At 64.0% G+C, this 57671-nt stretch carries 53 protein-coding genes, 5 tRNA genes and 1 pseudogene (2 of these 59 running past the window's edge); 21 read left to right on the forward strand and 38 right to left on the reverse strand.

The window, feature by feature from the left end:
- The 5 genes from PTE31013_RS06075 to pgsA all read right to left on the reverse strand — a co-directional run.
- A protein-coding gene (locus tag PTE31013_RS06075; protein ID WP_150611913.1) for a crotonase/enoyl-CoA hydratase family protein crosses the window boundary here: on the reverse strand, positions 1-215 show its start. 673 nt of this gene lie to the left of the window's left edge; only the first 215 of its 888 coding nucleotides appear in the window; its start codon is at positions 213-215; its stop codon lies off the left edge, out of view.
- 326 nt (positions 216-541) lie between these two features.
- Positions 542-615, reverse strand: a tRNA-Cys gene (locus PTE31013_RS06080).
- Between the two features lie 113 nt (positions 616-728).
- Positions 729-804, reverse strand: a tRNA-Gly gene (locus tag PTE31013_RS06085).
- 49 nt (positions 805-853) lie between these two features.
- Positions 854-929: transfer RNA gene (locus PTE31013_RS06090), tRNA-Gly, on the reverse strand.
- 177 nt (positions 930-1106) lie between these two features.
- Entirely contained in the window at positions 1107-1700 is a 594-nt protein-coding gene (pgsA, locus tag PTE31013_RS06095) for a CDP-diacylglycerol--glycerol-3-phosphate 3-phosphatidyltransferase (protein ID WP_150611914.1), read from the reverse strand.
- A gap of 176 nt (positions 1701-1876) precedes the next feature.
- Here pgsA and kch point away from each other — a divergent pair, with 176 nt between their 5' ends.
- Entirely contained in the window at positions 1877-3103 is a 1227-nt protein-coding gene (gene kch, locus PTE31013_RS06100; protein WP_246173915.1) for a voltage-gated potassium channel protein, read from the forward strand.
- A 13-nt stretch (positions 3104-3116) separates the two neighbouring features.
- Here kch and uvrC read toward each other — a convergent pair whose 3' ends face one another.
- Positions 3117-5336, reverse strand: coding sequence for an excinuclease ABC subunit UvrC (gene uvrC, locus PTE31013_RS06105; RefSeq protein ID WP_150611915.1), 2220 nt, complete (start codon positions 5334-5336; stop codon positions 3117-3119).
- Between the two features lie 150 nt (positions 5337-5486).
- Here uvrC and earP point away from each other — a divergent pair, with 150 nt between their 5' ends.
- Both earP and efp read left to right on the forward strand, forming a co-directional pair.
- Complete coding sequence (gene earP / locus PTE31013_RS06110; protein ID WP_425495544.1) at positions 5487-6722, forward strand: elongation factor P maturation arginine rhamnosyltransferase EarP; 1236 nt, start codon at positions 5487-5489, stop codon at positions 6720-6722.
- 140 nt (positions 6723-6862) lie between these two features.
- Positions 6863-7420 carry an elongation factor P gene (gene efp / locus PTE31013_RS06115; RefSeq protein ID WP_150550687.1) on the forward strand — a complete coding sequence of 186 codons (558 nt, stop codon included), beginning with the start codon at positions 6863-6865 and terminating at the stop codon, positions 7418-7420.
- A gap of 139 nt (positions 7421-7559) precedes the next feature.
- Here efp and nagZ read toward each other — a convergent pair whose 3' ends face one another.
- From nagZ to PTE31013_RS06220, 21 genes and pseudogenes are all read right to left on the reverse strand, one after another.
- Positions 7560-8606 (reverse strand): beta-N-acetylhexosaminidase, encoded by a 1047-nt coding sequence (nagZ, locus tag PTE31013_RS06120; protein ID WP_150611917.1) that lies wholly within the window; start codon positions 8604-8606, stop codon positions 7560-7562.
- Positions 8603-9121, reverse strand: coding sequence for a holo-ACP synthase (gene acpS / locus PTE31013_RS06125; protein WP_281351794.1), 519 nt, complete (start codon positions 9119-9121; stop codon positions 8603-8605). Before acpS ends, nagZ begins: the two co-directional genes overlap by 4 nt.
- Positions 9122-9158: 37 nt before the next feature.
- Positions 9159-9920: a pyridoxine 5'-phosphate synthase gene (pdxJ, locus tag PTE31013_RS06130; RefSeq protein ID WP_150611918.1), complete on the reverse strand. Its 762-nt coding sequence runs from the start codon at positions 9918-9920 to the stop codon at positions 9159-9161.
- Entirely contained in the window at positions 9917-10939 is a 1023-nt protein-coding gene (gene recO / locus PTE31013_RS06135; protein ID WP_150611919.1) for a DNA repair protein RecO, read from the reverse strand. The genes pdxJ and recO overlap by 4 nt, the downstream gene beginning before the upstream one ends.
- Complete coding sequence (gene era, locus PTE31013_RS06140; RefSeq protein WP_150611920.1) at positions 10926-11819, reverse strand: GTPase Era; 894 nt, start codon at positions 11817-11819, stop codon at positions 10926-10928. The genes recO and era overlap by 14 nt, the downstream gene beginning before the upstream one ends.
- Before the next feature lie 63 nt (positions 11820-11882).
- Positions 11883-12773, reverse strand: a pseudogene (rnc, locus tag PTE31013_RS06145) (ribonuclease III); the annotation flags it as partial.
- Positions 12774-13049: 276 nt separating this feature from the next.
- A complete protein-coding gene (gene lepB, locus PTE31013_RS06150) occupies positions 13050-13964 on the reverse strand; it encodes a signal peptidase I (protein ID WP_150611922.1) in 915 nt (304 codons plus the stop codon).
- An 18-nt stretch (positions 13965-13982) separates the two neighbouring features.
- Positions 13983-15788, reverse strand: coding sequence for a translation elongation factor 4 (gene lepA / locus PTE31013_RS06155; protein WP_150611923.1), 1806 nt, complete (start codon positions 15786-15788; stop codon positions 13983-13985).
- A 176-nt stretch (positions 15789-15964) separates the two neighbouring features.
- The gene (locus PTE31013_RS06160; RefSeq protein WP_150611924.1) at positions 15965-16210 is read right to left on the reverse strand and encodes a glutaredoxin family protein; all 246 of its coding nucleotides are present in this window, start codon (positions 16208-16210) and stop codon (positions 15965-15967) included.
- 12 nt (positions 16211-16222) lie between these two features.
- A complete protein-coding gene (locus PTE31013_RS06165) occupies positions 16223-17710 on the reverse strand; it encodes a DegQ family serine endoprotease (RefSeq protein ID WP_150611925.1) in 1488 nt (495 codons plus the stop codon).
- A gap of 126 nt (positions 17711-17836) precedes the next feature.
- On the reverse strand, positions 17837-18895 hold the full coding sequence (locus tag PTE31013_RS06170; protein ID WP_150611926.1) for a MucB/RseB C-terminal domain-containing protein: 1059 nt from the start codon (positions 18893-18895) through the stop codon (positions 17837-17839).
- Positions 18896-19591 carry a sigma-E factor negative regulatory protein gene (locus PTE31013_RS06175; protein ID WP_150611927.1) on the reverse strand — a complete coding sequence of 232 codons (696 nt, stop codon included), beginning with the start codon at positions 19589-19591 and terminating at the stop codon, positions 18896-18898.
- Between the two features lie 38 nt (positions 19592-19629).
- Complete coding sequence (gene rpoE, locus PTE31013_RS06180) at positions 19630-20229, reverse strand: RNA polymerase sigma factor RpoE (protein ID WP_150550677.1); 600 nt, start codon at positions 20227-20229, stop codon at positions 19630-19632.
- Between the two features lie 169 nt (positions 20230-20398).
- Entirely contained in the window at positions 20399-21637 is a 1239-nt protein-coding gene (gene fabF, locus PTE31013_RS06185) for a beta-ketoacyl-ACP synthase II (protein ID WP_150611928.1), read from the reverse strand.
- A gap of 147 nt (positions 21638-21784) precedes the next feature.
- Positions 21785-22024 carry an acyl carrier protein gene (gene acpP, locus PTE31013_RS06190; protein WP_010805232.1) on the reverse strand — a complete coding sequence of 80 codons (240 nt, stop codon included), beginning with the start codon at positions 22022-22024 and terminating at the stop codon, positions 21785-21787.
- 136 nt (positions 22025-22160) lie between these two features.
- Positions 22161-22910, reverse strand: coding sequence for a 3-oxoacyl-ACP reductase FabG (gene fabG / locus PTE31013_RS06195; protein WP_150611929.1), 750 nt, complete (start codon positions 22908-22910; stop codon positions 22161-22163).
- 24 nt (positions 22911-22934) lie between these two features.
- A complete protein-coding gene (gene fabD, locus PTE31013_RS06200; RefSeq protein WP_150611930.1) occupies positions 22935-23864 on the reverse strand; it encodes an ACP S-malonyltransferase in 930 nt (309 codons plus the stop codon).
- Positions 23865-23972: 108 nt separating this feature from the next.
- The gene (locus PTE31013_RS06205) at positions 23973-24962 is read right to left on the reverse strand and encodes a beta-ketoacyl-ACP synthase III (RefSeq protein ID WP_150611931.1); all 990 of its coding nucleotides are present in this window, start codon (positions 24960-24962) and stop codon (positions 23973-23975) included.
- Positions 24963-25001: 39 nt separating this feature from the next.
- The gene (plsX, locus tag PTE31013_RS06210; protein WP_150611932.1) at positions 25002-26054 is read right to left on the reverse strand and encodes a phosphate acyltransferase PlsX; all 1053 of its coding nucleotides are present in this window, start codon (positions 26052-26054) and stop codon (positions 25002-25004) included.
- Between the two features lie 121 nt (positions 26055-26175).
- Positions 26176-26355, reverse strand: coding sequence for a 50S ribosomal protein L32 (gene rpmF, locus PTE31013_RS06215; protein ID WP_150611933.1), 180 nt, complete (start codon positions 26353-26355; stop codon positions 26176-26178).
- 128 nt (positions 26356-26483) lie between these two features.
- Positions 26484-27086 carry a YceD family protein gene (locus PTE31013_RS06220; protein WP_150611934.1) on the reverse strand — a complete coding sequence of 201 codons (603 nt, stop codon included), beginning with the start codon at positions 27084-27086 and terminating at the stop codon, positions 26484-26486.
- A 178-nt stretch (positions 27087-27264) separates the two neighbouring features.
- Between PTE31013_RS06220 and PTE31013_RS06225 the strand changes: the two genes are divergently transcribed.
- Both PTE31013_RS06225 and PTE31013_RS06230 read left to right on the forward strand, forming a co-directional pair.
- A complete protein-coding gene (locus PTE31013_RS06225; RefSeq protein ID WP_174978444.1) occupies positions 27265-27885 on the forward strand; it encodes a Maf-like protein in 621 nt (206 codons plus the stop codon).
- Positions 27882-28598 (forward strand): SAM-dependent methyltransferase, encoded by a 717-nt coding sequence (locus PTE31013_RS06230; protein WP_150611935.1) that lies wholly within the window; start codon positions 27882-27884, stop codon positions 28596-28598. The genes PTE31013_RS06225 and PTE31013_RS06230 overlap by 4 nt, the downstream gene beginning before the upstream one ends.
- Before the next feature lie 79 nt (positions 28599-28677).
- On the opposite strand, the gene PTE31013_RS06235 is transcribed toward PTE31013_RS06230, so the two are convergent.
- The 4 genes from PTE31013_RS06235 to PTE31013_RS06250 all read right to left on the reverse strand — a co-directional run bounded on the left by PTE31013_RS06235 (position 28678) and on the right by PTE31013_RS06250 (position 31863).
- Positions 28678-29733, reverse strand: a complete 1056-nt coding sequence (locus PTE31013_RS06235) for a S49 family peptidase (protein ID WP_150611936.1) — start codon at positions 29731-29733, stop codon at positions 28678-28680.
- A gap of 63 nt (positions 29734-29796) precedes the next feature.
- Positions 29797-30213, reverse strand: a complete 417-nt coding sequence (locus tag PTE31013_RS06240; RefSeq protein WP_150611937.1) for a Rieske (2Fe-2S) protein — start codon at positions 30211-30213, stop codon at positions 29797-29799.
- Positions 30210-30872, reverse strand: coding sequence for an HAD-IA family hydrolase (locus PTE31013_RS06245; RefSeq protein WP_150611938.1), 663 nt, complete (start codon positions 30870-30872; stop codon positions 30210-30212). Before PTE31013_RS06245 ends, PTE31013_RS06240 begins: the two co-directional genes overlap by 4 nt.
- Positions 30859-31863, reverse strand: coding sequence for an RluA family pseudouridine synthase (locus PTE31013_RS06250; protein WP_150612211.1), 1005 nt, complete (start codon positions 31861-31863; stop codon positions 30859-30861). Before PTE31013_RS06250 ends, PTE31013_RS06245 begins: the two co-directional genes overlap by 14 nt.
- 621 nt (positions 31864-32484) lie before the next feature.
- Between PTE31013_RS06250 and PTE31013_RS06255 the strand changes: the two genes are divergently transcribed.
- The 7 genes from PTE31013_RS06255 (at position 32485) to PTE31013_RS06285 (ending at position 41167) form a co-directional block, all read left to right on the forward strand.
- On the forward strand, positions 32485-35715 hold the full coding sequence (locus PTE31013_RS06255; protein WP_150611939.1) for an Rne/Rng family ribonuclease: 3231 nt from the start codon (positions 32485-32487) through the stop codon (positions 35713-35715).
- 308 nt (positions 35716-36023) lie between these two features.
- Positions 36024-37151, forward strand: a complete 1128-nt coding sequence (gene moaA, locus PTE31013_RS06260) for a GTP 3',8-cyclase MoaA (protein WP_150611940.1) — start codon at positions 36024-36026, stop codon at positions 37149-37151.
- 67 nt (positions 37152-37218) lie between these two features.
- Positions 37219-38103: a hypothetical protein gene (locus PTE31013_RS06265; protein WP_150611941.1), complete on the forward strand. Its 885-nt coding sequence runs from the start codon at positions 37219-37221 to the stop codon at positions 38101-38103.
- Between the two features lie 40 nt (positions 38104-38143).
- Positions 38144-38800, forward strand: a complete 657-nt coding sequence (mobA, locus tag PTE31013_RS06270; protein WP_150611942.1) for a molybdenum cofactor guanylyltransferase MobA — start codon at positions 38144-38146, stop codon at positions 38798-38800.
- A gap of 87 nt (positions 38801-38887) precedes the next feature.
- Complete coding sequence (gene moeA, locus PTE31013_RS06275) at positions 38888-40171, forward strand: molybdopterin molybdotransferase MoeA (protein ID WP_150611943.1); 1284 nt, start codon at positions 38888-38890, stop codon at positions 40169-40171.
- Between the two features lie 104 nt (positions 40172-40275).
- A complete protein-coding gene (locus tag PTE31013_RS06280; RefSeq protein WP_150611944.1) occupies positions 40276-40560 on the forward strand; it encodes a hypothetical protein in 285 nt (94 codons plus the stop codon).
- 109 nt (positions 40561-40669) lie between these two features.
- Positions 40670-41167, forward strand: a complete 498-nt coding sequence (locus PTE31013_RS06285) for a GNAT family N-acetyltransferase (protein ID WP_150611945.1) — start codon at positions 40670-40672, stop codon at positions 41165-41167.
- Positions 41168-41326: 159 nt separating this feature from the next.
- On the opposite strand, the gene PTE31013_RS06290 is transcribed toward PTE31013_RS06285, so the two are convergent.
- From PTE31013_RS06290 to pncB, 5 genes are all read right to left on the reverse strand, one after another.
- Positions 41327-42790 (reverse strand): DNA recombination protein RmuC, encoded by a 1464-nt coding sequence (locus tag PTE31013_RS06290; protein WP_246173916.1) that lies wholly within the window; start codon positions 42788-42790, stop codon positions 41327-41329.
- A gap of 60 nt (positions 42791-42850) precedes the next feature.
- The gene (locus tag PTE31013_RS06295) at positions 42851-43843 is read right to left on the reverse strand and encodes a 2-hydroxyacid dehydrogenase (protein ID WP_150612213.1); all 993 of its coding nucleotides are present in this window, start codon (positions 43841-43843) and stop codon (positions 42851-42853) included.
- 38 nt (positions 43844-43881) lie between these two features.
- A complete protein-coding gene (locus PTE31013_RS06300; RefSeq protein ID WP_150611946.1) occupies positions 43882-45300 on the reverse strand; it encodes a sodium:proton antiporter in 1419 nt (472 codons plus the stop codon).
- Between the two features lie 246 nt (positions 45301-45546).
- Positions 45547-46209 (reverse strand): LutC/YkgG family protein, encoded by a 663-nt coding sequence (locus PTE31013_RS06305; RefSeq protein ID WP_150611947.1) that lies wholly within the window; start codon positions 46207-46209, stop codon positions 45547-45549.
- Positions 46210-46399: 190 nt separating this feature from the next.
- Complete coding sequence (gene pncB / locus PTE31013_RS06310) at positions 46400-47593, reverse strand: nicotinate phosphoribosyltransferase (RefSeq protein ID WP_150611948.1); 1194 nt, start codon at positions 47591-47593, stop codon at positions 46400-46402.
- A 262-nt stretch (positions 47594-47855) separates the two neighbouring features.
- On the opposite strand from pncB, the gene fdxA reads away from it, so the two are divergent.
- The 3 genes from fdxA (at position 47856) to PTE31013_RS06325 (ending at position 48520) form a co-directional block, all read left to right on the forward strand.
- Positions 47856-48179: a ferredoxin FdxA gene (fdxA, locus tag PTE31013_RS06315; RefSeq protein WP_150587742.1), complete on the forward strand. Its 324-nt coding sequence runs from the start codon at positions 47856-47858 to the stop codon at positions 48177-48179.
- 103 nt (positions 48180-48282) lie between these two features.
- Positions 48283-48358, forward strand: a tRNA-Asn gene (locus PTE31013_RS06320).
- Between the two features lie 86 nt (positions 48359-48444).
- A tRNA-Asn gene (locus PTE31013_RS06325) sits at positions 48445-48520 on the forward strand.
- A gap of 168 nt (positions 48521-48688) precedes the next feature.
- Here the strand turns inward: PTE31013_RS06325 and oxlT are convergent.
- Positions 48689-50014, reverse strand: a complete 1326-nt coding sequence (gene oxlT / locus PTE31013_RS06330) for an oxalate/formate MFS antiporter (RefSeq protein WP_150611949.1) — start codon at positions 50012-50014, stop codon at positions 48689-48691.
- A 998-nt stretch (positions 50015-51012) separates the two neighbouring features.
- Complete coding sequence (locus tag PTE31013_RS06335; protein ID WP_174978445.1) at positions 51013-51837, reverse strand: FadR/GntR family transcriptional regulator; 825 nt, start codon at positions 51835-51837, stop codon at positions 51013-51015.
- A gap of 278 nt (positions 51838-52115) precedes the next feature.
- On the opposite strand from PTE31013_RS06335, the gene PTE31013_RS06340 reads away from it, so the two are divergent.
- The 6 genes from PTE31013_RS06340 to PTE31013_RS06365 form a co-directional block, all read left to right on the forward strand.
- On the forward strand, positions 52116-53690 hold the full coding sequence (locus PTE31013_RS06340) for an FAD-linked oxidase C-terminal domain-containing protein (RefSeq protein ID WP_246173917.1): 1575 nt from the start codon (positions 52116-52118) through the stop codon (positions 53688-53690).
- Positions 53690-54817 carry a glycolate oxidase subunit GlcE gene (gene glcE, locus PTE31013_RS06345; protein WP_150611951.1) on the forward strand — a complete coding sequence of 376 codons (1128 nt, stop codon included), beginning with the start codon at positions 53690-53692 and terminating at the stop codon, positions 54815-54817. The genes PTE31013_RS06340 and glcE overlap by 1 nt, the downstream gene beginning before the upstream one ends.
- A gap of 8 nt (positions 54818-54825) precedes the next feature.
- Complete coding sequence (gene glcF / locus PTE31013_RS06350; protein WP_150611952.1) at positions 54826-56076, forward strand: glycolate oxidase subunit GlcF; 1251 nt, start codon at positions 54826-54828, stop codon at positions 56074-56076.
- Between the two features lie 183 nt (positions 56077-56259).
- Positions 56260-56664 carry a DoxX family protein gene (locus PTE31013_RS06355; protein ID WP_150611953.1) on the forward strand — a complete coding sequence of 135 codons (405 nt, stop codon included), beginning with the start codon at positions 56260-56262 and terminating at the stop codon, positions 56662-56664.
- Between the two features lie 47 nt (positions 56665-56711).
- Positions 56712-57539 carry a dioxygenase family protein gene (locus tag PTE31013_RS06360; RefSeq protein WP_150611954.1) on the forward strand — a complete coding sequence of 276 codons (828 nt, stop codon included), beginning with the start codon at positions 56712-56714 and terminating at the stop codon, positions 57537-57539.
- A gap of 124 nt (positions 57540-57663) precedes the next feature.
- Positions 57664-57671, forward strand: the beginning of a protein-coding gene (locus PTE31013_RS06365; RefSeq protein WP_150611955.1) for a LysR family transcriptional regulator. It continues 904 nt past the right edge of the window; 8 of the gene's 912 nt are visible here — the first part of the coding sequence; the start codon lies at positions 57664-57666; its stop codon lies off the right edge, out of view.

Here is a 57671-nt window from a genome sequence, read left to right on the forward strand (position 1 = left end):
CCCGTGACCCAGAAATCGATGCGCAGTCCCGATTCCCGCGCCGTGTGCGCAAGGTGCATGATCTCGGTAAGAAGTCCCTGGTTGAAGCAGGGGCGAGGGGCGGCGCGGAGCATCATCCACATGATGTTTCGGCCTTCTTCGTAAAACGCGGCCAGTTGCGACATGTCCCCTGCCTCGTAGAACGGCCTGCATGACGGGTGGTTTTGAAGTTGCATGTGTTTTCCTGTGTAGCTGTGGTTTGCGGTTAAATGCCGCCATGACCAGCCATTCGCAAACGTTGGCGAAGTGGCCGTACGGCACCGCTATTTTTGCGTGCGCACAACTCACAGAAATGCAAAATCTTTAATTTCTCACCCTTCAACAATGTCGGCCTGTACGTCGACAGGCTCGAAGGGGCGGCCACCGGCATCCAAACACTCCGGGGAGTCAGATTGAGTTCTCCCCACGCATGGACGTAGCCCGCAATGGATAGCGAGCAAACCGGGAATCAACGGCGGGGCAGAAAAAGAAAAAGCCCTGACAAGTCAGGGCTCTTGAATTTTGGAGGCGGGAGTCGGAATCGAACCGGCGTACACGGCTTTGCAGGCCGCTGCATGACCACTCTGCCATCCCGCCATTGGGATATGCCGCATTGTAACCGCTCGCTGTTGCCATCGAGGGCGCCCTTCGGATCGATCGCCGTGGGCTTTTCGGCAAATAAAAAGGGAAGCCAGGCTTCCCTCTGGATTTGGAGCGGGAGACGAGTCTCGAACTCGCGACCTCAACCTTGGCAAGGTTGCGCTCTACCAACTGAGCTACTCCCGCATGACACCAAACACCAAGGATTCACTCACTCAATGTCCAGTGTGAAAACTGGAGCGGGAGACGAGTCTCGAACTCGCGACCTCAACCTTGGCAAGGTTGCGCTCTACCAACTGAGCTACTCCCGCATTGTCATGCGAACGACCAATCCAACCACTTCTTAAAACTTCGCTGCCGGGCTAACGCCGTAGCAGCGAGAAGGAGATTATGTCCAAACCGTGATTCAGTGTCAAGCACCGGCACCGAAAATTTGTGAAGATTTTTCTCCTCCACCGCGTAAATCCCGCGCCTTCCGCGCCTGACGCTCACATCTTGCCCGCACCGCGTTCCCGAATCTGCGGCCACGCGCGGCGCAGATAATACAGCATCGACCACAACGTGAGAATCGCCGCCACATAAATCAGCCACGTCCCCCAAACCCGGGAATCGAGGCTCAATCCACGCCACGCCACCGTGCCGTTGAACAGCAACAACGGAATCGCCACCATCTGCGCTGCCGTCTTGACCTTGCCCAATTGATGCACCGCCACGCTGCGCGACGCGCCAATCTGCGCCATCCACTCGCGCAACGCCGAAATCGTGATCTCCCGGCCGATGATGATCAACGCCACCAACGCGTTGATCCGCCCCATCTGCAACAGCATCAGCAAGGCCGCCGCCACCATCAGCTTGTCCGCCACCGGATCCAGGAACGCCCCGAACGCCGACGTCTGATTCCAGCGCCGCGCCAGAAAGCCGTCGAACCAGTCGGTCAGCGCCGCCAGCACGAAGACGCCGCACGCCACCCAATTCATCTGGACCGGCGACAGCCAGGTCGTCGGCAGGTAATAGACGCCGACCACCAGCGGGATCAGCACGATCCGAAGCCAGGTCAGGAAGATGGGGATGTTAAAAGGCATGGCAGCATGAGTTCGGCAAACGGCGGTCGACACACGGCGCCCTCGGCAGCCGTACCAGACCCGCATTGTGCCGTGTCTGCCCCGCAGCGACAAGGCCGAGGCGCCGCGCAGCAGTTGACATGTGCATCCGTGTGCCCCTATCTTGCTTGCAACCCTCCGCCAATAGCGCCGATCTCGTGAAACTGCCCTGGCCCCTGCTTGCACGGCGACGACCGCTGGTGCCGCCTCACATCCTCATCGCGGCGTTGGTCGGGATCGACGGTCTCCAGCTCGTCGCCTCGGTGTTGCTGCGCGTGCCCGGCTCACTGCTCATCGATCTCTTCGTGCGCGGCGACGTCTCTGCCCTCGCGCGCATCGACGCCAGCCACCTGCCCCGATTGCTCTTCGGATTGAACGCCATCGAGCGCATCGACTTCTCGCACCTGCCCCGCGCGCTCACCGGCCTGTCGCTCATCGCGCTCTCCTGCGGACTCGTCATCCGCGCGCGCACCGCCTGGGCCTTCACGCTCGTCATGCTCGTGCTGGCCGCCGCCATCAATTTCCACCTGACCCTTCGCTTCGACCTGACGTTCGCCCTCTCGCTCGTTTGCGTTGCAATGCTGCTCTGGTACTGGCGGGATTTCGACCGCGCGAGCTACGCCGCCGCCACGCTCTACACGCTGGTGGCCGTGTTCGCGCTGCTCGTCTACGCCACGTTCGGCACGATGTACCTCGGCCACGAATTCACGCCGCCCGTCACCGACCTGGCCACGGCGTTCTACTTCTCCATCGTCACGATGGCGACTGTCGGCTACGGCGACATCGTGCCGCACAGCACCAATGCGAGACTCTTCACCGCCTCGCTCATCATCTTCGGGATCAGTGTGTTCGCGACGTCGCTGACCGTCGTCATCGGCCCGCTCGTCGGCGGCAACCTTAAGAAAATTCTCTCGGGGAGATTCACTCACGTGATACGAAAGAACCACTTCATCGTGGCCGGCGCGTCGCCGCTCGCCATCAATGTGCACAGCGAACTCACCAAGCGCGGCTGGCCGGTGACGGTCATCATCGCGAGCGGGGGGGACAATCCCTATCCGGAAGAGGCGGACGTTGTGCATGGCGACGCCAGCGACAATACCGTGCTCACCCACGCCGGCATCGAACACGCCAAGGCCCTGCTCGCGCTGCGTGCCGACGATTCGGAGAACGCCTTTATCGTGCTCGCCGCGAAAGAAATTGCGCCGAAGGTGCGCACGATCGCATCGGTCAACGACAGCAAGCATCTGAGCAAACTCAAACGCGTTCAGCCTGACATGATTTTCGCGGCGCCCGTCGTCGGCGGCGAGCTGCTTGCCCGTACCTTGTCCGGCGAGACCGTCGACAACGAGACCGTCATGCGCCTGCTGTTCCATGGCGATACGTGAAGCGCCGCGCGCGTCAATGCAATTGGCGGTAGATCTGCTCCGCGAGCGTCGTGGAAATACCGTCGACACTGGCCAATTCGTCGACGCTGGCCGACGCCACCCCTTGCAACCCACCGAACCGCATCAGCAACCGCTGACGACGCTTCGCGCCGATGCCCTCGATTTCCTCGAGCCGTGAGGTCTGACGCGCCTTCGCGCGCTTGGCCCGCATGCCCGTAATCGCAAAGCGGTGCGCCTCGTCACGAATCTGCGCGATCAGCATCAGCACCGCGCTCTCGCGGCCCAGTTCCAGCGGCGCGCGTCCATCGGCAAAGATCAGCGTCTCAAGCCCCACTTTGCGACCCTCGCCCTTCGCCACGCCGACCAACCGGCCAATGTCGATCCCCAGTTCGACGAACACCTGGCGCGCCACCTCGACCTGCCCCTTGCCGCCGTCGATCAGCACCAGTTGCGGCAAATTGGCTTCCCCGTCAGACGCGTCGGACGCGGGCGATGTGCCGCCGGCATCGGCAGACTCGTCGGCTTGCGGCGCCGCCCCGTCGTCCGGCAGCACCCGCGTCTCGGCTTCAGCGCGCGCCACATCGGCCGCCACGGACAACGGATCGGCCGCATCGCTCACGTGGGCCGCCGCCTCCATCAAGCGGCCATACCGGCGCGTGAGCACCTGGCGCATCGCCGCATAGTCGTCGCCCGGCGTAATGCCGGCGATGTTGTAGCGCCGATATTCGCTCGTCTGCATCTTGTGATGATGGAACACCACGCACGACGCTTGCGTCGCCTCGCCTTGCGTGTGGCTGATGTCGAAGCATTCCACCCGCAGCCGCGCCGGATCGTCGATGTCGAGCCCGATGGTTTGCACCAGCTCGCGCGTACGCGCTTGCTGGCTGCCCTGCTCCGTCAACAGACGCGTGAGCGCAAGCTGCGCGCCCTGAAGCGCCATGTCGAGCCACGCGCGCCGCTGTCCCTGGGGCTGACGCACCATCGCAATGCGCCTCCCCGCTTGCTCGGACAACGCGGTCAGCAACTCGTCGCTCGGCAACGCATGGCTCACGACCAGCACCGGCGGCACCGACTGCCCCAGGTAGTGCTGCGCGACGAAGGCCTCGAGCAGACGCGACTCGAGCGATGCCGACGGGGTGTCCGACGGCATGTCGTTGGCGATCTCGTCGGTTCGGATGGTGGCATCGCCCGCGTTGGCCTCGGACGTTTCCGACGCGAGCACCTCGTTCTGCTCGAATTCGTCGGCAACCCCGCCTTCGACACCGCGCTCCACGTGCGCCGGGAAATACGCCTTGTCTCCAAGGTGGCGTCCGCCACGCACCATCGCGAGATTCACACACGCACGGCCGCCCGCGTACACGACGGCGAGAATATCCGCGTCGACGTCCCCGGCGGTCTCGACCGACTGCTGCTGGAGCACGCCCGAGAGCGCCTGCATCTGATTGCGCACCACAGCGGCCTGCTCGAACTGAAGCGCCTCGGCGTACGCCACCATCTTCGCTTCGAGCGCGCCCAGCACCTCTTTCTGGCGTCCCGAGAGAAACGCCGCCGCGTTATTCACGTCGCGCGCATAGTCTTCGTCCTGAATGGCGCCGACGCAAGGCGCGCTGCACCGCTCGATCTGGTGCAACAGGCACGGACGCGTGCGATTCGTGAAAACCGAGTCCTCGCAGGTGCGCAACTGAAACACCTTCTGCAGGATCTGAATGCTCTCGCGCACGGCCCACGCGCTGGGGAACGGTCCGAAGTATTGTCCACGACGATCCACCGATCCCCGGTAATACGCCATGCGCGGATATTTATGTTGCGTGAGCTTGAGAAACGGATACGACTTGTCGTCGCGAAACAGGATGTTGTAACGCGGATGCAACGCCTTGATCAGATTGTTCTCAAGCAGCAGCGCCTCGGTTTCCGAGCGCGTGACCGTCGTTTCCAGCTTGGCGATGCGCGCGACCATCAGCGCGATGCGGGGGGAAAGCTGCGTCTTGTTGAAGTAGCTCGACACGCGCTTCTTCAGATTGCGTGCCTTGCCGACATACAGCACGCTGCCCGCCGCGTCGTAGTAGCGATAGACGCCGGGCAGGTTCGGCAACTGGGCAAGCACCTTGCGGGCGTCGAACGCGGCGCTGTCGGGCGGCGTCTGCGCCGCGGGCTGAGCGGCATCCCCCGCCGTGGCGGATTTGGCTTTGCGGGATTTGCGCGGCGGCGTGACGTCGTGGGCGTCTTCGGTCATGAACTCTGGCATCGGAGCGTCCCGGCGGCGAAGCCGTGCGGTCGCGACCGCACGCGCACCGTGCGCGCAGGCGTCGTCATACATCGCGGGCACTCGCAGGGACTAGAATCCGAAGTTTAGACCAATCCGCGTCGCCGCTTCTCAATGTCCCTGCCCACTTCCGTCTCTCCGGCCGCAAGCGCCCTGCCCCTGGTGCCACGCTGCGATCTGTTCTGCACCGTCGTCGACAATTTCGGCGACATCGGCGTGTGCTGGCGGCTCGCGCGACAACTCGTGCGCGAACACGGCTGGTCGGTACGGCTTTGGGTCGACGATCTCGCGAGCTTTCGTCACCTGCGTCCCGACATCGACCCCTCGCTGGCCCGGCAACGCTGCGATGGCGTGGACGTGCGCCGCTGGGATGCCAACTTCGGCCCGATCACCGACGACAATGCACCGGGCGATATCGTCATCGAAGCGTTCGCCTGCCAGATTCCCGACGCCTGCATTCAAGCGATGCATGCGCGCAAAAAGGCGGGAAACGCACCGGTCTGGATCAACCTCGAGTACCTGAGCGCCGAAGATTGGGTCGAGGGATGTCATCTGCAAAAGTCGATACACCCGCAACTGGGGCTCGTCAAAACGTTCTTCTTCCCGGGCTTCACGGCACGCACTGGCGGGCTTGTGCGAGAACGGGAGCTGTTCTCACGGCGAGACGCCTTCCTTGCGTCCCCCGAGCTTCGCGACGCCTGGTGGCAGCGCACGCTCGGGCTGCCGGCGGCACCGAAGGACGCGTTGGTCGTATCGCTCTTCGCGTATGAAAATGCCGCGCTGCCCGCGTTGCTGGCACAGTGGGCCGCCAGCGACACGCCCATCGTCTGCCTGGTTCCACAGGGTCGGATCGCCCCGCTGGTCGGCGCGTGGTTTGGCCGCGAGGCGCTTGCGCCGCGCGAATGCACGACACAAGGAGCGCTGACGGTGTACGGGCTGCCGTTCGTTCCGCAATCCGAGTTCGACGCGCTGCTGTGGGCAGGCGATCTCAATTTCGTACGTGGGGAAGATTCGTTCGTGCGCGCACAATGGGCGGCGAAGCCGCTCGTCTGGCACATCTACCCGCAAGACGACAACGCCCACCATGTGAAGCTCGACGCGTTTCTCGACCGATACCTGCACGATCTGCCCGCTGAAGCGCCGGATGCCATGCCCCTGGGGCGCGACGCACGCGAGGCGCTGCGCACCTTCTCGCATCTCTGGAACGGTTACGCCAGCACCCCGCCCGACTGGCCGGCGCTGGCCACCGCGCTGCCCGAGCTGAATCGTCACGCCCGTGCGTGGGCACACACACAGGGGGCCCGCCCGGACCTCGCGCGACAGTTGGCAAGCTTCACCGAAAATCAGGTAAAATAGCTGGTTTTTCAACGCTTTGCTGCTGAACCTGCTGCACCGGACCGTTTCCAGGCGGGCGCGGGAATCAAGCGGCGAATGGGGCGTATGGAAGCGCTCAACAAGCGGCAAATCGCTTATTTCGTCACAGGATCTCGTTTTTTATGAAAACCGCTCAAGAACTCCGCGTCGGTAACGTCGTCATGATCGACGGTGAGCCCAATGTCGTGCTGAAGACCGAATACGTCAAGTCGGGCCGTAACTCCAGCGTCGTCAAGATGAAGTACAAGAAGCTGATGGGCGAAGGCCGCGGCGAATTCGCGTACAAGGCCGACGACAAGTTCGACGTCGTTGTGCTCGACAAGAAGGAAGTGACCTACTCGTACTTCGCCGACCCGATGTACGTGTTCATGGACGCCGACTACAACCAGTACGAAGTCGAAGCCGAAAACATGGGCGACGCGATCAAGTACCTGGAAGACGGCATGAAGTGCGAAGTCGTTTTCTACAATGAAAAGGCCATCTCGGTCGACCTGCCGACCTCGCTCGTGCGCGTTGTGGAATACACCGAACCGGCCGTCAAGGGCGATACGTCGTCGGGCCGCGTGCTGAAGAACGCCAAGATCAACGATCTGCTGGAAATCCAGGTGCCGCTGTTCGTCAGCACCGGCGACAAGATCGAAATCGATACGCGTACCGACGAGTACCGCAGCCGCGTCTAAGCGATTGCGACGCCGCCTGCGCCGTCTGCGGACGACGCGGCGCGACCGTCAGGCCGTCAGGCAACAAGAAAGCGCTCTTCCCGTCAGGGTCGAGCGCTTTTTGTTTGGCGGGCGTTCGCTGGGACGCCCGGTGTCTCGCTTACGCGCCGAACGATGCGCCGAACGTCTGCGCGATCAGACGCTTCGCCGCTTGATACTCGGGCTGCGCGAGCATCTTCTCCCAGCCGTGCACCTTGCCACGGCCCTGCAGATGCTTGATGCGACGCTGCGATACGCCGTCAGGCGCCCACTTCATTTCATGCAGCAATCGGTCCGCTTTTTCCGGGCTGTTGCAGATGAGCACCATGTCGCAGCCGGCCGCCATCGCGGCATGGGCCGCCGTCACGACATCGCCCGCCGCGCTCGCGCCCTGCATCGACAGGTCGTCGCTGAAAATCACGCCGTCGAACGCATACTTGCCGCGCAGGATTTCCTTGAGCCACTTGGCAGAGAACCCCGCCGGGTTCGGATCGACCTGGGGGTAGATCACGTGCGCCGGCATGACCGCCGCCAGTGACATACCCAGCCAGTCATACGGTTGTGCATCGACGCTGAGGATCTCGTCCAGCGAGCGCTCGTCGACCGGAATCTCGTGGTGCGAGTCCGCCGCGACGAAACCATGCCCCGGGAAGTGCTTGCCGCAGTTCGCCATCCCGGCGAGGAGCAGGCCGTGATTCAGGCTCTTGGCCAGCATGGCCACCACGCGCGGATCGGCGTCGAACGCGCGATCACCGATCACCGCGGACGTCCCATAGTCCAGATCCAGCACGGGCGTGAAGCTCAGATCGATATCGCACGCGCGCAGTTCGGCCGCCAGCACATAGCCCACGGCCGTCGCCACGCGCGTGGCCTGGAACACGTCGTCGTGCCAGAGCTTGCCCAGCTTGCCCATCGCCGGCAGATGCGTGAAGCCATCGGTACGAAAGCGCTGCACACGCCCGCCTTCATGATCGACCGCGATCACGACGTCATCTCGCACGTCGCGAATCTGCGTCGTGAGCGCACACAACTGCGCGCGATCGTCAAAGTTGCGGGCGAACAGAATGACACCCCCGGTCAGCGGATGGTCGATGCGACGGATGTCGTCCTCGCTGAGCGTCAGTCCGACGACGTCCAGCATCACCGGGCCCGGTCTGCGCTTCGTCATTGCGTTTTCTCCGATGCAATATTGCGAATGTTGCCTACATTACGTGACGCAATCGCGAAGGCGACTGCGTACTCTTTCTCGTCCGTGATCGAAATCTCGATCGACAGTTGCCGCTCGGCCAGCCACTGCACCAACTCGCCCGAGGCCACCACGACCGGCTTGCCGGACGGCGCATTGAGCGTTTGCACGGCGCGCCACGTCATCGGCCAGCGCATACCCAGCCCGATGGCCTTCGACACGGCCTCCTTCGCGGCGAAGCGCGTGCACAGATACGCGAGCCCGCGCACCTCGGATCGGCTCTGACGCGCGTGATAGACCTTGAGTTCCTCGGGCCCCAGCACACGCTCGGCGAAGCGCCCATGGGTGCGCGTCATGACACCAACGACGCGGCTGATCTGGAGGATGTCCGTGCCCACGCCGTAAATCACCGTGGCCGCTGACTCGCAGGCGACGGCATGCCCGCCTGGCGGCGGCACGTCGGGGGACGAGGGCGACGGCATCGTCGGTTCGCTCATGGGGTGGCGCCTGAAGATGGGAGGGGCGTGTCGCGACTCAGCCGCGCGTCGCGATGCGGCTCGCAACCATGATGGCCTTCATCTCGCGCACGGCGTTCTCCCAGCCCGCAAAGAGGGCGTGGGCCACGATTGCGTGTCCGATGTTCAGCTCGGAAATGCCTTCGATGGCGGCGATCGGCTGCACGTTTTCGTAATGCAAGCCATGCCCGGCGTTCACGCGCAGCCCCAGCGACAGACCGAGGGCAACGGCACGTTCGATGCGAGCGAACTCGGACTCACGCGTTGCCTCGTCGTGTGCTTCCGCGTAGCGGCCCGTGTGCAGCTCGACCGCCGGCGCCCCCATGCGCGCCGCAGCGCGGATCGGTGCTTCGTCCGGATCGATGAACAGCGACACGCGGCTGCCTGCTTCGCCGAGCTGCTGCGTCGCCGCGGCCACACGGTCGTACAGACCCACGACGTCCAGCCCGCCTTCGGTGGTCAGTTCCTGGCGACGCTCGGGCACCAGACAGACATCGTGCGGCTTGACGCGGCACGCAATCGCCAGCATCTCGTCCGTCACGGCACACTCGAGGTTCATCCGCGTGAGCAGCTTGTCGCGCAGATTCGTCACATCGTCGTCGCGAATATGACGGCGGTCTTCACGCAGGTGCAGCGTGATGACATCGGCGCCTGCCGCTTCGGCCAGCAACGCCGCCTTGATCGGGTCGGGATAGGCCGTGCCGCGCGCGTTGCGCACCGTCGCGACGTGATCGATGTTGACCCCGAGATCGATGGGGTTGCCGTGGAAGAAGAGGCTCATAGTTTTTGCAGATCGAGCAGGATCTGCCGCGTGTTGAGCGGAACACCGCCCAAGTGGTGGTTGAGAAGGAAGCGCATGAGCAGCTTGCTTTGCTGCACGGTCTGCGCCCGGGAATAATCGTCTTGCTCCATGTCGAGCAACGTCTGCCCGCTGATGACCGGCCAGTCCGACGGCTCCTCCCCTCCCGCCGGACGCACGCCCCGGTCGGGATGAAACACGTAGCGGCGCTCGGGCGCAACCTTGCCGCGCGTCTGCGTGCAGCGGTCGAACGCCACGGCGTAACCGGTCTCGCGCAGCAGCACGCGCTCGAACGTGCGCAGGATGATGCCCGCTGGCTCGCCATGCGCGAGGTGATGCAGCGTGGTCAGATAGTGTTGGAATAGTTTGTCGTGCGGATCGTCACGCGCGCAGAACTTCACCAGCAATTCGTTCAGGTAGAAACCGGAGAGCAGCGCGTCACCTTCGAGCGGGCGCAGTCCGCCGACCCACTCGGCCTTGGTCAGCGTGCGCAGTTCCCCCTTGCCAAGCCAGGCGAGGGAGAGCGGCTGGAACGTCTGGAGCACGCCGCGCAGCGCCGAATGCGGACGCTTGGCCCCCTTCGCCACAAGCGCAACGCGTCCGTGGTCACGGGTGAGCACGTCGATGATCAGGCTGGTTTCGCGGTAGGGATAGCTGTGCAGCACAAAGCCGGGCTGCTCGGTCACCCGGCTTTGCTCGCGCTCGGCGGCCCGGGCAGGCGATGGCGCGCGGCGCGTGCGTTTGGATTCGCGCTTGACGGTATCGGCGGAGGCGTCGGCGGGCGGGAACGCTTCCGACGCCTCGTCGTCCACGCCCCGCGCGCGAGCACCGCGTGCCTGACGCGCCGGCCGGCCCCCCACCGCCCCGACGCGCGGGGTATGTGGGGTGGACGAGGCTGCCGAAGGGGGCGAGGCGAGCGAGGTCAGCGGCGCAGCGGCAGCCGATGCGGCGCCTGACGCCGCAATGTCGTCACGTAAGGTGTCGAATTCACTCGTAGCCATACGCCCGCAGGCCGGCCTCGTTGTCGGCCCAGCCACCCTTGACCTTGATCCAGACTTCCAGATACACGGGCCCGTCGAAGAGCTTCACCATATCGAGACGAGCATCGGTGGAAATCTGCTTGAGCTTCGCCCCCTTGTTGCCGATGATCATCGCCTTGTGGCTATCGCGATCGACCAGAATCGTCGCAAAGATCCGGCGCAGATTCCCTTCCTGCTCGAACTTGTCGATGATGACCGTGCTCGTGTACGGCAGCTCGTCGCCCGTCCAGCGAAACACTTTTTCGCGCAGGATTTCGGCCGCCATGAACCGCTCGCTGCGATCGGTCAGATCGTCTTCCCCGTAGATCGGCTCGCCTTCCAGCAGGTACGGACGCAACACGCCGAGCAAGCGCTTGATGTCATCCATGCGCTTCGCGGACAGCGGCACGATCTCGCGGAAGTCGCGCACCTCGCCCACCTGTCTCAGGAACGGCAGCATTTCCGCCTTGTCGGCGATGCGATCGAGCTTGTTGACGATGAGCAGCACGGGCGTGTTCTCGGGCAACAACTTGAGCACCTTCTCGTCGTCCGGGCCGAAGTTGCCCGCTTCGATGACGAACAGCACGACATCGACGCTGGAGAGCGTGGACGTCACCGCGCGATTGAGCGATCGGTTCAGCGCCGTAGCGTGACGCGTCTGAAAGCCCGGCGTGTCGACGAAGATGTACTGCGCGTCGTCCGTGGTGCAAATGCCGGTAATGCGATGCCGCGTCGTCTGCGCCTTGCGCGACGTGATGCTGATCTTCTGACCGACGAGGGCGTTGAGCAGCGTCGATTTGCCGACGTTCGGACGCCCGACGATCGCCACGGTCCCGCAGCGAAAATCCGTCTTATCGTTCATGTTTGGAAACTCTCTTGAAAGGGGGCCGGCGCATCGCGCCCTCCCCTTGAATGGGGCTCAGGCCGCTGCCGGGGGGTGTTTGGCGGCGTCAGGCTTATCGGCAGGCTTCTCGGCGGTCTTTTCCGCGGGCGCCACTGGCGTGCGGGCCGCACCGTTACCGGCGGACGCCGTCATGGCCGGCGCAGCGCTCACCTGCGCGGCAGGCTCGGCCATTTTTGCCTCGGATGCCGCCGCCTTCGCCGCGCGCTTCTTCGCGGCCTTGGGCTTGGCAAGTGCCGGCATCTTCAGCACTTCCTCCAGCGCCTTCTTGGCGGCCGCTTGTTCCGCCGCACGTCGGCTCGCGCCCGATCCGCCCGCCTTGATGTCGAGCTTCGGAACCGTGCACTCCACCTCGAACTGCTGATTGTGCGCGGCGCCATGCGTCGCGATCACCGAGTACTGCGGCAACGCGATCTTGTGGCCTTGCAGATACTCCTGGAGCAGCGTCTTGGCGTCCTTACCGAGCGTTTTCGGATCGACATGTTCGAGCACGGGCGTGTATAGACGCTCGATCGCGGCATATGCCGCCTCGAACCCGCCGTCGAGGTACATCGCGCCGAACAGTGCCTCGAGCGTGTCGGCCAGAATCGAAGGGCGGCGGAAACCGCCACTCTTGAGTTCGCCTTCGCCCAGGCGCAGGAAATCGGAGACCCCCAGCGTCTGCGCGATTTCGTACAAGGACTGCTGCTTGACGAGATTGGCGCGCACACGCGAGAGGTCGCCTTCGTCGAGCTTGCCGTAGCGACGAAACAGGATCGCTGCGACCGAACAGTTGAGGATGGAATCGCCGAGAAACTCCAACCGCTCGTTATTGGCGGCACTATGGCTACGGTGCGTCAGTGCTTGGCAAAGCAATTCCGCATCGTGGAAGCGGTACTGGAGACGTTCTTCCAGTTGATTCAGAGATTGAGGCATGGCGCAAGTATAGCGCGACGCTCCCGCCCCGGCGCGCGTCGTCGCCAAGAAACGACGGGCTTGACCGCCTTCCGACGGGCTTTTCGGACTCGCGTGAGGGGGTGGGATCGGACATTTCCGAGGCGACGACGCATCGATCTTCCGCGCGCCCCCAACCCGCCGCATCATTTAACTCAAATTAAAAAACAATAATGCGAAAACTAGCATTTTATTGCCAATTTTCGCATCAATTGAATTGTCGCCCAGGAAGATGGCCTCCCTGGTTGACCGGCAGCGTTACTGGAAGCGGCCCAGGCGCTTGAGGTTCGAGAAATTCATCCAGATGAAGAACGCACGGCCCACGATGTTCTGCTCGGGCACGAAGCCCCAGTAGCGGCTGTCCGCGCTGTTGTCGCGGTTGTCGCCCATCATGAAGTAGTGGCCCGCCGGAACCTTGCAGATCACGCCCTGGCTGTTGTACTGGCAGTTCTGCTTGTCCGGGAAGTCGTCGGCGCCCAGGATGTATGGCGGCACGTTCGGGTCGTTCAGAATGCGGTGCTTCACGCCGCCCACCGTCTCCTGGAACTGCTTGAAGTAGGCGATGTGCTCCTCGTCGAAGTAGTCCGGCATGGCGGTCTCGGGCACCGGCTGGCCGTTCACCGTGAGCTTCTTGTTCTCGTAAGCCACCACGTCGCCCGGCACACCGATCACGCGCTTGATGTAGTCCATCGACTCATCTTTCGGGTAACGAAACACCACCACGTCACCGCGCTTGGGCTCTCCCAGTGCGACGACCTTCGTATTGAGCACCGGCAAGCGGATGCCGTACTCGAACTTGTTCACGAGGATGAAGTCGCCAACGTGCAGCGTCGGAATCATCGAGCCCGACGGGATCTTGAACGGCTCAACCACGAACGAGCGCAGCACGAACACGGCAAGAATCACCGGGAAGAAGCTCGCGGAATACTCGAGCCACCACGGCTGGCGCAGCTTGTCGTCGCGCACTTTGGCACGTGCGCTTGCGAGCGCGCTGCCTTCCTGCGTGCCGGAGCCCTGAACGCCGGCCCCCTGCATGGCAAGCTGCTGTTGATCGAATTGCGCCAGGGCGTCCTGTGCTGCCCGGCGGCGCGCCGGTTGAAACACCAACTTGTCGGCCACCCAGGCCACCCCGGTCACCAGCACCAGGATCAAAAGAATCAGGGCGAAATTCATGCGGGACCTGTCGCTACGTTATTTGTCTTCGACTTGCAAAATGGCAAGGAACGCTTCCTGGGGAATCTCGACACTCCCCACCTGCTTCATGCGCTTCTTGCCTTCCTTCTGTTTCTCAAGCAGCTTCTTCTTGCGCGAGATGTCGCCACCATAACACTTCGCCAGCACGTTCTTGCGCAAAGCCTTGATGTTCTCACGGGCAATGATGTTCGCGCCGATGGCCGCCTGGATCGCCACATCGTACATTTGGCGCGGAATGATTTCGCGCATCTTCGAGGCAACCTGCGCGCCACGGCGGCGGCTCTCCGAGCGGTGCACGATGATCGACAGCGCATCGACCTTGTCGCCGTTGATGAGCATGTCGACCTTGACCACGTCCGACGTGCGGTACTCCTTGAACTCATAGTCCATCGACGCATAACCGCGCGACACCGACTTCAGACGATCGAAGAAGTCGAGCACGATCTCCGCCATCGGGATCTCGTAAATCAGGCGCACCTGACGGCCGTGGTACTGCATGTCGATCTGCACGCCGCGCTTTTGCTGACACAGCGTGACCACTGAGCCCACGTACTCCTGCGGCATGTACAGGTTGACCGTGACAATGGGCTCGCGCACCTCTTCAATACGGCCCGGATCGGGCATCTTCGACGGATTTTCCACCGTGGTGACCGTGCCATCGCGCTCGACCACCTCATAGATCACGGTCGGCGCCGTGGTGATGAGGTCCATATCGAACTCGCGCTCCAGGCGCTCCTGCACGATTTCCATGTGCAGCAACCCCAGGAAGCCGCAACGGAAACCGAAGCCCAATGCCTGCGAGACTTCCGGCTCGTATTGCAGCGAGGCGTCGTTGAGCTTGAGCTTTTCAAGCGATTCGCGCAGCGCGTCGTACTGGTTCGCCTCGATCGGGTAGAGGCCGGCGAACACCTGCGGCTTGACTTCCTTGAAGCCCGGCAGCGGCTCGGACGCTGGCTTGGTCGTGGTCGTCAGCGCGTGCGTGACCGTGTCGCCGACCTTCGCGGCACCCAGTTCCTTGATGCCCGAGATGATGAAACCCACCTGGCCGGCCGACAGCGTCGGACGCGACTGCGACTTCGGCGTGAAGACACCCACTTGCTCGACCGGGTAGGTCGCGCCCGTGGCCATCAACTGAATCTTTTCCTTCGGTTTGAGCGTGCCGTTGACGATACGCACCAGCATGACCACGCCCACGTAGTTGTCGAACCACGAGTCGATGATCAGCGCTTGCAGCGGGGCGGAGGCGTCGCCCTTGGGCGGCGGCACCTTGGCGATGAGCGCTTCGAGCACGTCTTCCACACCGAAACCGGTCTTGGCGGAACAGCGCACGGCGTCGGTCGCCTCGATACCGATCACGTCCTCGATCTCCTGGATCGCATTCTCCGGTTCGGCCGACGGCAGGTCGATCTTGTTGAGCACCGGCACCACTTCCACGCCCAGCTCGATCGCCGTGTAGCAATTCGCCACGGTCTGTGCTTCCACGCCCTGCGAGGCGTCGACGACAAGCAGTGCGCCCTCGCATGCGGAAAGCGAACGGCTCACCTCGTACGAAAAGTCGACGTGTCCCGGCGTATCGATGAGGTTCAGGTTATAGACCTTGCCGTCACGCGCCTTGTATTCCAGCGCGGCGGTCTGCGCCTTGATGGTGATGCCACGCTCTCGCTCAAGATCCATCGAGTCGAGGACCCGGGATTCCATTTCACGATCGGACAGACCGCCGCTCAACTGGATGATGCGATCGGCCAGGGTCGATTTCCCGTGGTCGATGTGGGCGATGATCGAAAAATTGCGAATATGGTCCATGAGGCGGGCTAGAGAAGAGTCGGTGCCATCGGATTCGGCTCGGCAGCGACTTTCGAGAGAATCGGCAAACACGATATTTTAGCCGAAAGCGTAGCGATGCCGTCCGGAATCGCTTGCATCGCGGTAGAAAATGGCGGGAAGGTCGGGGCGTCGCTCGTGGCGTGAGGGGGCGCTGATCAACCTGATTGCAATGCGGCAGCGACCGCAGCCGCATCGAAACGATACCGGCACAACTCGCGCTCGCCCAGCGCCAGCACCGGCACGATCTCGTCGTATTGTGCTTCGAGCGCCGGGTCGCTGTCGACATCGATGACCGTGACCGAGAACGCCCACGCCGGACGCATGGCTTCGAGCGCCGCAAGCATGTCATCGCAAAGATGACACCACTTGCGGCCATAGAGCGTCAGCGCCGGCGCATGCATGAGACAGCGGTATTACTTGCCGGGCGCACGCGGGCGCAGCGGCACGAATTGCGTGGCGTCGCCGCGACGCACGAGGATCGGCACGAGGCGCTTCGGATCAAGCACCTTGACCACGTCCTCGAATTGCTTCGCACTGACGATGTCGGCGTCGCCCACTCGCAGGATGATGTCTCCCTGCTGCAAACCGGCGCGGCCCGCGGGACCTTCCGCCAGCTCGACCTGCACGCCGCCGCGCAGCTTCATGTCCTTCTTCTGCGATTCGGTCAGGTCAGAGACGACCAGACCCAACGTGTTCGGGTGAGGCGTGTCGACACTTCCGCTCTGCGCCTTGGACGCCTTCGGCGTATCCGTATCGGCTTCCGCGACCGTGATGCGCAAGTCCTGGTTCTTGCCCTTGCGCAGCACCTGCAGCATCGCGCTCGACCCCGGCTTGGTCTCGCCAACCATGCGCGGCAGATCGGTCGCATGATCGACGGCACGGCCCTCGAACTTCATGATGATGTCGCCGGGCTGCACCCCCGCCTTCTCGGCTGGGCTACCTGGCTCGATGCTGCGCACCAGCGCGCCTTGCGCCCGCGGCAGCCCCAGCGAATCGGCAACGTCCTTGCTGACTTCGCTGATCGCTACGCCGATGCGCCCGCGCACCACCTTGCCGCTCTTCTTGAGCTGATCAGCCACGCGCATGACTTCGTCGATCGGAATCGCAAACGAAATACCCATGAAGCCGCCGGTCTGGCTGTAGATCATCGAGTTGATGCCCACCACCTCACCGCGCATGTTGATGAGCGGTCCGCCCGAATTGCCGGGATTCACGGCCACGTCCGTCTGGATGAACGGCAGGTAATCGCCGGTATCGCGGCCCTTGGCCGACACGATGCCGGCCGTCACCGTATTGTCGAGACCGAATGGCGAACCGATGGCCACCACCCATTCACCGACGCGCAGCTTGTTCGAGTCGCCGACCGGCACGGTCGGCAGGTCCTTGGCTTCGACCTTGACCACGGCGACGTCGGTGCGCTTGTCCGCGCCAACCAGCTTCGCCTTGAACTCGCGCTTGTCGGTGAGGGTGACATAGATACTGTCCGCCCCATCGACCACATGCGCGTTGGTCAGGATATAGCCATCGGCGGAGACGATGAAGCCCGACCCGACGCCGCTGTTCTGCTCGTCATCCGGTTGCGGCTGGCTGCGACGTGGCGTACCGCCCTTCGGCCCCGGCTGCTGCGGCAGCGGTACACCGAAGAAGCGGCGAAACAGCTCGGCCATGTCGTCGTCCATGCCGGGCGGCAAACCGCGCTGACTGCGGCTGACCCGCTCGGTCGTCCGAATGTTCACGACGGCCGGACCAACCCGGTCGACCAGTTGGGTGAAATCGGGAAGATTGCTGACGAGCGGTGCCGCCGACGCCGACGCCGGTGCGGCAAACGCAGCGGGCGCTCCCGCCAATTGCGCGGCAATGGCGCCGCCAAGGATGACACGAAGCAGGAAGGTCTTCTTCATTGGAAGATCGTGGTGCGCGATAGTCTCGGAATGCTTGAAAGCAGTCCGGCCCCGACGACATCGCATCTGTCGGCACCTCGCTGCCCGGACCGAACCGTTACCGGTCGCGGCCCACCCGACAGCCGGTCACTTCGCCGGCTGTTTGTGCTCGATGCTGGAAGCGAACTGCTGCAGCGTTACCTGCGGCACTTCGCCAAGCAAGGTCAGCCAGTAGTCACCATAGCGCTTGATCAGAATGTTCGTCGCGCCGGCGCTGCCATGACCTTCCTTGCGCTCGCGCGTGGCCGGCTCGATAAACACCGAAAGTCCGGCCATGCCGTCTGAATATACCACCTGCTGGACTTCCAGCGGTTTGCCGTCGGCCGTCGAGCGCATCGTGCGGCGCACTTCACGCACCGCCTTGAACCCCGGCACCTTCTTGTCGATGTTGATGCTCCAGCCGGCATCAGACAGATGCACCGGGACGATTTGCGGCTTGATGATGTGCCAGCCGTGCGTTGCCTGTATGGCATGCACGATGCGCGCCTTCTCGCTCGGCACGCCGATCGAGATCTGCGAGAACGCCGCCTGCTCGAGCAGATGGCCTTCGGCATCGAGGGTCTGCGCGCGCAGCAACAGGCCCGTATTGCGATCGGCCCACAACCGGTAGCCGAAACGGTACTCGTCCTTTGGCGTGAGTTCGATCACCATGCAGTCGAAGCCCGCCATGCGCTCATTCGGCAGCACCTTGGGCGCGTAATAGTCGAGCACATCGCGATTGGGCGTGGCGAGCAAGGCAGGAAACGAATCCTTGCTCTCGCGTTTTTCCAGGAACACGGTCTTCTGCTCGGGGATGAGCGTATAGACGTCCTCGTTCTGCCGGAGAATGCGACGCTGGCGTCCATCCAGCGTCTCGAGCGCCTCGTACTCGTTACCCTTCTCGGCGAAGTGACTGATCTTCGACGAGCGCATGGTCGAACCTCGCTGATAAACGAAGGTTCCGATGTAGTTTTGCGTCTGTGCCGCGCGGTGGATCTTGGTGAGCCACGCGCCGACTTCACGCCGCTCGATCAACGGATCGTTGGAGGGTGCGGACGCCTGCGCCCACGCCTGCGATTGCAGCGTGGTCGCCAGCAGCAAGGCGAACAGGAAGACAGTGCGCCCGATGGGCGCACGCGGCAAGGATTCGATACTCAGGCGCTGCATTTATTCGTCCGCTTGCGCCGAGGCTCGCATGTAGGGGGAAACGCCCTGACCGATCGGCGTCGGTGCATATTGCTGGTGCGCCGCCAAGTACTGATCGAGGCGCGCGTCGCGCAGCACGATCAGATCGTTGGGCGCGCCGGCGCTGGCGCCGTTGGCCGCCACGGCCGCTTGCGACGGCGGCGAGAGCGTAACGCGCGTGAGAGGGTTACCGCCGGTGACCGGCGTTGCCGCCTGGGCCAACACTTGCGGCTGCGTGCCGCCGGCCGGATGATCCTGCAGACGCGGCACCACGACCCAAGACAGCGCCGCCACGGCCGCCGCGGCGGCCGCGGTCGGCAGCACGCGCCGTACGCGCAGGAACGGATTGATCCGGGTGATGCGCGAACCCGCGAGCCTGGCACCTTGCGCGGCACTTGCCTGGGCGTCGGCCAGTGCGGTCGGCGCGAGCAGGTGCGGCTCGGCCTCGAGGCGTGCCGCGAAGGTCGCCATGAAGGCCGACTCGGAGCGCGGCAATGTCAGCTCATCGGAACGCAAGGCGTCCCCGATCAGGTGGTAGTCGTCCCACAAAGGCCGTCCAGAGGTGTCAGCCTCATCCAGCAGGGCGGCCAGCTCGTCCGAATCGAATTCCCCGTCCACCAACGCGGAAATTCGCTCGGCTTGCAGCCCCCGCTGCGTTTGCACCGTCGCTGATCCCATGATATCCCCTAACGAAAATGACTTCCCCGGCGGCGCGCTCACCAGCGCTTGCCGTCAGGCGTGTCCAGCAGCGGCCTGAGCCGGCTGGCAATCGCTTCACGCGCCCGGAAAATTCGCGAACGGACCGTTCCGATCGGGCACCCCATGGCTTCGGCGATCTCTTCGTAGCTCAACCCTTCGATTTCTCGCAGGGTAATCGCCGTTCGAAGCTCATCGGGCAAAGCCTCCATCGCCGCGTTGACCGTTTGAGCAATCTGCTTGCTCATCAGCATCGACTCAGGCGTGTTGATATCCCTTAGTTGATCAGCCTCGGCAAAAGTTTCCGCTTCTTCAGCGTTCGCTTCAGTCGAGGTCGGTGCACGACGCCCCTGCGTTGCCAGGTGGTTCTTCGCCGTGTTCACAGCAATACGGTACAGCCAGGTATAGAACGCCGACTCGCCGCGAAATTGCGGCAAGGCGCGGTAGGCCTTGATGAAGGCCTCCTGCGTCACATCCTCGACCTCGGCGGCGTCGCGCACGAGCCGCGATACGAGGCGGATGATCTTGCGGTGATATTTCGCGACCAGCAGCTCGAAGGCGGCTTTGTCGCCTTTCTGCACGCGCTCGACGAGCGCCTGGTCGATTTCTCGTTCACTCACCTGATTTGGATCCGTATTTTCTCTGGCGGCCAGGCCCCGGTCGGGCCTGATGGCTCCGCGGCAGCCCATGCCACCGCGGCGGGAAGTGTCTGTGACGCCGCACGCCCCGGGGCACACTCGCCGGAGCGTGGGTCAGCGGAACGGGACGCCTGCGCGGCGTCCCGCGAACTTAGACTCGCTGGAAGACCAGCGTGCCGTTAGTCCCGCCGAATCCGAAAGAGTTCTTCAATGCGACATCAATTTTCATGTCACGCGCCACGTTTGCGCAGTAATCGAGGTCGCAAGCGGGGTCCTGATTGAAGATGTTGATCGTCGGCGGCGACTTCTGGTGATGAACGGCCAGCACGGTAAACACAGACTCGAGGCCGCCCGCGCCCCCCAGGAGGTGGCCGGTCATCGACTTGGTCGAGTTCACCACGACGTTCCTGGCGGCATCGCCCATCAGGCGCTTGACGGCGACCGTCTCGGCGATATCTCCCAGCGGGGTCGACGTACCGTGCGCATTCACATAGTTCACGGTGTCGGCATTGATGCCGGCGTCGCGCAGCGCGTTCGTCATGGCGCGCAGTGCGCCGTCGCCGTCTTCACACGGGGCGGTCATGTGATAGGCGTCGGCGCTCATGCCGAAGCCCTTCAGCTCGGCGTAGATCTTCGCACCGCGCGCCTTGGCGTGCTCATATTCTTCGACCATCATCACGCCAGCGCCTTCGCCCAGCACGAAGCCGTCGCGATCCCTGTCCCACGGACGGCTCGCCGTCGCCGGATCGTCATTGCGCGTGGACAGCGCGGTCATCGCCGCAAAGCCGCCGATCCCCAGCGGCGACACCGTCGACTCGGCGCCACCGGCGAGCACCGCGTCGGCGTCCCCGTACTGGATCATGCGCGCGGCCTGACCGATACAGTGCAGGCCGGTGGTGCAAGCGGTGACGATCGCGAGGTTCGGGCCCTTCAGGCCGTACTTGATCGACAGGTGCCCGGAGATCATGTTGATGATCGAACCCGGCACGAAGAACGGGGAGATCTTGCGCGGACCGCCCTTGAGCAAATCGTCATGCGTGTCTTCGATCATCGGCAGGCCGCCGATGCCCGAACCGACCAGCACACCAATACGTTCCGCGTTCGCTTCCGTGACCGCGAGGCCACTGTCTTCGAACGCCTGAATGCCTGCGGCGAGGCCGAAATGGATAAAGGTATCCATGCGGCGCGCTTCCTTGGCCGACAGATACTTCTCGGTCTCGAAGTTTTTGACTTCGCCGGCGAATTGCACCTTGAATTCGCTCGCATCGAACTTCGTGATGTTGGCGATGCCCGAACGGCCCGCGACCAGATTCTCCCAACCCTCGGCAACAGTGTTGCCGACCGGCGAGATCAGGCCCAGACCGGTAATGACGACGCGACGACGACTCACGATACTCCCCTTCTTCTGCTGGGTCTTACAAAACAAAAGCCACAGAGGCGACAGGGTTCGACCCTGTGCTCCCTGCGGCTGGCAGGCATGCCTGACGCCAGGAACCGGTCGGCACCCCGGCCGTCCAGGCGATCCTCCGCGGGCCTCTTAGGCCTTGGAATTGCCTTGGACGTAATCGATGGCCTGCTGCACGGTGGTGATCTTTTCGGCTTCTTCGTCCGGAATTTCCGTCTCGAATTCTTCTTCCAGGGCCATCACCAGCTCAACCGTGTCGAGCGAGTCGGCGCCGAGGTCGTTCACAAAGCTGGATTCGTTCTTGACGTCGGCTTCGTTCACGCCAAGTTGTTCCGCGACGATCTTCTTGACGCGTTGCTCAATGTTATCCATTCAAACCCTCCAGGGTAGTTAGTTCAGACAAGTGCGCGCATTTTAACAGGTTTGCCAAGCAAAGTTAGCCTGCGCCAAATAATGTTCAATGTCGCTCAAAATTGCACAATCCCAGCACAATTATCACGAAATTCCGTTAATTCATGAACATGCCGCCATTCACGTGAAGCGTCGTGCCGGTGATGTAGCCGGCCTGCGGCGATGCGAGGAACGCCACGGCATTCGCGATGTCTTCCGGCGCACCGAGGCGGCCCAGCGGAATCCTGGCCTTGAGCGCTTCGTGCTGCGCTTCGCCCAGTGCCTTGGTCATATCGGTGTCGATGAAGCCCGGGGCGACGCAGTTGACGGTGATGTTCCGGCTGCCGATCTCGGCGGCGAGCGAACGGGACATGCCGGCAACACCTGCCTTGGCAGCCGCGTAATTGGCCTGGCCGGGGTTGCCCGCCGAGCCAACGACCGAGGTCACGTTGATGATCCGGCCGCTACGCGCCTTCATCATCGGCTTGATGACCGCGCGCGACAGACGGAAGATCGCCTTCAGGTTCGTGTCGATCACGTCGTCCCATTCGTCGTCCTTCATTCGCATGGCGAGGTTGTCGCGCGTGATGCCGGCGTTATTGACGAGGATGTCGAGCTTGCCGTAATGCTTGAGGATGTCGTCGAGTGCCGCTGCCACGCCTCCGGCGTCGGTCACATTCAGGACAATGCCCTTGCCGGTCACACCGGCCTCGGCGAAATACGCGGAAATGCTTTGCGCACCAGCGTCGCTGGTGGCGGTGCCCACGACCGTCGCGCCCTGGCGAGCGAGTTCGAGGGCAATGGCACGACCGATGCCGCGCGAGGCGCCGGTCACCAGCGCCACGTGGTTGTCGAGTTGCTTGCTCATGAGAGTCATACCCTTGACTGTGTCTTACGAGAGTTGCACGCGCACGTCGGCGAGCGACGCCGGATCGGTGATCGCCAACCCGGTGAGCGTGCCGTCGATGCGCTTGGTCAGGCCGCTCAACACCTTGCCCGGACCGCACTCGACGACTTGCGTCACGCCTTGTGCCGCGAGCCACTTCACCGACTCGACCCAGCGCACGGGTGCCGCGGCCTGACGCACCAGCGCATTCTTGATGCGAGCCACGTCAGTCTCGACGGCGACATCGACGTTATTGACCAGCGGAATCTGCGGTGCGCTGAACGTGACACCGGCCAGATACTCGCACAGTCGATCAGACGCCGGCTTGAGCAGCGACGAATGGAACGGTGCCGACACCGGCAGCACAAGAGCGCGCTTCGCCCCGGCAGCCTTGGCCAGTTCGCAGGCTTTTTCCACGCCCGCCTTGGCGCCCGCGATCACGACCTGCGCCGGCGCGTTGAAGTTGACGGCCTCGACGACGCCTGCTGCCGATGCTTCGGCGCAGACACGGCGAACGGTGTCGTCATCCAGTCCCAGAATGGCGGCCATGCCACCCTGCCCGACGGGCACGGCTTCCTGCATGGCTTGCGCGCGAAAACGCACGAGCGGCACGGCATCCTTGAACGCAATCACGCCCGCGGCGACCAGCGCCGTATATTCGCCGAGGCTGTGGCCCGCGACGAATGCGGGTTTGGCCCCTCCCTCGGCCAGCCATGCGCGATACATCGCGTAGGCGGCGGTCAGCATCACCGGCTGGGTATTGGTCGTCAGATTGAGGTCTTCGACCGGGCCAGCGGCAATCAGCCTGGCCATGTCCTGCCCAAGGGCATCCGAAGCTTCGGCGACGGTCTCGCGCACAATAGCGTTGTCTGCGAAGGCATCGAGCATGCCCACCGATTGGGAACCCTGTCCCGGAAAAACGAAAGCGAATGTCATAGCGCCTGGTTTTGCAGTCAGATTCAGAAACATTGCGGCGCCACTGTCGCGCCGACTTGCGGCGCATCGGGGGCATGACCACGCGTGGCGCCCCTGCGCCGAGGCCGTTTACATACGGAACAGCACCGCGCCCCACGTAAAGCCGCCGCCCACGCCTTCGATCATCACGTTCTGGCCAGACTTGATGCGTCCGTCGCGAACCGCGACGTCGAGCGCCAGCGGAATCGACGCGGCCGACGTATTGCCATGCTGGTCGACGGTCACGATCATCTTCTCTTCGGGAAGTCCCAGTTTGCGGGCCGTGCTCGTCATGATGCGCAGGTTGGCCTGGTGCGGAATCAGCCAGTCGATCGCCGACGGCGCCATTCCGGCCTTCTCCAGAGCCTCATTGGCCACCTTTTCCAGCAGGCGCACCGCCAGCTTGAACACGGCCTGGCCATCCATATAGAGGAATGCTTCGCCCTGCACCGCACCGCCGCTCACATTACCCGGCACGCACAGAATGTTCGCGTGGCTACCGTCCGCATGCAACGCGCTCGCCAGAATGCCCGGCTCGCTGGACGCCTGCAAGACCACCGCGCCCGCGCCATCGCCGAACAACACGCAGGTCGTCCGGTCGGTGAAGTCGAGAATACGCGAGAACGTTTCGGCACCGATCACAAGGACGTTGCGATACGCGCCGGAACGAATGAAGTTGTCGGCCGTTGCCATGGCGTAGGCAAAGCCCGAGCAAACCGCCTGAATGTCGAACGCCGCGCAGCCGTTGTCGATGCCGAGCTTGTTCTGCACGAGGCAGGCAGTGCTCGGAAACACGAAATCCGGTGTCGACGTGGCGACGATGATGAGGTCGAGCTGGTCGGCGCTCAAACCGGCCATGTCGAGCGCGCGCCTGGCGGCTTCCACGGCCATGTCGCTGCTCGTCTGATCGGGCGCGGCGAAATGGCGGGCCTGGATACCGGTGCGAGCAACGATCCACTCGTCGCTTGTCTCGATGCCACGGGCGGCCAGATCGTCGGCCAACTGCTGATTGGTCACGCGGCGCGCCGGCAGGTAGCTGCCGGTACCGACGACGCGGGAATGAATCGCGGACTGAGTCATCTTATGATCGGTTAGAGCGCCGGAGCGAGGCCGCCGGCGTCAGAGCGCCGGAATGGCGCCCACCGGCTTGTTGTCCTGGAGCTGGGTCTGATTCTCTTGCATGGCATGTGACAAACGATCGAGCACGCCATTGCGAACTGCATCATAGCCGCGTTTGATAGCCCATTCAAACGAGTAGGCATCGGCGGAGCCGTGACTCTTGATCACGAGTGCACGCAATCCGAGCAACGCCGCCCCGTTGTAACGGCGATGATCGACGCGGTTCTTGAAGCGGGTGAGAATCGGCAGCGCAACGACAGCGATCACCTTCGTCCACCACGTGCGGGTGAATTCTTCGCGGATCATGTCGCCGAGCATTTGTGCCAGGCCTTCGGAAGTCTTGAGGGCAACATTACCGACGAACCCATCGCACACGACGATGTCGGTCGTGCCGCGATAGATGTCGTTGCCCTCCACGTTGCCATAGAAGTTCAGCGTCGAGCCGCGCAGCAACTCGCCCGCCTGCCGGATGACGTCGTTGCCTTTGATGACTTCTTCGCCAATGTTGAGCAGGCCGATCGACGGACGCTCCTTGCCATCGACCGCCGCGACGAGCGCGTGGCCCATCTCGGCGAATTGCAGCAGGTGCGTCGGCTCGCAATCGACGTTCGCGCCGAGGTCGAGCATTGTGGTGTAGCCGCCCTTCTGGTTCGGCAACACCGTCGCGATCGCCGGCCGCTCGATGCCCGGCAGCGTCTTGAGCACATAGCGCGAGACGGCCATCAGCGCACCGGTATTCCCGGCGGACACGCAGGCTTGCGCGCGCGCGTCCTTGACCAGGTTAAGTGCCACACGCATCGACGAGTCTTTCTTCCTGCGCAGGGCGGTCTCGACGGAATCGTCCATCGCGACGACTTCGGTCGCGTTGACCACGGACAGGCGCGGATGATCCATCGCACGCAACTTCACGAGCTGCGCGTTGATGGCCTCCTGCTGTCCGACCAGCACAAGTTCGACATCGTCGGTAGATTGCACGAAGCGAACCGCAGCCGGCACCGTCACCGATGGGCCGTGATCTCCGCCCATGCAATCGATCGTCAGGGTGACTGTCATGTCGACGTGATTGGCTTGCGGTACAGGTAACAAAAAAAGCGGCAGGATAAGTGCCGCTTTTGCCACATCGGACGATCAAACAGCGCCATGCTGGGCGCGTATCGCCTGGAGGGCCGAGTTGTTAGTCGTTCTTGGTCTTGACGACCTTGCGACCACGGTAGAAACCGTTCGGCGAGATGTGGTGACGCAGGTGCGCCTCACCCGACGTCGGCTCGACGGCGGTCGACGGTGCGCTCAGGAAATCGTGCGAACGGTGCATGCCGCGCTTCGACGGCGACTTCTTGTTCTGTTGAACGGCCATGATAACTCCTCAAAATATCGCGAAATTTTAACACAGTTCGAGCGCCGCCTTACGGTGTCGGCCTGTCGGCCCGACCTGTGCGACTAACGCAAACATGTTCTTGGGTGAGCCGGAATCCCGGCTGCACACTACTTTCCGTCCTTGTCCGGCGAGCGCTTGAGCGCTGCCAGCGCCGCGAACGGAGACGGCTTATCTTCTTCCTCGGGCGCCGGCGCCGGTTCTGTCAACCCGTCGTCGCCCGTAGCCAAGCTCTCGTGCACACTCGGACAAACCTCATGCTTGGGCACGATCGGCAAAGCCAACAGCAATTCTTCCTCGATCAGCTCGCGCAAATCGAAATGTTTGGAGCCGACCAGCGCCTCGAATTCGTCATCATCGAGGGGACGGGCTTCCGCGGCCGCTTCGTCGCGCACGATCTCGAAGGTGGTCTCCGAATCGAGCGACTCCTGGTACGGCGTGAGGCATCGCTGACATTCGAGCCACATCGGGCCTTCGACCGACAGCGTCAGAAACTGCGCCACCGCGGGCTTTCCGTCAGCGCGCAGCACCGGCTTCTCGACGCCTTCGGCGCGCCAGTGGAACTCGCCCTGGGCGCGCCCCGACGCCGAGACTTCGGCAGGCACTTCGGTTACCATGCGCGGCAATGCCGCCAGTTGCACGTCACCTTCCGCCACCCGGCCGGTACGCGCGAATTCGAACAGATCGACGATATATTCGTTCATCACGCTCATCCTTGCCTTGGCGCATCTGAGCGCGTTTTCAACGTCCCCTGCCACTCGCAGCGCCTTGATCCGACGCCGGTTTCGGGCGTTTTGACCAGTACCGCGCAGATTGGCGGGACCGAGCGCCAGATTGCAAAAGCCGTGAATTCTAAATAGTTTTTCGTTTCTCGTCAAACACTTAAACCCGATGACCGTACAGCCCCCGCCACCGCTGATCCTGGCCTCCGGATCGCGCTATCGATGTGAACTGCTCGAACGCCTGCGCCTGCCGTTTTCGGTCGACGTCCCGGACATCGACGAAACCCCCGCCCCGGGCGAAACGCCGCACGACACCTCGCTGCGCCTGGCCCGTCAGAAGGCACAGGCGGTCGCCGAGCGCCAACCGGGCGCCATCATCATCGGCGCCGACCAGGTCGCGACCTTCGAAGGCCGCCAGATTGGCAAGCCCGGCAATTTCGAGAACGCGATGTTGCAGTTGCGCGACATGCGCGGCAAGGTCGTCGAGTTCCACTCCGCCCTGTGCCTGCACGATGCCCGCAACGGCGAAAGCCAGGCCAAGGATGTCGTAACGCGGGTGAAGTTCCGCAACCTGCCCGACGACGTGCTTGCCGCCTATCTTCGTGCCGAGACGCCCTACGACTGCGCCGGCGCCGCCAAATCCGAAGGGCTCGGGATCATGCTGCTCGAAACCATCGAGAACGACGACCCGACCGCGTTGATCGGACTGCCGCTGATTGCGCTCACGACCATGTTGATGAATGCGGGCATGTCCCTGCCCGGCCCCGGCGCGACAGGAGCGGCGGCATGAGCGGCACACTGTATCTGATCCCGAATACGCTCGGCACGAACACCCGTGGCGGCCTGCCGGCGGTACTGCCTGAAGACGTCCGCAACGTGGCGGCCGGCCTGAGGTATTTCGTCGGCGAGCAGGCCAAGAGCACGCGGGCCTTTCTGAAAGGGGTCGGGGTCAGCACGCCGATCCAGGAGATTGATATTCGTGAGTTGAACGTCAACACGCCGGAGGCGGCCATCGACTCACTGCTCGCCCCGATGCTTGCTGGCGTCGATGGCGGCCTCGTCTCCGAGGCCGGCTGCCCGGCCGTGGCGGATCCGGGGGCGCTACTGGTACGCCGGGCGCACGAGAAAGGGGTACGCGTGGTGCCGTTCGTCGGCCCGAGCTCGATTCTACTTGCCTTGATGGCCAGCGGACTGAACGGGCAGAGCTTCGCCTTCCACGGCTACCTGCCGACGGACGCCGCCGAGCGCGCAAAGCGCTTGCGCGAACTCGAACAACGCTCGCGCAAGGAAAAGCAGACGCAAATCTTCATCGAGACGCCCTATCGCAACAAGGCCATGCTCGACGCGCTGCTGCAGACCTGCGACGCCACCACCCTGCTTTGCGTCGCGGTCGACGTCACACAGGAGGCCGAGCAGATCGTCACGCACCGGGTCAAGGGCTGGCCCCAGGCGCGCGTCGATCTGCACAAGCGCCCCGCCATTTTCCTGTTTTTGGGCCAGTAACGCCCGATATCGGGTCAGGCAAACGACAACGCCACGGAAGACCTCCGTGGCGTTGTCGTTTCTTGCGTGAATTCCCCCGTTACTTGAACGACAGGGAAGCCCCCATCATCATCGTCTTCATCGCGGCGGCACCGACGGCCGCACCGAAACGGCGCGCCACACGCTCAGGCAAGTTTTCCTTGACCGTGTAGTCGACGAGATTCGGTGCCTTGAGCACGTCGCGGGCCACCGAGTCGACCGTTCCGAGTCCATCCGCCAAGCCCAGCTCGATCGAACGCTGGCCTGTCCAGAACAAACCACTGAACAGATCCGGGTCATCCTTCAGCCGATTGCCACGGCCTTTCTTCACGGCGCCGATGAACTGCTGGTGGACCTGCTCCAGCATATCCAGGGCGTACGTCTTTTGCTGATCCGTCTGTGGCGAGAACGGATCGAGGAACCCCTTGTTGCGCCCGGCCGTCAGCAACCGTCGTTCCACACCGAGCTTGTCCATCAACCCGGTGAAGCCGAAACCGTCCATCAACACGCCGATGGACCCGACGATGCTCGCCTTGTCGACGTATATCTTGTCGGCGGCCGCCGCGACGTAATAGCCCCCCGAAGCGCAGATCTCCTCGACCACGACATACAGCGGTTTCTTCGGGTATTTCGCGCGCAAGCGCACGATGTCGTCATAGATCATGCCGGCCTGCACGGGACTGCCGCCCGGGCTGTTGATACGCAGAATCACACCCGCCGCCGACGCATCGTCGAACGCCGATTCGAGCGCCGCGTTGATCTTTCGGGCACTCGCCTGACCATCCGACGAAATCTCGCCGCTCAGCGTGACCAGCGCGGTGTGCTTGCCAGAGCCGGCGCCAACGGTCGCCGTGCCCCCATCAAAATCGGAAATCGACCAGACGACAAGCGCGAAGATCGCCAGCACCAGCAGCCGGAAGAAGATTTTCCAGCGGCGTGACGCGCGTTGCTCGCGAATGCCGGCCATCAGCACCTTTTCCAGCATTTCGCGCTCCCAGGGCCTGACCTCCCCGGGATCGCGGCCAGCGCCGCCCGGCGCGGCCGACGAGGGCCGCGCGCCAGGCGAAGGAAAACCGGGTTCAGTGCGAGGTGAATCGGGCGGCAGGGCGTCGGCCATAGGGTATCCAGAGAACTTGGGGTAAAAGGCGAAAACTGCGATTGAAACCGGGATGCCGCGCCATCAGTGCGCCGACGGTTCGGGCGCTTCGATGTACGCATCGGGCCACCAGACGACGGTCGTGTGAGCGGCGTCGCCGCCGTTCGGGTCGGCCGGCCGCTCCTCGACGTGCACAGGCTGCAGTGCACCGCCACGGCACGGACCGCCGATGCAGTGCCCGGTGTCGGGTTCATAGGTCGCGCCATGCGTCGCGCACATCAAGTATAAGCCGGACGTCTCGAAGAACTGGCCTTCCGACCAGTCAAGTTCCATCGGCACGTGGGCGCACTGATTGAGATAGGCGTAGACGCGTCCGCCATGGCGAATCACGAATGCCGGGGTGCGACGACCGCCGACGCACACCTCGAAACGCACGCCGCGCCCGCCATCCTCGAGCGCGGCGCCCGGGCAGATCGGCAGCGGCACGGCGGGCTCGCTCACACGCGCTCCAGCAGCCAGTCGCGCAGCTCGGTCACGCTCCCCGCACAATAGGCAGGCTCCAGCGCGACGAGTTGCTCGCGCGGATGTGCGCCGCCGTAGGCAACGGCCACCGCAGCCGTTCCGGCGCTATGCGCCATCTGCAAGTCGTGCGTGGTGTCGCCAATCATGACCGTACGACGCAGATCCTGACCAAGTTCGCGCGTCAGCTCTTGCAGCATCGCCGGATGCGGCTTCGAAAATGTCTCGTCGGCGCAACGCGTCGCGTCGAACATCCGCATCAGGCCAGCGGCTTCGAGTGCCCGATTCAGGCCAACACGGGACTTGCCCGTCGCCACGGCGAGAAAACGCCCGCGCGCGCGCAACGCGTCGAGCAGCTCGCGGATTCCCGTAAACAGCACGGTGTCCTTGTCGCCTATCAAGTAATGGAAACGATAGCGTTCAGACAGCCGCGGATAGTGTGCCGGGTCGAGCGACGGCACGGCCAATTGCAGCGCGTCGCGAAGCCCGAGGCCGATCACGTGGCTCGCAATCTCGTCGGACGGCACAGGCAGCCCCAGGTCACGGCAAGCGGCCTGAATGCAACGGGCAATGGTGGGCGTCGAGTCCATCAACGTCCCATCCCAGTCGAATACGACCAGGTCAAACTCAGGGCTTGGCATCGGCAGAAGCGCCTCGAAGTTGGTTCAGAAATTGCTCACATTCTGGCGGTAACGCCGCTTCCAGCGCAATCGGCGTATCCAAAACCGGATGGTTGAATTTCAGGCGCCACGCGTGCAAAAACATTCGCTTGATGCCAGGCCGAGCACCGGGTCGGGCAAGCGTCTTGTTCAGCGTAAAGTCGCCGTACTTGTCGTCGCCGACGATCGGCGTACCGCAATGCGCCAGGTGAACGCGGATCTGATGGGTTCGACCCGTTTTCAGTTCCGCTTCGAGCAACGTATAGGGCGGATGCGATTCCACCATGCGGAATATCGTATGCGATGCTTGACCGTCTTCCTGCACCCGTACACGGCGCTCGCCTTCCGCCGTCACGTACTTGTATAGCGGGGCCTTGACCGCGCGCTGCCGATCCCGCCATTCCCCAGCAACACAGGCCAGATAGCGCTTGTCCATCCGGTTGTGACGGATCTGCTCGTGCATGCCGACCAGCGCCGAACGCTTTTTCGCGAGGAGCAGGATGCCGGATGTTTCGCGGTCGAGCCGGTGCACCAACTCGAGAAACTTCAGGTGCGGCAGGGCCCGGCGCAGTTGCTCGATCACGCCGAACGACACCCCGCTGCCGCCATGCACGGCCACCCCGGCAGGCTTGTCGATCGCCATGAGGTAATCGTCTTCGAACACCACGGGGAAGGTGGCGGCGGGGACGTGTGCCGGCGCATCGGCGGCTGGCGTCGCCACGCGCACCGGTGGAATCCGGACCACATCACCCAGCACGAGTCGATAGGCGGCGTCTATTCGCCCTTTGTTTACGCGCACTTCACCGCTACGCAAAATGCGGTAAATGTGACTTTTCGGAACCCCTTTGCACTCGCGCAAGAGGAAATTATCGATCCGCTGACCGGCCGAACCATCGTCGACCTCGACGAGCCGGACCTGCGGCGGGGACGCCGGCGAAACCATTTTCTGCCGATTTTTGCCTAACTCATTCATTATGAATATAATTTGCCCTACAGGGGTGGCGGTAGCGGGAATCATGCCAAATCCTCGCCCCTGTCGGTGCTCACCTCAAAACGGTATTTTACTTGCACCCCGGACCGGCTGCTCGTCCGGTGACCCTGGAGCAGCGAGCGCACGCACATCACGCAGCGTCGGCAGGAAGTGGGCCCATAGGCCGCTTCGGTCGCAGCGCGCGGGATGCGGATAGAGTTGGTGGTTATAGAATTTTTTGGCGGTCAGCCCAGGTTCCATTGCTTGGGCTGATCGCTTTGCTGAATATCGTTCGCGCAATAGTCTTAGTGAGGCGCCGTCACAAGAAGAATAAGTGTCGGCAGGCGCCCCGAGAAAATGCTGATGAAGTTTCTCGTCCAGTATGTCTTGGTAGGGACTGCAAGCCCGAAGTGATCCGCGCAGGGTCGGAATTTTCCGGTGCCTCGTCGGATCCGGGTGAGCGCGATAACGTATTCGCTGGCGCCATTGCGTCCGTCGGCCTCATCGCCCGGACCCCCCGGCAATTCTTCCGCCCCCGGCTCGAACCTCGCGTGTTGGATAACTCGAGTGATACGTGCCCGACGCACTGCATATTGGCAACTGCGGCGGGTGGGAGTCGTTTTCATGAAACGCATGTTGTTTAACGCCACGCAGCAGGAAGAACTGCGCGTGGCAATTGTCGATGGGCAGAAACTCATCGATATCGATATCGAGACGGCCGGCCGCGAACAGCGTAAAGGCAATATCTACAAGGGTATTATTACCCGTATCGAACCCTCCCTCGAAGCCTGCTTCGTCAACTACGGTGAAGGCCGCCACGGCTTCCTGCCGTTCAAGGAAGTCGCCCGTGCATACTTCCGGGAAGGCGCCGATGTGCGCAATGCGCGCATCCAGGACGCCCTCTCCGAAGGCCAGGAACTCATCGTTCAGGTCGAGAAGGAAGAACGCGGTAACAAGGGGGCGGCCCTCACGACGTTCATCTCACTGGCCGGCCGTTACCTCGTACTGATGCCGAACAACCCGCGTGGCGGTGGCGTGTCGCGCCGCATCGAGGGCGAAGATCGCCAGGAACTGCGCGAGACGATGGGTCAGCTCGAACTGCCGGAAGGCATGAGCATCATCGCCCGTACCGCGGGCATCGGCCGCTCGGCCGAAGAACTGCAGTGGGACCTGAACTATCTGCTGCAACTCTGGCACGCCGTCGAAAGCGCTGCTGCCAACATCGAACTGCCGCGCGACTCGGCGCTGATCTATCTCGAGTCGAGCCTTGTCATTCGCGCCATCCGCGACTATTTCCAACCCGACATCGGTGAAATTCTCATCGATACGGAAGAAATTTCCGAGCAGGCACGTAACTTCATGCAGGTGGTCATGCCCGATCACCTCAATCGCGTGAAGCAATATCGCGACGACGTGCCGCTGTTCTCGCGCTTCCAGATCGAACATCAGATCGAAACGGCATATTCCCGTCAGGTGCCGCTGCCCTCGGGCGGCGCGATCGTGATCGATCACACCGAAGCGCTGGTGTCGATCGACGTGAACTCGGCGCGCGCCACCAAGGGCGCCGACATCGAGGAAACGGCGCTTCGCACGAACCTGGAAGCGGCTGACGAAGTCGCACGCCAGTTGCGTCTGCGCGACCTGGGCGGCCTGATCGTGATCGACTTCATCGACATGGAGTCGGCCAAGAGCCAACGTGAAGTCGAACAGCGTGTCAAGGACGCGCTCAAGCATGATCGCGCCCGCGTCCAGATGGGCAAGATCTCGCGCTTTGGACTGATGGAGCTGTCGCGCCAGCGCCTGCGTCCGTCGCTGTCGGAAGGCACGCACGTGACGTGCCCTCGCTGCAACGGCACCGGCCACATCCGCGACGCCGAATCGTCGTCCCTGCAAGTCCTGCGCATCATCCAGGAAGAGGCGATGAAGGAGCACACGGCAGCCATCCACTGCCAGGTGCCGGTCGAAGTCTCCGCATTCCTGCTCAACGAAAAGCGCCAGGAAATCAACAAGATCGAGGCTCGCTTCAAGGTCGGCGTGCTGCTGATCCCGAACAAGCATCTCGAAACCCCGCACTATAAGCTCGAGCGTCTGCGCTTCGACGACCCGCGCCTGGATACCCCGAAAGCCAGCTACGCCCTCGCGGAAGAAGCCGCGCGTGCCCTGGAAGACGACCCGGCGGCCTACAGCAAGAAGAAGGAAGACGTGCGTCCGCGCCAGGAGGCGGCCGTCAAGGGCATCACGCCCGAGCAGCCGGCCCCCGCTTCGCAACCGCGCCCGGAACCCGTCGCCGCCGCACCGGCCGCCGCAGCCCCCGCTCGCAGCGGTGGTTTCATCGGCTTTGTGAAGCGCCTGCTGGGTCTCGAGCCTGCGGCACCGGCACCGGTCAAGGCGGACGAGTCGGCCAAGCCGACCGCACGTCCGCCGCGCGAGCGTCACGATCGTCCGCATCAGCAAAACCGCAATCGCCGTGGCAATGGTCGCGACGACAACAAGTCGGGCAAGGACAACGCCGGCCAACCGGCGCGCGAAGGCCGTGAAGGCCGTGAAGGCCGTGAAGGCCGTGAGGGCCGCGCTGCCCGTCCGGAACGCGCCGAGCGTGCGGATCGTGGTGAGCGTGCAGAGCGCGGCGAGCGCAACGAGCGTCAGGAAGGTCGTGACAAGCGTGAGCGCGACGAGGCGCAGCCGCGTCAGCCGGCGCAGGACGTCCGTGCCGAGGAAGGTCGGGAGTCGCGCGAGGGTCGCGAACGCGGCAACCGTCGCGATCGCAACGAGCGCCGTGAGCGTCGTCAGCCCGAAGGGGCAGACGGCCAGCAAGCCGTGCCGCAACGCGTCGCCCAGGCTGCCGCACCGCTCGTCGCCGAGCAGGACGCGCTTGAACAGGATCGTCTGACGGCACAGCTCGAAGGCGCACCGGCCCTGACGGGCGAAGAAGGCGAGCAAGGCGGTGAAGAACGCCGCCGCAGCCGTCGTCGCGGTCGTCGCGGTGGCCGTCGCGAGCGCGAAGCCAATGAGCAGCAACCCCACGCCGAAGGCGATCAGGCCGAAGGCCCGACGTCGACCGATGGGGAAGGCGTGCAGGTGCCCGTGTGGACACACGAAGCCGTCGACACCGCAACAGCCGATGCCCAGGCCTCAGCGCCGGTGGTTCCGGTAGCCGCCACCGCTGCGGTCCAAGCCCCCGCCGTGCACGTCGAGTCGACGCCCGCCCCGGCTCACGCCGAACCGGCGGAAGCCCCGGTCAGCGCAGCACCGATCGCAAGCGTGACCGAAGCGGCACCGGCAGCCCTGCCGGAAATTCCGTCGCCGGTGATCGTCGAACCCGTTGCCCCGATCGCCCCGATCACCCCCGTCAACGTAGCACCGCTGCCGGCCGCCGAAGTCGCCGCACCGGTGGTTCCGCCGGTCAGCGCACCGTTGCCTGTGGCCACGCCGGTTCCGGCGCAGCCCACGGTGCCGGCCGAGGCCCTGACCGAGATTGCCGCCACGGCAGTGATCACCAGCACGCCGGCAGATGTCAGCCCGGCACTGGCGACGCCGGTCGAGATCATCGAAACGGTGAAACCGGTGCACACGCCGGCCCCAGTCGCTGCGGCGCCGGCTGTGCCGGCCGCGCCGGAAGTCGTGACGCAACGACCCGCGCCGGCGCAGGAAAGCAATGCGCTGGAGTCGACGCTGGCAAGCGCGGGTCTGGTCTGGGTCCACACGGACGCCGACAAGCACCGCGCCGCAAAGGAAGCGGCCGCGCAGGTCGCACCGGCACCGCACGTGCCGCGTGAGCGCCGTCCGTCCACGCCGGTCAGCAGTGGGCCGATGGAGCAAGTGGAAACGCGCGCTTCGTCGGATCACACGGTATAAGGCAGCATTACGTGGCATAACATGACGCTCAGAGGACGGCCCCAGCCTTGCTGGTGCCCCCCGCTAGACGTGATGTCGGAAAAGGAGGCTTCGGCCTCCTTTTTTGCCAATGGGGCTCGCCGTTTCCACGGCAGCCCCCGCGTTGTCCCGACTTGTGTCCGCCCGGTGTGCCCCGTATCTTGCCGCTTAGTACGAGTTTGACGTCCCTCAACGAGGGTTTTGGTACCGATATCCGATGTCTGTTTCGTCGGCGCCGGCGGCCAACCGACCAATTCGTTAGAATGGAGGCGCAAGCCAAGGCCCCCACCATGACCGAAACGATCATCCGACTTACCGATCTGCGTAGCGACGCACGATATGCGACGCATTCCCCGCAGGCACCCGCACAGGTGCGCACCGCCACCGGCCATCTCGAAGATGCGCTGGCACGGCCGCTGCACGACCTGCGGATTTCGGTGACGGATCGTTGCAACTTCCGCTGCGTCTACTGCATGCCGAAGGATGTGTTCAGCAAGGACTACGCCTTCCTCCCGCAATCGTCCCTGCTGTCGTTCGAAGAAATCGAGCGCGCTGCGCGCCTGTTCGTCGAACACGGCGTGGAGAAGTTGCGACTCACGGGGGGTGAGCCGCTGCTGCGCAAGCACCTTGAGCGTCTGATCGAGATGCTGGCCCGGCTGCGCACCCCGTCGGGAAAACCGCTCGACATCACGCTCACGACCAACGGGTCGCTGCTGGCGCGCCGGGCGCAATCGCTCAAGGATGCCGGGCTGACGCGCGTGACGGTCAGCCTGGACAGCCTCGACGACGCGATCTTCCGGCAGATGAACGATGTCGACTTTCCGGTCGCCACGGTACTCGAAGGTATTGCGCAAGCCCAACACGTCGGCCTCGGCCCGGTGAAGGTCAACATGGTCGTCAAACGTGGCACCAACGATGCCGATATCGTGCCCATGGCGCGGCATTTCCACGGCAGCGGTGTCATGTTGCGGTTCATCGAATACATGGACGTCGGCACGTCGAACGGCTGGCGGATGGACGAAGTGCTGCCGTCGGCAGACGTCATCGCCCGGTTGAACGAGGCCCTGCCGCTCGACCCGCTCGAGCCGAATTATCCCGGCGAGACGGCGCAGCGCTGGCAGTATCGCGACGGTGGCGGCGAAGTCGGCGTCATTTCGTCGGTCACGCGCGCTTTTTGCGGCACTTGTTCGCGCGCCCGCCTGTCTACGGAAGGCAAGCTGTATCTCTGCCTGTTCGCGAGCGCCGGGTACGACTTGCGTACGCTGTTGCGCAACGGCGCGAGCGACGCGCAGATCTCGACCGTCATCGGCGACATCTGGCAGGGTCGTACCGACCGTTACTCGGCCATGCGCACGGCGGCCACAGGCCTGCCTGAAGACGCCCCCCCGAAAGTGGAGATGTCCTACATCGGCGGTTGAGCGTTCCGGGCGCGTTGCCCGTACGCTCGTCCGTACGCTTTCGTACTCTCGAATTCTTACTTGACTCATGATTTTTGCTGCCCCGGACGCGCATGGCGTCCGTGCCCCCCTGAAGATTTCCCGGCGTGTCTCGCCCCCACGCACGCCCCGTGTCGCGCGGCGCGTCATCGTCGCCAGCCTGGGCGCGCTGACACTGCTGTTTGCCGCCCTCGCCCCCTCGATGGCGCGCGCCGATTGCGACCCCGCCGGCCGCGACGTCGCTAACCGCCTGATGACCTACACCGGCCAGCTCGGCGAGCGCAATCCGTTGCGGCTCGTACTGCGGCCATCGTCCGGCGGCAAGCTCGAAGGCCGCTATGCCAACGCCTCGTCGCTGGGCGATACCTATCTCACAGGCAAGCTCGAGAACAAGTCGCGCCTGCACCTGACCGAGTTTGACGCGGGGGGGATGCCGCGGGCGACCTTCGACGGCGAGTTCGCCGCCAACGATGACGTCAACCGCCAGCGCGGTGCGTCGTCCAGCTGCGAAATCATTTCCGGTCAGTGGAAAGATCTTCGCAATGGCCGCTCGGTGCCGTTCGAGTTGGCGCTCGCCAGCATCCAGAGTGGCAAGATCGATCATCTCTATGACGTTGCGGGCGTGAGCGACGACGAAACGCTCAATCGCGCGGCGACCCAGTTCCGCAAAGGGGTACTCGACGACCGTCGCGACGTCGTTGCGCAGTTGATTCGTTATCCGCTGCACGTGACGTTGCATGGCAAGACCTTGATGCTTCGGAACCCGAAGTCGCTGCTCGCGCGTTACAACGAGATATTCACCGATGGCTATGTCCGTACCATCGGCGCGGCCGTGCCCCGCCTGATGTTCGCGCGCGACCAAGGTGTGATGCTGGGTGACGGCGCCGTCTGGTTCGATGCGTCCGGCCGCGTCATCGCGCTGAACCGGTCGTAGCCGATCCTCCGCCCATCCACCGCCCCGAAGCCCAGCGCCCATGACTGCCGTGCCAATCCCGCGTAGCGCCATGACCGGCCTGATTCTCGCAGGGGGCCGCGGCCAGCGCATGGGTGGGCGCGACAAAGGCTTGCAGCGTTTGGCCGGGCGAGCGCTTGCCGAGCACGTCATGGAACGGATGCGGCCGCAGGTCGAGACGCTGCTCATCAGCGCCAATCGGAATCGCGATGCCTATGCGGCGCTCGGCGCCCCCGTGGTGAGCGACGAGACGCAGGACTTCGCCGGTCCACTGGCCGGCATGCTGGCGGGTCTGCGGGCGATGCGCACGGACTACCTCCTCACCGCACCGTGCGACTCGCCCTACCTCGCGGAGGACCTTGGCGAGCAACTGGCGGCCGCCCTGGCCGCCCCGGTCGCCGACGACGCCGCCCCGCCACTCGCGGCCTACGCCGTCACGGCGCAGGGCCCGCATCCGGTCTTCGCCCTCTTGCATCGCTCACTCGCCGACGATCTTGCCGCCACGCTCGCGGCCGGGGAACATCGCGTGCGGGCGTGGCTGACACGCCACAAGGCCGTACAAGTTCACTTCGGTGACGAGCGTCCGTTTTACAATGTCAACACGCTGGACGACCTCCAACCCCGTACATCCGATACATCAGATACGCCCGACACATCCGATACGCCGCGTGTCCCCTGATCTTCCGGACACCGACGCAGCCCGATCCGTCGCCACCGCTTTTACGGGATTCACGCCGGGGACTTGCCGGATGACGACGCCACACCGATGACAACACTTGACGAAGCCCTGGCCGGCTTGCCGGACTACGACCCCAACCATGTGACGGTCGAATTGGCGCGCGCCATCATTGTGCGCACCGCGCGTCCGGTCTCTGCCATCGAGCAGGTCGCCGTGCGCAGTGCGCTGGGCCGTGTGCTCGGGCGCGACGTCATCTCTGCGCTCGACGTTCCCGCTTTCGAAAACGCCGCCATGGACGGCTACGCCTTCGCAGGCAGCGCCCTGGCCGCCGGCGGCGATGTGCGTTTGCGCGTGGTGGGCCGCTCGTTCGCCGGCCATCCGTTCGCGCGCGCGGCAGCGCCCGGCGAATGCGTGCGTATCATGACCGGTGCCCTGTTGCCGGCGGGCTGCGACACCGTCGTGCCGCAGGAACAGGTGCAGTGCGGGAGCGATGCCGAGATCGTCAGCTTTGCGGCCAATGCGGTCACGCCCGGCCGCCACGTGCGCCACATCGGCGAGGATCTGGCCGCTGGCCATACGGCACTCCACGCGGGCAAGCGTCTGCGTCCGGCCGCGCTTGGCCTGCTCGCCTCGCTCGGCATCGGCGAAGTGCCGGTGCGCCGTCGCATTCGCGTCGCGTTCTTCTCGACAGGCGACGAACTCCGCTCGGTGGGCGAGCCGCTCGCGCCGGGCAACCTCTACGATAGCAACCGCTACACACTGTTCGGCATGCTGCAGCGACTCGGTGCCGAGCTGCTCGATCTGGGCGTCGTGCGCGACGACCCGCAAGCGATCGAGGACACCCTGCGCACGGCTTGCCGCGACGCCGATGCCGTGATCACATCAGGCGGCGTCTCCGTCGGCGAAGCCGATTTCACTCGCGAGATGATGACCCGCTTGGGCAACGTCGTCTTCTGGAAGATGGCAATGCGCCCCGGCCGTCCGTTCGCCTTTGGCGAACTCGAGGCCGACGGCCATCGCGCGTTGCTCTTCGGTTTGCCAGGCAACCCGGCGGCCGTGATGGCGTCGTTCTACCATCTGGTGCGCGACGGCCTGTTCGCGCTGATGGGCGCCGAGCCGCAAGTCACGCCGAGCGTGCCCGTGCCGACGACAACGGCCATTGCCAAGCGGCCCGGCCGTACCGAATTCCTGCGCGGCATTCTTGCCCCGGACGCACAGGGCCGCTGGCAGGTGACGGTCGCCGATGCGCAAAGCGCCGGCATTCTGCGCACGATGAGCGAAGCGAACTGCTTTGTCACACTCGGCACCGCGCGTGGCGATGTCGCGGCAGGCGAACTGGTCGACGTTATTGCATTCGACGGACTGGTATAGTGCGAGCGCCCTCAAAATTCCCCTAAAGCGAAGCAGCGAGATTGCGACATATCGCCGGCATCGGCGCTTCGACGATGTCGGCATCCAACCGAAAGCACACGTCAATGACAACAAAAAAGCAGATCACGTATATCAGTCCCGGCCAGACGGCCAAAGCGCTGGTGCTGGTCTATCTCACTTTCAGTATTCCGCTGGTACTGCTCGCCTTCCTCGCCGCGTTCCTGCGCTACGGCGAACTGCCGGGACTCGCGTTCATTTCCGCCCTGGTCCTGAATGCCATCGTCGGTTTCGTGCTGCTCTGGATCGCGTGCCATGCGTACAACTGGGTAGCCGAGCGGTTCGGTGGGATCGAAGTCGCACTGGGCGACGTCCCCGACGAAGAATGCTGACCTGCACACCGGCGATGGCTTGATGCCGTGGCGCCGCGCGCATATAACGAACGTGCCGTACCGGCGGCTCCGGCCGTCAACCCTACTGTCTCCTGATTTCCTTGCCCTCATGTCCCTGACCCTGTGCGCCGCCAAGGCCGACGACGTCGGCGCGATTTTCGGCCTGATGCGAGAACTGGCCGTTTATGAAAAGCTGCTGGATATCTTTGAAGCGACGCCGCAGAGCGTGCACGAAGCGCTGTTCGGGCCTAGCCCGGCGGCCGAGTGCCTGATGGCGAAATGGGACGGCGAGGCGGTCGGCTACGCGCTGTACTTCCACAACTTCTCGACGTTCCTCGGACGGCGCGGCCTGTATCTCGAAGACGTCTATGTACAGCCGTCGATGCGTGGCAAGGGCGTGGGACAGGCACTCTTGCGTCAGTTGGCCGGCATCGCCGTCGAACGGCGCTGCGGGCGCTTCGAGTGGACCGTACTCGACTGGAATCAGCCGGCCATTGATTTCTACACGTCGCAGGGCGCGACCGTGTTGCCCGACTGGCGCGTGGTACGCATGACGGGCGAGGCGCTCAAGCGGTTCGCCACGCACGGCGAAGCCCCGGTGTCCTGAGCGCCGAGGGCTTTCCGAGCACTCTGAGCACTCTGAGCGCCGGGAGATCTGGGAAATCCGGGAGTGCTCTGAACGTTCTGAACGTCTGGACGGTCAAGTACATCCTGCCTGAACGAACGGCGCCCCGGGTTCCCCTGGGCGTCCATCGCCACCTGGCGCTCACGCCTCGTCGTCGGTCTCCATCTCCACACCAAGCAGTTCGACGGCCTGCTCACCGGGCAGCGCCTCCACGGACTTGAGCTGACGCGCCATCGCGCGCGTGCGCACCTCGGCCTTGTCGATCGAACGGGTCACTGTCTCCAGTTGCGCCTTGGTCTTGGCGAGCACGTCACCGAATTTGGTGAACTCCGTCTTCACTGCGCCGAGTACCTGCCACACCTCGCTGGAACGACGTTCGATGGCGAGCGTGCGGAAGCCCATCTGCAGGCTGTTGAGCAATGCGGTCAACGTTGTCGGTCCCGCCACCGTCACGCGATATTCGCGTTGCAACAGGTCCGAGAGTCCCGGACGGCGCAGCACTTCGGCGTATAAACCTTCCGTCGGCAGGAACAGCAGCGCGAAATCGGTCGTGTGCGGCGGCGCGAGATACTTGTCCGCGATGGTCTTCGCTTCCAGGCGAATGCGCGACTCCAACGCCTTCGACGCCTCCTCCACCGCCGCCGGATCGGCGCGCTCCTGTGCGTCGAGCAGACGCTCGTAATCCTCGCGCGGGAACTTGGCGTCGATGGGCAGCCAGACCGGCGTGTTGCTGTCGCCGTTCTGACCCGGCAGCGCAATCGCGAACTCCACCCGCTCGGCACTGCCCGGTTTGGTCGCCACGTTCTTGGCAAACTGCTCGGGCGTCAGCAGTTGCTCGAGCAACGCTTGCAGTTGCACTTCGCCCCAGATGCCTCGCGTCTTCACATTGGTCAGCACGCGCTTGAGATCGCCCACGCCCGCGGCGAGCGTCTGCATCTCGCCGAGGCCGCGATGCACCTGCTCCAGGCGGTCCGAGACCAGCTTGAACGACTCGCCGAGTCGCTGCTCCAGCGTGGCATGGAGCTTCTCATCGACTGTGCGGCGCATCTCTTCGAGCTTCGCCGAATTATTGACCTCGATGTCCTTGAGCTTCTGTTCGAGCGTTGCGCGCACTTCGGCGAGCCGCCGCTCGTTGCCCTCGGCCAGTTGCGTGAGCTGCTGGTGCTGTGCCTCACCGAAGCGGCGCAATGTCGACGTCTGCTCTTCGCGCATCTGCTGCCCGTTGAGCACCAGGCTCTGACGCACCGCATCGAGCTGGACGGCGTTCGTCTCGGTGAGCTTCGCCAGTTGTTGGGCAAAACCGTCGATCTGGCTGTTCTGTACCGTGGCCACGCTCGTCATTTGCGCGGCCAACGTCTGCTGGAATTGCGCCATCTGCGTGCTTTGCTCGCCGCGTCCGGCGCGCGCCGTTTCCGCGAATTCCTGGCGCAGGCCGCGCTCGCTGCGATCCACCGCCTGGAGCAAGTCGTCCCGGATGCGGCTCAGCGAGTCAACGAGCGTCTCGCGCCATGTCGCGTCGCCGCCGCGCAGCCACACCTTCACCGCAATCGCGATCATCACCAGAAAGTTCAGCGCCGCCAGCGCCACCAACCCCATCTCTACCATCGCGTTGCGACTCCCGTTGACACGTTTTGATCCTGCCGCCTGCCAAGCTGCCTTGAGCCGCTACGACTGACGCGCGGCCGGATTCAGCAGACAGGGCGGTTTGCCCGCCGCCGCCCCGAATCCCAAGGCCGCAATCAGATTGTCGGCCGCCAGGCTTGCCATGCCGCGACGCGTCGCCACCGACGCACTGGCAATATGCGGCGTCAGCACGACGTTCGACACCTTGAGCAAGTCGGGATGCACCTTCGGCTCGCCCTCGAAGACGTCGAGGCCAGCCGCCGCAACCTGACGGTTCGCGAGCGCGACTGCGAGCGCGGCATCGTCGACGATGCCGCCGCGCGCCAGATTGACCAGCGTTGCCGTCGGTTTCATAACGGCCAGCTCGGCGGCGCCGATCGTGTGATGCGTTGCGGCCGAGTAAGGCAACACGAGGATGACGTGATCCGCCGTGCGCAGCAGCGTGTCCTTGTCGACAAAGCTCGCCTTGCATGCCGCTTCCGTTGCCGCATCGAGGCGCGACCGGTTGTGATACACGACACGCATGTTGAAGCCCATCGCACGGCGCGCAATTGCCTGTCCGATACGGCCCATGCCGATGATGCCCAGCGTGCTGCCGTGTACGTCGGCGCCGAGAAACATATCGTAGGCCCACTTGTCCCAATGCCCTTCACGCAACCAACGCTCGGACTCGGTCACGCGACGCGCCGTCGCCATCAACAGCGCCCAGCCGAAGTCGGCTGTCGTCTCGTTAAGCACATCAGGGGTGTTCGTCGCCATGACGCCGGCAGCGGTCATCGCCTCGATATCGAAGTTGTTGTAGCCCACGGCCATGTTGGCCACCACACGCAGATGCGGTGCACCGGCGAGCACCGACGCATCGATGCGCTCGCTCGCCGTGGTAATCGCGCCGGCCTTGTCGGCCAGCCGCGCGCGCAATTCGTCGCTCGAATACACCGTATCGGCGTCGTTGCGCTCGACATCGAAATACTGGGCCAGACGCTCGATCACGTCCGGAAAAATGGCTCGGGCTACCAGGATCTTCGGTTTCACCAGTCGTCTCGCAAAGGCTGACCGCGTCACAACCGCGCGGCTCAGAAGAATATCAGGGTCGTCAATACGAACAGCGGCAGCAGAATTGCGCCCGACCACAGCATATAGCCAAAGAAGCTCGGCATGCGAATACCGCGTTGCTCCGCGATGGCTTTCACCATGAAGTTCGGCGCGTTCCCGACGTAAGTGTTGGCACCCATGAATACCGCGCCGGCCGAAATCGCCGCAAGCGTCGCCGCCCCCGAGGTCATCAGGGTTGCGGCGTCGCCGCCGGCCGTATTGAAGAACACCAGGTACGTCGGCGCATTATCGAGGAATGACGAGAGCAGCCCCGTCGCCCAGAAATACATGACGTTGTCCGGCGCCCCGCCCGGCCCCGTGACCAGGCGAATCACCCAACCAAGCGCTCCGGCGTCTCCTGCGCGCAGAATGGCGACTACCGGAATGATCGTCAGGAAGATACCGGCGAACAGCTTGGCGACCTCCTTCATCGGCTCCCAATTGAAGCTGTTGCCCTCACGCGCCGTGCGCGGCGTGATGGCCAGCGACATCAATGTCACCACGATCAGCCCCACGTCGCGCGCGAGGTTCTGCAACGCGACATGTGTACCGAAGATATCGAGCTCGACGCCCGGCTTCCAGACTCCACTCATCAGCACGAGCCCGACGGCAGCGGCTAGCAGCACGAAGTTGCGCTTGCCCTCGAGTCGCAGCGGCACGGCATACGGCGTCGGGTCAAGCGCCTCGACGTGACGCTCCTTGTTCTGTCGGAAGTAGTACGCATCGATCAGGAAGAACAGCACCAGAAGCACCGCGCAGATGAACAGCGTCTCGGGCCAGATGTGGGCCGTCGTCCAGAAGAAGTCGACCCCTTGCAGGAAACCAAGGAAGAGCGGCGGATCGCCCAGCGGCGTCAGCGAGCCCCCGGCATTCGCCACGAGGAAGATGAAGAACACGACGACGTGCACGTTGTGATCGCGGTTATCGTTGGCGCGGATGAGCGGGCGGATCAGCAACATCGCCGCGCCCGTCGTGCCCATGATGCTCGCCAGCACAGTGCCCAACGCCAGCAGCCCGGTGTTGAGCCAGGGCCCGCCGCGCAGGTTGCCATGCACGCAGATGCCACCAGCGGTGGTGAACAGCGCCGTGAGCAGGACGACAAACGGGATGTACTCCGCGACAATGGCGTGCACCGCGCCATACCAGGCCGCCCCCACGCCGAACACCAGCGCGAAGGGCAGCAGGAACGCCGCGGCCCAGAACGCTGCGATCTTGCCGAAGTGGTGATGCCAGAAGGCCGGGGCCAGCAGCGGCCCGACCGCAATCGAGAGCAGCAGCCCGGCAAACGGCACGCCCCACCAGGCGACGAGCTGTGCGCCGTCCGGCCCGGCAGCAAACGCCGCAGGGCTTGCCAATGCCAGTCCTGCCGCCCCCAACGTGCCCCAAATCCCCTTGTGCATTGTTCTTGATTCCTGTTGATTGATCGTCGACGATTTACGAGTCGCTCTCGGCGCAGAAGTGCCCAAAGCACCGCAACCTTGGGAAATATCTCAAACCGAGGCGACACACGACCCAAAGGATCCCATACCGAAACCCATGGTCGATTCTCAAAAGCTTTCCCACCGCCGCGCATCGAGCGTCACGCCGGCGAAGGAAGTGTTTCGATGGAAACCCGCTGTCGCGGGCCGACATGCCTGCGTCGTACCTCAGGCGCCGTCGACGATGATGAGGTGGACGCGGTACGGGCCGTGGGCGCCCAGCACGAGCGTCTGTTCGATATCGGCCGTACGCGACGGCCCGGCAATGAAGTTGGTGGCGCGAGAGAGTTGGCCGCGTTCGCTACGCATGAGCGCGAAACCGTCCTCGTGCCCCGCGACGATGCGCGACGCAGGCACCACCGCGAGGTGTGTCTCGGGCAGCAGGGTGGCCGACGCAAAGGTCTCCGGTCCCGACATCATCATCAGCGCGCCGGTCTCCGCAATGGCGCAGAAGCAACCGGTGATGCCGACCAGATCGTCACCCTGCGGCTTGCGGAATTCCACGCGGCACCCCGCACTCTCCCAATCGAGCTCGCGCAATGTCGGCCAGGCCACTGCCTGGACGGTGAGGCCGTTGGCCTGCAGGTACGTCGCAGCCGCGGGCGGCACGTCGTTCATGCTCGGCACGCGTGAGATCGTGGTCGAGAGCGCCTGTGCCTTGTCGATGAACGTGGCGATGAGATCGGCTGACATGCCCGGACGCGGCCCCTGCGGATGCCGTGCCAGATAGTCCTCGGCCGCTGCCTGCTCGTTCGCGCGCGCGGCATCCGGGCGATGCTGTGCATTGCGAATGCGGGCAAAGATGCGATTGCGGGCGTCGGAGGTATCCATGGGCTGTCCTGTGAAGCCGACGTGTCGGTCTACGGCCGACGTCGTCGCTTATCGTCTCTCGAAAGGCCGCCAGTGCAAGTCCGGCGGGCGATGCGCAATTATAACGGCTGCCCCCCGCGGCGCGGCGCACGTTCGCACACTATCGGAATGGTCCACCCAGCCGCTCGGACAATGCCCCCGGTACCGGACGTCACGCGCCGGCCGTCGGCTCCGGCGCGATCTCGAATACCTGGCGCAGATAGGCTAGATAGGCGTCGTCGTTGCACATGTTCTTGCCCGGCGAATCCGAGAGCTTCGCCACGGGCTGGCCGTTGCAGCGAACCATCTTGATGACGATCTGCAAAGGCTGGTAGCCCAGGTCATTGGTGAGGTTCGTCCCCACCCCGAAGGCGAGCTTGCAACGGTCGCGGAAACGCTCGAAAAGCTGAAGGACCTTCGGAATGTCGAGGCCGTCCGAGAAGATCATGGTCTTCGTATGCGCGTCGACGCGGTTTTCCGCGTAATGCGCCAGCAGGCGCTCGCCCCAGGCGAACGGATCGCCGGAGTCGTGACGCGCGCCGTCGAAGAGCTTGCAGAAATACATGTCGAAGTCGCGCAGAAAGGCGGACATGCCGTAGACATCCGAGAGCGCGATGCCAAGGTCGCCGCGGTATTCCTTCGCCCACGTCTCGAAGCCGAAGATCTGCGAGTCGCGCAGACGCGGGCCGAGCGCCTGACACGCCTGAAGGTACTCGTGGGCCATCGTGCCGAGCGGCGTGAGGCCGAGCTTCAACGCGTAGTACACGTTGCTCGTACCCGCGAACTGTTCGCCCAGTTGATCGCGCAGCGTGAGAATCACTTCCTCGTGCCACTCCTTCGAGAAGCGGCGTCGCGTGCCGTAATCGGCGATCTTGCAGTCGCGATAATCGGCGCGACCGGCGAGCATGCCAATCTTGTCCTTGAGCCGCTGCCGGCCTTCCTCATAGGCCGGCTTGCGTTGCGTATTGCGGAAATACACTTCGTTGACGATGGCGAGCACCGGGATCTCGAAGAGGATCGTGTGCAGCCAAGGCCCGCGAAGGGTGATGTCGATCTCGCCGTTGCCCTTGGGCGAGGGCTGCACCGTGATGTACTTCTCGTTCAGATGGAACAGGTCGAGAAAGTCGATGAAGTCGCTCTTGATGAAGCGCATCGCGCCAAGATAACGCAGCTCGGACTCGGTAAAGCGCAGCCCGCACAGCAAGCGGATCTCATCGCGAATCTCGTCGACGTACGGCGTGAGATCCACGCCTTCGGTCCGGCACTTGAAGCGATACTCGACCTGCGCCGCGGGAAAATGATGCAGCACCACCTGCATCATCGTGAACTTGTAGAGATCGGTATCGAGCAGCGACGTGATGATCATGACGACAGACTTCGCGAGGAATACACAACAGAAAGCAGCACACGCTGCCGATCGGCCAGGCAGCTGCGGGGCAGCGCGCAGGAAGAGCAACCATCGTACCGCAAAGCGGCGTCACGCATGACATTCGCGCCGGATGCCGGGTGTCGCCGCGGCAGGTGCGGGATGCGCTTCGGCTCTCGCACCTGCCGCGGCGGGCTGCGTTACAATAGCGGCTTTAACGGCCGTTCGAAGCCGTTTCGCGCCCTATTCTGGAGTTGTTGGCATGACGCACGTTGTCACCGAAAGCTGCATTAAATGTAAATTCACCGATTGCGTGGACGTTTGCCCCGTGGACTGCTTCCGCGAAGGCCCGAACTTCCTGTCGATCGATCCGGACGAGTGCATCGATTGCGCAGTCTGTGTGGCCGAGTGCCCCGTGAACGCCATTTATGCCGAAGAGGACGTGCCCGGCGACCAGCAAGCCTTCATTGCCCTGAATGCCGAACTGTCTCCGAACTGGCCGAGCATCACGAAGACCAAGCCGTCCCTGCCCGATGCGGATCAGTGGAAGGACGTCACCGAAAAGCTTCACCTGCTCGAGCGCTAAGCCTCGGGCGTCATGGGCGGATGTCGCGCGCCGGGCGCAGAAAAATGCGCGCCGAGTGTTGACAGTGCGCGAAAGCCACCCCTATAATCTCTTTCTCTTTTGATCCCCGATAGCTCAGTTGGTAGAGCGCCGGACTGTTAATCCGTAGGTCCCTGGTTCGAGCCCAGGTCGGGGAGCCAAGAATTTCGAAGCGATGGCCTCGCGCACGCGGGGCTTTTGTTTTAGTCGGTGCATCGTGACAGCGATGCGCGGCACCCAAGTTTGATCCTCGATAGCTCAGTTGGTAGAGCGCCGGACTGTTAATCCGTAGGTCCCTGGTTCGAGCCCAGGTCGAGGAGCCAAAACGCAGAAAGCCTCGCCAATCGGCGAGGCTTTTTTGTTTCCGGCGACGGCATCGCGCCGAACGCGCGCCGCCAGCCGTGCGCGCCAACAAAAACGGGGCGCCGTCTCCGGCACCCCGCTCTGTCACTTTCCGAACCACTTGCGGGTTCGCTAACCTATCAGTTCGCTTACTCGCTGGCGGGTGCCCCCATCGCGACCGGGCGATTCGCCGACGCCTGAACCTCGTTGCGGTTCACGCTTTCGATCCAGCGACGACGCATCGGCGCGAGCAGGAACTTCGCGGAGATCGCCGCTGCGATACTGATCACCGCCGCTGCGATAAACACACGATCCCAGTGACCACCGACGGCGAGCACCGATGCCAGCGGAACCAGCAGCGATGCCGTGCCCTTGGCGGTGTACAGCGTGCCCGCATTGGACGCGGCATTCTTGCTACCGAACGTATCCGCACACAGCGCCGGGAAGATCGAGAAGATTTCGCCCCAGCACAGGAAGGTCATCGCGGCGAAGAACACGAACATGTACGGGTTCTGGCCGAAGTGCATCAGGCCCAGCATTGCCAGCCCTTCACCGAGGAAGATGATGAACATGGCGTTCTCGCGACCGATCTTGTCCGAGACGAAACCGCACAGCGGACGCGTAAAGCCATTGCACAGGTTATCGATCGACAGCGTCATCGTGAGCAGCGGCAGCGTGGCACCGAACAGCGTCATCGGCATCGAAGCAATGCCATAGTCCTTCGCGATCGGCCCGATCTGTGCCGTTGCCATCAGACCGCCCGCGGCCACGGCGACGAAGCACACGTAGATCACCCAGAACACCGGCGTACGAATCATCTGACCCGAGGTGTAGTCCACCTTCGTCGCCAGGTTGCGGCGCGAAACGGTCACGCCCTTCGGTGTGCGCGGCTTCACGAGCAACAGCGCGAGGATAAAGATCGCGACGCCCTGCACGATGCCGAAGTTGAAGAACGCTGCCTCGTAACCCGACCCGCGGATCATGTTGGCAATCGGAATCACGGTGATCGCGGCACCGGCACCGAAGCCGGCAGCCGTCAGACCGGCGGCCAGACCGCGCTTGTCCGGGAACCACTTGAGTGCGTTACCCACGCACGTACCGTACACACAACCCGCACCAATACCGGCGATCACGGCCGCCGTGTACAGCACGGCGAGCGTTTCGGCGTACGAATACAGGACCCACGACAGCCCGACGCAAATCGCGCCACCTGCCACCACCGGCCGGGGTCCGAAGCGGTCGACCAGCCAGCCCTCGATCGGCACGAGCCAGGTTTCCACCACGATGAAGATAGAGAAGGCCACCTGAATGGCCGCGACGCCCCAGTGATGCTTCGTCTGCATCGGCTCGACAAACAACGTCCACGAATACTGCAGATTGGCCACCAGGCCCATACAGATAATGCCGATCACCAATTGTGACCAGCGCCCTCCCAGAAAAGAGGTCTTCTCCTCCGGTTGCGCATTTGCTTGCATGACTTGCCTCCTGTTCCTGTCAGACGATTGACGCCGGTCCGCGCTTCGTTGTGCGGTACCCGTCGTCATCGCGTGCCGTCTCGCGCCCCGACGTGGGGCAATCGCGCATACGGCACGCCTCCTGGCGTTACATGCGGCTCATGCGTGGCCGCTTGATCACGGAACGCTGCCTGGCGGCGCGCTCGCAGGGCTCGAGCCCCGGCTGACTGACTTTCGGAAGCGCCAAAGGACACTTCCGGCCCCCACTTCGGCGCGGCGACGCAGGCTTTAGGCCCGCGCCGGCAAGTTGCCGGCTGCCGAAGGGTGGCGGGTGAATCGATTCGAGTGGGGGATTGGCCTGCGCTGTCAGAGGGTCGCGATGGATTCCCATGAATCACATCGCAGGCCACGTCCCATCACTCAGGCGAGCGCGCCTCACAGACGCGTGATCGCCGGATCGCCCGCCCGCAACTGGCGGCAGGGAGATGAGGAACACCGCAGCGCTGACCCACAACCTCAGACGCCAACGGCGGATACGACAGGGCAGCCGGTACTGAAGCACCGTCGCACAAAAGCTGCCCGAAAGGAAATGCGTGCTTACCCAACGAATGTCTCCGGTAAATACTGCGTCGACCCGCCCGCCCCGCCCGTGGAAATTCACAGGTCTTGTGGAGTTCGGCTCGTCGCCTTTCATCTGATATACAAGATTCAATATATCGAATTAAGTATTTTTATGGTTCCAAAATTAGTCCATGACCGGAGGACTGTCAACCCGAGAGCGCCCGCGCCCCGGTTGTCGTCGGCGATGGGGAGAACGCCAGGCCGACCTTGGAGTCAGCGTCCAATAACCGGAAAACGTAAGGAAATCAGGCCATTGCGGGGCATTGGGTATCATCGCCGAGCGTCGGGCGCCCTCGAGCGGCATCACACCGCCGAGTGCAGGCTCAGGGAAAACGATGACGTTTCCAGGAGGGATTGTTAGCCTTCAGCAGGGCGCCTCGTCGACCCGAAAAATCGGGTCAGACTGACTCGACGTCGCTCGAATGGTTGCGGATGAAGGTCAGGTGTTCGCGCAGCGAACGCTGCGCGAGGGTGGCGTCGTGCGATGCGACGGCGGTGAAGATGCGGCGGTGCTGGTCGATCAGCTCGGCCAGATCGGCGCCGTGGCTGACGATGGCGCGGTAGTTATCGGCCACCGACCCGCGCAACAACTCGAAGATCGCGTGCATCAGGTGCACCAGCACGAGATTGTGCGTCGCTTCGGCCAGCGCCAGATGGAAATGCGCGTCGAGCTCGGGCACGCGGGTGAGCAGCGACTGCCGCCGCGCGTCGCCCTCGCCGTCCAGGCCGTCATGCCCTGCCGCGTAGGCGGCATAGGTGGCATAGGCGGCCTCGAGCGCTTCGAGCGCCTGTGCGAGGCGTGCGATGTCCTCAGGTGTCGCGCGCGCGGCCGCCAGTTCCACGGCCTTGGCTTCGAGCACTTCGCGCATCTCCAGCACGTCATCGACAGTTTTGCTGTGTCGCGACATCAATTGCGACAGCGGTTCCGCGAGCAGCGGCTGGCTGGCGTTGGCGACCAGGTACCCGCCCCCGGCGCGGCCGACGATCAGGCCGCGCGACTCCAGCCGCAGCAGCGCTTCTCGAAGGGATGGGCGCGACACACCCATCTGCTGCGCCAGATCGCGCTCGGACGGCAGCGCCGAGCCCGGGGCGAGCCGGCCTTCGACAACCATCGTCTCCAGTTGCTCGTACACCATGTCGGACAGTCGCAGGCGCGGCGGCGGCGTAACCGGCGCAAAACTCGCGACGGTGCCCTGAGATTCGCTGGCAGGTAGGGAAGACATAGGCAAGGACGACTCGTTGGACGACATCTCGGCTTCGGTTCTCGACGAAAAAATCACAGGTACGACGATACAGGATCACGCTTCGCTCAGGGTAGGCGCACTCCCCGAGACCCGGCATCGCCAGGGACATCCTCTCGAGGCAAGGGTTAACCCTGTAGTCGAAATCGGATCATTCCCTTTACGATAGCATTATCCGATAACTGGTCGACCAGTCTACCAGTAGACCAACGATCAGTGAAACGCCACGACACGTCAACGATTGTCCGAGAGCCCGCCTGATGACATCGAATGCGTTGCCCCCCTCCCCGTCCCCGGCGCTGAGTCCACAGCGCCCGGTACCGTCGCCGCCGGCGCCTGGGCGCGTCGCCGCCGAACCCGTCTTCGAAACGATTGACGACCCCACGCGCGTCGCCCGGCTCGCGGCACTGCGTGCCGCCGTGCCCGACGCCCAGTGGCTCACCGACCGCGAACAGATCACGCCGTACGAATGCGACGGCCTGGCCGCCTACCGCAAGCTGCCGCTTGCCGTGGTCCTGCCGGCCGACGAGGATCAGGTTTGCCGCATCCTGCGGGCCTGCCACGATCACAACGTGCCCGTCGTGCCGCGCGGGGCAGGCACGGGGCTATCCGGCGGCGCCATGCCGATCACCGATGGCATCGTGCTCTCGCTCGCCCGATTCAAACGCATTCTCGACGTCGACCCTTACGCCCGCACCGCCACCGTGCAGCCAGGTGTGCGCAATCTCGCCGTCTCCGAAGCGGCCGCGCCTTACGGTCTTTACTACGCACCGGATCCCTCGTCGCAGATCGCCTGCACCATCGGCGGCAACGTCTCGGAGAACTCGGGCGGCGTGCATTGCCTGAAATACGGCCTGACGGTGCACAACGTCCTGCGTGTGCGCGCCGTGACGATGGACGGCGAGGTCGTGGAATTCGGCTCGCATGCGCTCGACGCCCCGGGGCTCGACCTGCTGTCCGTGTTCATCGGTAGCGAAGGGATGTTCTGCGTGGTCACGGAAGTTACCGTGAAGCTCGTGCCGAAGCCGCAAGTCCAGCAAGTCATCATGGCCAGCTTCGACGACGTCGAGGCCGGCGGCGACGCCGTCGCGGCGATCATCGCCGCAGGCATCATCCCTGCCGGCCTGGAGATGATGGACAAGCCGGCCACCCAGGCCGTGGAAGCGTTCGTTCACGCAGGCTACGACCTGGACGCCGCCGCCATCCTGTTGTGCGAATCCGATGGCACGCCCGAAGAAGTCGCGGAAGAAGTCGCACGGGTCTCGGCGGTGTTGCGCGCGTCGGGCGCCACCCGCATCCAGGTGTCTACGTCGGAAGCCGAACGCCTGCGCTTCTGGTCCGGACGCAAGAACGCCTTCCCCGCCGCCGGACGCCTCTCGCCGGACTACTACTGCATGGACGGCACCATCCCGCGCCGGACCATCGGCACGCTGCTCAAGCGCATCGAAGCGATGGAAGCGCAATACGGTCTGCGCTGCATCAACGTCTTTCACGCCGGCGATGGCAACATGCACCCGCTGATTCTTTTCAACGGCAACGATCTGGACGAGTGGCACCGCGCCGAAGCGTTCGGCAGCGACATTCTCGAAGCCTGCGTGGCGCTGGGGGGCACGGTAACCGGCGAGCACGGCGTCGGGATCGAAAAGATCAACGCGATGTGCGTGCAGTTCTCCCCGGAGGAACGCGATGCGTTCTTTGGCGTGAAGCGTGCCTTCGACCCGGCCGGCCTGCTCAATGCCGACAAGGGCATTCCAACGCGTGCGCGCTGCGCCGAGTACGGCAAAATGCACGTGCGCGGCGGCCTGCTGCCTCACCCCGACTTGCCGAGGTTCTGATGTTGCCAGCCCCCTCCTCCCACGCGTCGCCCAACGAGGATACGCAAGCGGCGGCGCAGGTACTCGCCGCGATTCGCGAGCGTGTGCTCGCCGCCACTGCCCGCGGCACGCCGCTTGATATCCAGGGCGGCAACACCAAGCGCTGGTACGGCCAGACGCCCGCCGGCGAGCCGCTCGACATGCGCGCGTATCGCGGCATCGTGTCATACGATCCGGCCGAACTCGTCATCACTGCCCGTGCGGGCACGCCGCTGGCGGAGATCGAAGCGGCCCTGGCCGGGCGCGGCCAGATCCTGCCGTTCGAGCCACCGCATTTCGGCCCCGGCACAACGCTTGGCGGCTGCATCGCGGCCGGCCTCGCCGGCCCTCGCCGGCCACACGTCGGCGCGCCGCGCGACTTTGTCCTCGGCGCCGTCGTCATGAACGGTCAGGGGCAAGTGCTGCATTTCGGCGGGCAGGTAATGAAGAACGTCGCGGGTTACGATGTCTCTCGCGTACTGGCGGGCGCGCTCGGCACGCTTGGCGTCCTGCTGGAACTCTCGATCAAGGTGCTGCCCTGCCCGGTGGCCGAGGCGACGCTGCATTTCGAAATGTCGCAAGCGCAAGCCATCGAGCAGCTCAACCGCTGGGGCGGTCAACCACTGCCGCTCATGGGATCGGCCTGGCATGACGGCGCGCTGCGCGTGCGCCTTGGCGGTGCCGCGGCGGCCATCACAGCAGCACGTGCCACAATGGGCGGCGAGTCCATCGATGCCATCGAAGCCCACGCGTTCTGGCAGGCGCTGCGCGAGCAGACGCACCCGTGCTTCGCGAGCGCGCCGCTCACGGGAGACGGGCAACCGCTATGGCGCTTGTCGGTGCCACCGACCACGCCGCCGCTCGCCCACAGCGACGAGCACCTGATCGAATGGGGGGGCGCACAACGCTGGTGGATCACGCCGCGCGCAGCCGCCGACGTGCGCGCGATTGCCGCCGCGGTGGGCGGGCATGCTACGCTGTTTCGCCACGGCGACAAGTCGACCGGCGTATTTACCCCGCCACCGGCCGCGCTGCGCGCTATCGGCGAGCGTTTGCAGCACGCGTTCGACCCGAGCCGCATCTTCAACCGCCATCGGCTGTACCGCTAAAGACGACGATGCAAACGAACCTCGCAGACTTTCTCCGTCAGACGGCGGACGGCGACGAAGCCGAAGCCATTCTCCGCAAATGCGTGCATTGCGGCTTTTGCACCGCCACGTGTCCGACCTATCAATTACTGGGCGACGAACTCGACGGTCCGCGCGGCCGCATCTATCTCATCAAGCAGATGGTCGAGGGCCAACCCGTGACGCGCGAAACGCAGCGTCACCTGGATCGGTGCCTGACCTGCCGCAGTTGTGAATCAACTTGCCCGTCAGGGGTGCAGTATGGCCGGCTCGTCGACATCGGCCGCCGTCATGTCGACGCCCAGGTCGGTCGCCCTGCCGGCGAGCGTGCGGTGCGCTGGGTGCTCGCACGCGTGCTGCCCAATCGCACGCTGTTCTCACCCGCGCTTCGCCTGGGCCAGCGATTTCGGTCGCTGCTGCCTCGCTCGCTGCGCGAGAAGGTGCCCCATCGCCAGCGCTCGGGCAGTTGGCCGCAAGGCACGCACACGCGTCGCATGCTGATGCTCGAAGGCTGCGTGCAGCCCGCCATGTTGCCGAACGTCAACAAGGCCACCGCCCGCGTGCTCGATGCCCTCGGCATCGAAATGGTGCGACCGGCGGCGGCCGGTTGCTGTGGCGCCATTCGCCTGCATCTGAACTACCAGGACGACGGCCTCGACGACGCGCGTCGCAACATCGACGCCTGGTGGCCCGAGATCGAAGCGGGTGCGCAAGCCATCGTGATCAACGCGTCGGGCTGCGGCGCGACGGTCAAGGAATACGGGCATCTGCTGCGTCACGATCCGCAATATGCTGGCAAGGCGCAACGCGTCTCGGAACTCGCACGCGATCTGTCCGAAGTGCTGCTCGACAACCTGGAAGTCCTGCAACAACGCGTGCCGAGCCGAAAGACGGGCAAGATCGCCTACCATCCGCCATGCACGCTGCAGCATGGGCAACAGCTCAAGGGCGTGGTGGAGAAGGTGCTCGCGGGGGTCGGCGTCAACGTCGTGCTACCGCAGGACAGCCACATCTGCTGCGGCTCCGCCGGCACGTATTCGGTCACGCAGCCAACGTTGTCGCATCAATTGCGCGATGCGAAGTGGAAGGCGCTCGACGCCCTCGAGCCGGAGTTGGTCGTCTCGGCCAATGTCGGTTGCATTTGCCATTTGCAGGCGACCGCCAAGGGCGAGCACGCACGCGATCACGCCCCGGTTCAACACTGGATCGAACTGCTCGACCGCATGATCGCGTCGGCCTGAGCACCGGCACTGGACACCCCTCCTACGTCCATCAAGTCGATTGATTGTCCCGATGAAAGGGACAATCAATCCCCAGCCTGCCCGTTTATCTAAACGATGGTGCTCCCTAGAATCGAGGTCAAGTCAGTCATCACATCGATGTCTGAGCCGCCCCTTACTTCGATTCCTTCACCGGAGCCTGTCATGATCGACACCAAAACCGCCCCTTACGCCGCACTGCTGCTGCGCGTATCGTTGGGTATCCTCTTCCTCGCCCACCTGTCGCTCAAGGTATTCGTATTTACCGTCCCCGGCTTCGTGGGCTTCATGGGGTCGCTGGGCCTGCCGCCGTTCGTCGCTTATGTCACGATGGCGCTGGAACTCATCGGCGGCCTGATGCTGATCACGGGCTTCCATGCACGTTGGGCGGCGCTGCCGCTGGCCGCGCTGATGCTCGGCACCATCGTGTCCGTGCATGGCCACAACGGCTGGATGTTCGCCAACAAGGGCGGTGGCTGGGAATTCCCGGCGTTCTGGCTGGTGGCGTTGCTGGTCGTCGCCTTGCTCGGCGACGGCGCCTGCGCGATTCGCCGCGCGCGTACCGCCTGATCGCCGCATCGGGTTCTTGTTTGCGTTCTTTTGCCGGAGCCATCGTCATGTCTGCCCTGCCTACCCTCTTCGTCTCCCACGGCTCACCGTTGCTCGCGGTCGATCCGGGCCGCACTGGCCCGCTGTTGACGGCGTTGGGGCGGGCGGTGCCGCGTCCGCGGGAGATCCTCGTGATTTCCCCGCATTGGTCGACACCGACCCCGCGCGTGGGCAACCTGGCGCAACAGCGCACGATCCACGATTTCGGCGGCTTCCCGCGCGAGCTGTATGCGCTGGAATACCCGGCTGCGGGCGCGCCAGCACTCGCCGAGCGTACAGTGAAAATGCTGCGCGATGCCGGCCTGCCCGCGACCACCGACGACCAATGGGGCCTCGATCACGGCGCCTGGGTACCGCTGCGCTATCTGTATCCGGATGCCGATGTTCCGGTCACCCAACTGTCGCTGCAACGGCACGCGCGTCCCGAGACACAGTATCGACTCGGGCAACGCCTGGCGCCGCTCGCCCAGGAAGGCACGCTCATCATCGCGTCGGGCAGCTTCACGCACAACCTGCATGAAGTCTTCCGCGCCCCGTCGGAAGACTTGGCTGAAGCGCCCTATCTGGCCGAGTTCGTCGCATGGTTCACCGAGCATCTCGCGGCGATGGACCTGGATGCCCTGTTCGACTACCGCGCCCGCGCACCCTATGCCGAGCGCGCCCATCCGACCGACGAGCATCTACTGCCGCTCTACATCGCGTTGGGCGCGGCCGACAACGCCGCCCGCCAAACGCACTTCGACACCGGCGCCACCTACGGCGCGCTGCGCATGGACGCCTTTGCGTTCGGCAACGCCGCTCCGTCGCTCGCCGACGTGACCGCGCTGGCACAATAACGACATCGACACACGGGGGTGACACGACGGGGATGCCGTCGCGTCACCGTCGGCACTCTCGTTTCTCCGGCCACCGGCCCGATCGCGCATCGCACTGCGCATTCCTGAGGAGTCACGCCCCGGCATGAACAA

Source organism: Pandoraea terrigena, assembly GCF_902459705.1.
GTDB classification, from domain to species: Bacteria; Pseudomonadota; Gammaproteobacteria; order Burkholderiales; family Burkholderiaceae; genus Pandoraea; species Pandoraea terrigena.

Bases quoted from the DNA above. Each gene is read 5' to 3' on its own strand.
- PTE31013_RS06220 (WP_150611934.1), bottom strand. From the start codon at position 27,086: ATGAGCGTGATGAACGAATATATCGTCGATCTGTTCGAATTCGCGCGT.
- PTE31013_RS06305 (WP_150611947.1), bottom strand. From the start codon at position 46,209: ATGGATACCTCCGACGCCCGCAATCGCATCTTTGCCCGCATTCGCAAT.
- PTE31013_RS06335 (WP_174978445.1), bottom strand. From the start codon at position 51,837: ATGTCTTCCCTACCTGCCAGCGAATCTCAGGGCACCGTCGCGAGTTTT.
- oxlT (WP_150611949.1), bottom strand. From the start codon at position 50,014: ATGCAAGCAAATGCGCAACCGGAGGAGAAGACCTCTTTTCTGGGAGGG.
- acpP (WP_010805232.1), bottom strand. From the start codon at position 22,024: ATGGATAACATTGAGCAACGCGTCAAGAAGATCGTCGCGGAACAACTT.
- PTE31013_RS06300 (WP_150611946.1), bottom strand. From the start codon at position 45,300: ATGCACAAGGGGATTTGGGGCACGTTGGGGGCGGCAGGACTGGCATTG.
- PTE31013_RS06165 (WP_150611925.1), bottom strand. From the start codon at position 17,710: ATGAAGAAGACCTTCCTGCTTCGTGTCATCCTTGGCGGCGCCATTGCC.
- fdxA (WP_150587742.1), top strand. From the start codon at position 47,856: ATGACGCACGTTGTCACCGAAAGCTGCATTAAATGTAAATTCACCGAT.
- pgsA (WP_150611914.1), bottom strand. From the start codon at position 1,700: ATGCCTTTTAACATCCCCATCTTCCTGACCTGGCTTCGGATCGTGCTG.
- PTE31013_RS06360 (WP_150611954.1), top strand. From the start codon at position 56,712: ATGTCTGCCCTGCCTACCCTCTTCGTCTCCCACGGCTCACCGTTGCTC.
- PTE31013_RS06250 (WP_150612211.1), bottom strand. From the start codon at position 31,863: ATGAATGAGTTAGGCAAAAATCGGCAGAAAATGGTTTCGCCGGCGTCC.
- PTE31013_RS06280 (WP_150611944.1), top strand. From the start codon at position 40,276: ATGACAACAAAAAAGCAGATCACGTATATCAGTCCCGGCCAGACGGCC.
- fabG (WP_150611929.1), bottom strand. From the start codon at position 22,910: ATGAGCAAGCAACTCGACAACCACGTGGCGCTGGTGACCGGCGCCTCG.
- nagZ (WP_150611917.1), bottom strand. From the start codon at position 8,606: ATGACGAAGCGCAGACCGGGCCCGGTGATGCTGGACGTCGTCGGACTG.
- pncB (WP_150611948.1), bottom strand. From the start codon at position 47,593: ATGATCATCACGTCGCTGCTCGATACCGATCTCTACAAGTTCACGATG.
- moaA (WP_150611940.1), top strand. From the start codon at position 36,024: ATGACCGAAACGATCATCCGACTTACCGATCTGCGTAGCGACGCACGA.
- lepB (WP_150611922.1), bottom strand. From the start codon at position 13,964: ATGAATTTCGCCCTGATTCTTTTGATCCTGGTGCTGGTGACCGGGGTG.
- PTE31013_RS06265 (WP_150611941.1), top strand. From the start codon at position 37,219: ATGATTTTTGCTGCCCCGGACGCGCATGGCGTCCGTGCCCCCCTGAAG.
- acpS (WP_281351794.1), bottom strand. From the start codon at position 9,121: ATGAGCGAACCGACGATGCCGTCGCCCTCGTCCCCCGACGTGCCGCCG.
- PTE31013_RS06255 (WP_150611939.1), top strand. From the start codon at position 32,485: ATGAAACGCATGTTGTTTAACGCCACGCAGCAGGAAGAACTGCGCGTG.
- recO (WP_150611919.1), bottom strand. From the start codon at position 10,939: ATGGCTACGAGTGAATTCGACACCTTACGTGACGACATTGCGGCGTCA.
- PTE31013_RS06290 (WP_246173916.1), bottom strand. From the start codon at position 42,790: ATGGTAGAGATGGGGTTGGTGGCGCTGGCGGCGCTGAACTTTCTGGTG.
- PTE31013_RS06230 (WP_150611935.1), top strand. From the start codon at position 27,882: ATGAGCGGCACACTGTATCTGATCCCGAATACGCTCGGCACGAACACC.
- PTE31013_RS06175 (WP_150611927.1), bottom strand. From the start codon at position 19,591: ATGGGATCAGCGACGGTGCAAACGCAGCGGGGGCTGCAAGCCGAGCGA.
- PTE31013_RS06355 (WP_150611953.1), top strand. From the start codon at position 56,260: ATGATCGACACCAAAACCGCCCCTTACGCCGCACTGCTGCTGCGCGTA.
- efp (WP_150550687.1), top strand. From the start codon at position 6,863: ATGAAAACCGCTCAAGAACTCCGCGTCGGTAACGTCGTCATGATCGAC.
- lepA (WP_150611923.1), bottom strand. From the start codon at position 15,788: ATGGACCATATTCGCAATTTTTCGATCATCGCCCACATCGACCACGGG.
- glcE (WP_150611951.1), top strand. From the start codon at position 53,690: ATGTTGCCAGCCCCCTCCTCCCACGCGTCGCCCAACGAGGATACGCAA.
- moeA (WP_150611943.1), top strand. From the start codon at position 38,888: ATGACAACACTTGACGAAGCCCTGGCCGGCTTGCCGGACTACGACCCC.
- PTE31013_RS06205 (WP_150611931.1), bottom strand. From the start codon at position 24,962: ATGACTCAGTCCGCGATTCATTCCCGCGTCGTCGGTACCGGCAGCTAC.
- mobA (WP_150611942.1), top strand. From the start codon at position 38,144: ATGACTGCCGTGCCAATCCCGCGTAGCGCCATGACCGGCCTGATTCTC.
- PTE31013_RS06170 (WP_150611926.1), bottom strand. From the start codon at position 18,895: ATGCAGCGCCTGAGTATCGAATCCTTGCCGCGTGCGCCCATCGGGCGC.
- rpmF (WP_150611933.1), bottom strand. From the start codon at position 26,355: ATGGCCGTTCAACAGAACAAGAAGTCGCCGTCGAAGCGCGGCATGCAC.
- pdxJ (WP_150611918.1), bottom strand. From the start codon at position 9,920: ATGAGCCTCTTCTTCCACGGCAACCCCATCGATCTCGGGGTCAACATC.
- era (WP_150611920.1), bottom strand. From the start codon at position 11,819: ATGAACGATAAGACGGATTTTCGCTGCGGGACCGTGGCGATCGTCGGG.
- plsX (WP_150611932.1), bottom strand. From the start codon at position 26,054: ATGACAGTCACCCTGACGATCGATTGCATGGGCGGAGATCACGGCCCA.
- PTE31013_RS06285 (WP_150611945.1), top strand. From the start codon at position 40,670: ATGTCCCTGACCCTGTGCGCCGCCAAGGCCGACGACGTCGGCGCGATT.
- fabD (WP_150611930.1), bottom strand. From the start codon at position 23,864: ATGACATTCGCTTTCGTTTTTCCGGGACAGGGTTCCCAATCGGTGGGC.
- PTE31013_RS06160 (WP_150611924.1), bottom strand. From the start codon at position 16,210: ATGCATGCGCCGGCGCTGACGCTCTATGGCCGCAAGTGGTGTCATCTT.
- uvrC (WP_150611915.1), bottom strand. From the start codon at position 5,336: ATGACCGAAGACGCCCACGACGTCACGCCGCCGCGCAAATCCCGCAAA.
- PTE31013_RS06340 (WP_246173917.1), top strand. From the start codon at position 52,116: ATGACATCGAATGCGTTGCCCCCCTCCCCGTCCCCGGCGCTGAGTCCA.
- glcF (WP_150611952.1), top strand. From the start codon at position 54,826: ATGCAAACGAACCTCGCAGACTTTCTCCGTCAGACGGCGGACGGCGAC.
- PTE31013_RS06235 (WP_150611936.1), bottom strand. From the start codon at position 29,733: ATGGCCGACGCCCTGCCGCCCGATTCACCTCGCACTGAACCCGGTTTT.
- PTE31013_RS06245 (WP_150611938.1), bottom strand. From the start codon at position 30,872: ATGCCAAGCCCTGAGTTTGACCTGGTCGTATTCGACTGGGATGGGACG.
- PTE31013_RS06225 (WP_174978444.1), top strand. From the start codon at position 27,265: ATGACCGTACAGCCCCCGCCACCGCTGATCCTGGCCTCCGGATCGCGC.